Here is a 55,999-nt window from a genome sequence, read left to right on the forward strand (position 1 = left end):
GGACCGTCCACCTCTCGACGGCCGGCTGGTCACGGTCGACAGCCCGGCGTTCCCGTCCGGGCACAGCATCGGTGTGGCGGCGGTGATCGGTGTGCTGGCGGTGCTGTGCTACCTACGGTTCGGACATCGGATCGCGGCGCGGATCACGGTGGTGCTGGCCGCGGTATTCGTGGGCCTGGTGGGCCTGTCCCGTGTCTATCTGGGTGTGCACTGGGCGACCGATGTCCTGGCCGGCTGGTCGCTCGGTGCGCTGCTGGTACTGCTCGGTGTGCTGATACATCGTCGTAGCGCCCGATCCGTACGCCCCGGCGACACCGTCGCCGCGGATCGGGCCGCTTCCCGGCCGGCGGCCACCACCGGTACCGCGGCCTGAGACCCCGGACTACCCGCGTTCCAGCTCGAAACCGGCAGCCCGCCAGCCCGCGATCCCACCGTCGAGGCTGTAGGCGAGATGCCCCGTCTGCTGCGCGGTGGCGGCGAACTGCCGGGAGATATCGCCGGTGGGGCAGGTGAACACCACCGGATGTGCCCGCGAGAACGGCGTGCCGTGCGCGAACAGATCGGTGAGCCGGTCGTCGGGGATGTTGATCGCGCCCGGTATATGCGCGATGCGGTAGGCCATCGCGCCGCGGGTATCGACCACCACGGTGTGCTGCGCCCGGATCATCTCGGCGAGCTCGGCCGGTCCGAGTACTGCCACCTCGGCGATCTCCGCGGGCCCGGGGGCGCGGCGCCCGGTATCGCGGCCGAACAGTTCCGGGCGCCGCTGCCGGATGTAGGACAGGTACGGTTCGAGCCGATCGCACACGATGACCACGGCGACCACGGACCCACCGCGGGTGGGTCGCGCGAGGACTTCGCGGGCGGCGGTGTAGGCCGCGCCACTGGTGGGTCCGGCGAGGATGCCGTAGCCGGCGGCGAGTTCCAGGGTGCCCTCGATCGCGGGTCCGGATTCGACGGTGACGATTTCGTCGTAGAAATCGGGCTGGAACAGCCCCACCTCCCACATCTCCCGTTCCGACCGGATACCGGGGATGAAATCGCCGCGGTCGGACACCACGGCCACCGTCCGCAGCTCGGGATGCGATGTGCGCAGATAGCTTCCCGCGCCCCGGCTCGACCCGGTGGTGCCCAGGCCGCCGATGAGGTAGTCGATGCGGTCGATTCCGGCGGCGGCGAGATCTTCGTGGATTTCCCGGCCGGTACCGTCGTGATGCGCGGCGATGTTCTTTTCGCTCGTGTACTGCGACAGATGGCGGAATCGCTCCGGCTCCGCGGCCATGGCGTTCTCGATCGCGGAATAGACGTCGTCGGGGGTGGTGGGGTCCGGGCATTCGGACAGCCCGGGGAGTTCGACGATCTCGGTGCCGAGAAGCCGGAGCAGATCGCGTACCTCGCCGACCTTGATCCGGTTGGTCATGGCCCGCAGCCCGATACCGTGCACCGCTCCCAGGACACGCAGTGCCTTGGCGGTGTTTCCGCTGGAGGCCTCGATCAGGGTCCGGCCCTCGGCGCGTACGGTATCGAGCTCGTCACGCAGCATCGCCCAGGCGACCCGGTCCTTCACCGAACCGAACGGATTATGCGATTCGAGTTTCGCGTACAGGTCGACGCCGTCGAGCCGGTGGACAGCCGGGTCGAGGCGCAACAGGGGAGTTCCACCGATCAGTTCGGTGATGTGCTGATAGATCGTCACGAGTCCTCGGGATATAGTGATTCGCCGCCCGGTGGTATCGGGCGGAACTCGGCGTCCGGTGTCGCTCGGAAAGTGCCGTCCCGCCACTCGATCGCGACCTTGTGCGCCGGGGGGTGCATGGCCGCGGTGGCGGCCGATAGATCGGAGTGGTAGGCGGCCGTATTGGGGAATACGACGAGATCGCCCGGCCGGGGCAGCCACGGCAGCCATATCTTGTGTGCCGTGACGAGGTCGCGCTCCAGGCACAGTCGTCCCGCCAGATAGACGCCCACCGGGGCGGTGGCCGGAGCCGGTGAATATCGGGGTAACAGCAGCGGGTCGGCCATCACCTCCTGATCCGACGGGGTCACCGAATCCCGGCTCAGATCGAGGTGGACGAGCACACTACCGTCGGCGGACTCCTTCACGAACTCGACCCGGGCCAGCGTGATTCCGGCCAGATCGGCGAGAGCCTTCCCCGGTTCCAGCCAGATCTCGAGCAGGTTGTCCGCCGCGACCCGGCCGATTCCGCGCCCACCGTGCCCTTCGAGCGGCGCGGCCAGCAGGTCGGCGAGCATATCGCCGGCCGTGACGGTATTGGCGTATTTGTGGAAGACCGGCGTACCACGCACCGAGGTACCGTCCACCTGGTATCCGAACGTAGTGGCGCCCCAGCTCATCCGGGGCCCGCGTCCACTCAGGCCGTCGCGCAGGCGGTGCACGTACTCGTCGAACCGGCGCTCGTCGGCCGTGAAAACCTGACGCAGGCCGCCGCCGATGTTCAGCACCGACGGCAGCAGATCCCGTGCGTACGCCTGTTCGAGCAGATCGAAACAGGTCTCCGCGGCCCGCAGCCGTTCCGCGATATCGCCGGTATCGAGATGGAAGGCGAGCCCGCGGAAATCGAGCCGGTCACCACTGGCCGTGAGCACATCGAGGGCACGGTCCACGGATGTCACCGGTATGCCGAAGCGGCTCGGGCGGGAGTCGGGGAATCCACTGACCCGCAGCAGCACCGGGACGGGCGCCGCCGGGCGGGCGAGGCCGGCCAGGGTTTCGAGTTCCCACTGGTTGTCGATATTGACGGTGACCCCGCTGCCCGCCAAGGCTCGCAGGAACACCTCGCCTTTCGGTCCGGTGACCTCTATCCGATCCGGTGTGAACCCCGCCTGCCGGGCCGATTCCAGCTCCCCGGCCGAGGCCACATCCACGGAAGTGCCCAGTGCCGCGGCGGTGCGCACCAGGGCAGCCGAACGATTCACCTTGTGCGCGTAGCAGATCCGGTGCCCCACCGCTGCGGCGTCGAGTACCGCCGTCAAGCGGGCGAGGTTATCGGTGAACACCTGCGGGAAGAGCAGGTGCAGCGGTGTCCCGAACCGGTCGATCACCCGGTCGAGCGTTGCCCGGTCCGCCAGGAAATCCTGTACCAGCGGATCCCAGCGTGCCGGTAACGCAGGCGGCCGGGCACTCTCGGCCGCGGCCCGGGTAGCGGGATCCGGCGTGGTCGGTCGCATCGTCACCGTCCGGGATCCGCCGGTGCCGTGCCCTCCCGCCGGTCCACCGGGTTGTATCCGCCGTCGCGCAGCGCTTCGAAGGCCCGGGCCCGGTTTCGCGGGCTACGGAATTCGGCGATCACCTGTTTACTGTCGAGGTCGATATCCACGACCTGGATATCCATCGATTCCAAGACACCGCCGATGGTTCGCACACAGTGTTTACAGGTCATATCGGGTACGTAGAAGACGCGGTCCTCGGCGGCCACGGGCGTATCATCGGCGGCATCGGCGGCCGCCGGCGCCGCCACCGGTTCGCACCGGGCCACGAGGTCGTCGAACACTTCCACGAAACGCCGGGCGACGAGTGGAAGCAGGCTGTAGTTCTCCCCGCCGGCCCGGTGGGGGACCGCCGCCAGGCATACCGGATGTTCGTCCGCCGGTAGCAGCGCGTACTGGCGCGAGATGAGGTCGAGATCGTCGTGGTAGCGGGCGATGGCCTCGGCCACGGACAGTCCCTCTTCCGTGGTGGCCCGGCGCATCACGCGGTGGGCGTCGCCGATGGTTGCGTCCTTCATCGCCCGCAGGGTCGCGACCGTCTGCTCCGGATAGCGCACCGTGCCGTCGGCGGTGACCCGCAGCTGCACCGGGATCATGCCGCGCCGATAGGTCGAGGCCTGGAGTTCCCAGAACCAGCGGGTCGCGACCGCGGTGAAGATCCCGGAATCGAGGAGCCCGCGCGCGAATTCGGCCGCGGACGGGTACGGCGTCCGGCCCGCGAGCAGCGCATGCTGGGCGAGCGCCCGCCCGGCGGATTCGACGCCGACCCGGAAGATATCGATCGGCTCGTGATCGGTGGTGGTGGCCGCCAGCACATCCCGCGCCGCGGCCCCGAGCGCGGCGATACGCCCGGCCAGCGCATCCTCGGCGTCGATCTGTTCCCAGAGCACGAGCACTGCCTCCCGGGCCGCGATGGGGACCTGCGGCCCGAACCCGTCGTCGCGATAGAAGCCGGTGTTGGGGATACCGGCGCTATCGGTCCAGGTCATCCGATGGGTCGCGGAGGTGACCTCGCCGGCGGTGCACGGCCGCATGAACCGTTCCAGATACAGCCGTTGCGAGAAGGTGAGGTGGCTGCCGGGTTCGGGCTGTAGTTCGGTCGCCGTGTACTCGAAACGCCGCGCAGGACGCGTCGCGGTGGGACCGAAGAGCCCGGGCCGGGCGAGCCCGGACAGGATCTGCGCGGCGGTACGCCGGTGGTAGCGGGACGCCGTCTCGGTACTCCCGGTGGATGTGCCGGTCTCGATGGTCATGCGATCTCCTCGGCCAAGGCGCGGATACGGTCGGTGAAACGGTCGATATCGTCGGGACCGGTGTAGATCTGGGTGCTGACCCGTACGCCGTCACCGGCGGCGCCACCCGGGACGCAGTGCGCGCCGGTGCGGACCAGGAAGCCGTACTCGGCGAGCACGAAACCCAGATCGGCCGCGGAGATACCGTCGAGGGTGAACGAGACGATGCCGTGGCCGGTATCGTGCCCGCCGTACGCCGGGCCGGGCAGGAACTCCACTCCGCGGACCGCACGCAGGCCGGTCAGCAACCGATGCGTCAACGCGGTGTTGTGGGCCGCGACCGCGTCCATCCCGTACGACTCGAGAACCTCGAGGGCGGTGCCGAGGGCGAGGATGCCCGGAATGTTCGGGGTGCCGCCCTCGAGCAGCCCCGGCATCCGCCCGGATTCCAACCCGCCTGCGGTGAGCCGCACGTCTGTGGTTCCGCCGGGCAGGAACGGGCGCAGTTCCGGGTGGACCCGGCGGTGGCAGTACAGGACGCCGGTGCCAGGCGCGGCGAACATCTTGTGCGCCGCGAACACCGCGAAATCGGCTGCCAGGGCGGCCACATCGACCGGTAGATGACCGCCGCTCTGGCTGCAGTCGTAGCAGAGCAGCACCCGCTCGGGCAGTAGAGTACGGATATCCCCCAGGACAGTGGCGGTGCCGAATACATGGTGTAGATGGGTGACGGTGACCAGCCGGGTGCGCGGGCCGGCCTTTGCCGCAATATCGGCGAGGTCGGCGGTTCCCGTTGCGGTCAGCCGGTAGGGCACCAGCTCGATCCGCCGCCCGAAGCGGGCGAGGGTGTCGCGCAGGAGATACCAGGGGTGGACGTTGGCGGCGTGGTCGCGGGGACTGTAGAGGATCTCGTCTCCGTCGCGGAGGGCGGTGAGCCCCCAGCAGAGCGCGACGGCGTTCAGGGCCGCAGTCGCGCCGCCGGTGAAGACGATCTCGTCGGGGTGGGCGGCGCCGACGAACCGGGCGGTATGTGCCCGGACCGACGCGATCCGCTGGGTGAGCGCGGTTGCCCACGGATAGGTTCCGCGGGCCGCGTTGGCCGTCGCGGACGCGTGGTACTTCCGTACGGTCTCGATGACGGCGTGTGGTTTCTGTGTGGTGGCCGCACTGTCGAGGTACACCTCGCCGGCCTCTGCCAGTGCGGGAAACGATTCCCGTATCTGCGGTGGGAGCAGTGTCCCGGCCGAGGCGGCGCGGGCGTGGGCCGGGTGATCCCGGCCGGGCAGGGAGGACTGCATCCTGCTCGCTCCCTCCGCCGATTCGCCGGACTGCCACAACGATACCGATCACGGCAGTCCGCGCCCAGTGCCTTTGGCAGGCAATCGGTTTCGGGGACCGGCCGGCGTGCTGACGTCGCCTCCCCGGTTTTGTCGGGGGTGCGCGTTAGGGTGCGCGTATGCCGCTGACTCCCGAAGAACGACAGTCGTTCCTGGCCGAACCGCATATCGGTGCCCTGTCGGTCTCCGCCGACCCGGATCGGGGGCCGCTGACGGTCCCGATCTGGTACCAGTACACGCCGGGTGAGGACCTGTGGGTGATCACCGGTCCGGAATCGGTGAAGATGCGCCATATCCGCGCCGCGGGCCGGTTCAGCCTGATGGTGCAGCGGGTGCAGCCGTCGGTCCGCTATGTGAGCGTGGAGGGCCCGGTCACCGCCGTGGAGCCGATGCCGGATGCCCGGCACCGCGAAATGGTGGCGCGTTACCTTCCGCCGGATCAGGTGGAGGGCTATCTGGCCTTTGCCGAGGCCGAGCTGGGGGAGCATGTCATCGTCCGGATGCGGCCGCAGCGCTGGCTTTCCGGGGATCTCGGCTGAGGCGAGTCAGTACCCGCCCTGCAGGTATCCGACGAGCTGCTCCCGCTCGGTGGTGAGCTCGGACAGTGCGCTCTTGACGACATCGCCGATACTGACGATGCCGGTGAGACGGCCCCGGTCGACCACGGGGAGATGGCGCACCCGGTGATCGGTCATGATTCCCCGGAGCCCGTCGACCCGGTCATCGGGGCTGCAGGTCCGGACCTCGGTGGTCATGATGCGGGTGACGGGGAATTCCAGCAGCGCCGTGCCGTATCGGTGGAGGCCGCGTACGACATCACGCTCGGAGACGATCCCGGCGATCCGGTTGCCGTCCGGGGAGACGACGGCGGCGCCGATGTTCTGTTCGGCGAGCAGTGCCAGTAACGCGCGGATATCTGTATCGGGCCGGACGGTCGCTACGGCGCTGCCCTTGGTGTTGAGGATTTCGGCGATACGCATGGTCACCATCCACATGAGCGCGGGATTACTACAATCCCGCGGCCGGGACAGGAATACCAGCACGAATCGGCATCGACCGGACGCCGGCGTATCGGCTGGGGAAAGAAACGGCCGGCCCCGCGGGAGTTATTCGTCGTCCAGCCCCGCGGACAGGTAGGCCGCGGCGGCCAGCCATTGCCGGCACTGGGGCCCGTGGACATCGTGGATGCGCAGGATGGCGCGGGCCTGCCGGTAGGTGAGTACCGGTGGTTCGGCGCTGCAGTCGGCGCCCGCCTCAGGGGCGAAGTGGCGCAGGGGTTCCGGATTGTGCCCCAGGGGGTGCGTACCGGGAACGCTTCCGACAGCGTTCCGGTGGGGACTTCGGAATGGCTGGATCATTCGGTTGCCCCTCACGTGCGATGGTGCGGGGGCGACACTCCGGTCCGGCGAAGCGAGCGGAAGATGCTGCGTATCGCCCCTCTTGGTGGTGCGAGTCTATGCCGCCGTAGCTTACAAATGCAAGTACATCTGCAAACAACATACGAAAAATCATTCTGGCGCGATCCACCCCTTCGGTGGGGCATCTGCCCAGTGGCAGTGCACTTCTCGCCGGCGGCGGGCCGGTCGGGCTTTCGGTCGGGCTACGGTTTGCGTGCCACACCGCCGTACGCCGGAATCGGCCGGTCGCCGCCGGCCGGGGAGTTCCCGGGATACCACCGATTCACCGCGGTGAATCCGGGCTCGACCAGCTCGAGACCGTCGAAGAGCGCACGGATTTCCGACTGCGGCCGCGGTATATAGGGCTCACCGCCGATATCGGCGGACGCGGCGCACAGCCGCACGTAGGCGCCGTCGTCATCGGTACCGTCCCAGAGTGCGAGGTAGCTGCCGGCGGTGGCCGATTCGAGGACGGTGTGGACGATGCGGCCCATCTCCGCAGTGCTGTGAGTGTGGCCGAGGACGCCCATGAACATCACCGCCACCGGCCGGGTGAGGTCCAGGATGTGGCGGGCGTCGGCCACGACGATCTCCGGGTGGTGGTAGTCGGTGTCGATATAGGTGGTGACACCCGCGTCGGAGGTGCTGGTGAGCAGGGTGCGGGCGTGGGCCAGGACGACCGGGTCGTTGTCCACGTACACGATCCTGGATTCCGGTGCCACCTGCTGTGCGATCTCATGGGTGTTCTGCATGGTGGGCAGTCCGGTGCCGATATCGAGGAACTGGCGAATCCCCTTCTCGGCGGCCAGGTATCGCACAGCGCGGACGAGGAACTCGCGTGACTCCGCCGCCAGCGTCGTGATCCCGGGGTAGACGGCGCTGCCCGCGTCTGCGGCGATCCGGTCGACCTCGTAGTAGTCGCTGCCGCCCATCCAGTAGTTCCAGATCCGGGCGGGATGCGGGATATCGGTGCGGATGGCGCGCTGGTGCTCGTCGGACATGGCGGACTCCTGGGCGATACGGGCCGGAAGCGTGCCGGAGGATGCGCCGCGGCCGGCTCTCGGGGCTGGTGGAACCGGTGTCGGTTTGCGACAGTACAAGGCTCGTCGGCGGGCTCCGGGCAGGCGCGCGGCCCCAGCGGATCGTGCGGTGCCCACCTGCGGCGAGGCCGGTTCCGGCGGCGCCGGCAAGGGTTGCGCCGGGGGCGGTGCGGGGCGCCCGGAGGCTCGTGGGGGCGCGTCGGCGAACTTCGTGCTATCGTCCTGATGTCGGTGCAGATGCAAGAACACTTGCGAGTGCATCTGTAAGGACCGGCGGTATGCGACGAGTGGTGTCAGCAACCATGAGCAAGGAGTAGGTCCTATGTCGGAAGTAACCAATCGGGTGGTCGGAGCTTGGCGCAAGAGCACCTTCAGCAATCCGAGCGGGAACTGTGTCGAGTTCGCCGAAGCGGCCGGCAACCTGGTGGCCGTGCGTAATTCGCGTTTCCCCGACGGCGGTGTGCTCTTCTATACCCGCCCGGAGATCGAGGCGTTCCTGCAGGGCGCGAAAGCCGGAGAGTTCGACGATCTGGCTGTATGAGAGGTAGCATGGGCCGTCGGCGTGGTGCGCCGGGGAAAGCATTGTGGCGCACTGTGGGTTAACCCGAAAGCGGAGACGACTCCATGATCGCAGAGCCCGGGAATCGTGGCGGCAGGCAACCCGTCGAGGCGGAACGTGGCCCGACGGTCCTACGCATCGCTCTGGGCGGCCAGCTACGGAAACTACGTGAGAGCAAGAAAATCACCCGCGAGGCCGCGGGTGAGGCCATCCGCGGCTCGCATGCCAAGATCAGCCGGCTCGAACTGGGCCGGTCGAGTTTCAAAGAACGCGATATCCGGGACCTGCTGACGCTGTACGGCATCACCGATCCCGAAGAGCGCGAGAGTTTTCTCGATCTCGCGCGCAAAGCCAACGAACCGGGATGGTGGCACCGCTACGGCGATCTGCTGCCATCCTGGTTCGGGCAGTATCTGGGCCTGGAGCAGGCCGCGAGCAAGATCCGCACCTACGAATCGCATTTGGTACCGGGGCTTTTGCAGACCCCCGATTATGCGCGTGCGGTGGTGACGCTGGGTTACGAGGACGCCGATACCGATCGGCGGGTGGCTTTCCGGCAGCGCCGGCAGGAGATTCTGCACCGGAACGATCCGCCGGTTGTCTGGGCGGTGATCGACGAGGCTGCTCTGCATCGCCCTGTCGGCGGTCCCGAAGTGCACCGAGCGCAGATGGAACATCTGCTCGATCTGACCCGGTTGCCGAACGTCACCATTCAGGTCGTCCCGTTCTCCGCCGGTGAACATCCCGCGGCGGGAAGCTCTTTCACCATTCTGCGTTTCGCCGAGCCGGATCTGCCCGATATCGTGTATCTGGAGCAGTTGACGAGCGCGCTGTATCTGGATCGGCGCGAGGATTTGGCACTGTACCTCTCGGTGATGGACCGGTTGAGTGTGCAGGCCGCGACGCCGGAGAATTCCCGGGCGATTATCGCCGAATACACGAAAGGCCTGTAATACCAGGCGAATAGCCGGCGGAGGGGCGGGCGGATTTCCGGACCGCCCCGGCGCCGAGCCGCCGAGACGGTGGATTACGGTGCCCGTCAGGCCCGGATGAATGTGGACGCCACGCGCCAGAAGGTATCCGGTTGCAGCGACCGGAAATCCCAGTCGTCGGACAGCGCGTGCACCGTGGTGACGATCTGGTCGATATCGAAATCGTCACGTGTCGCTGCGCCGGTGGATTCGATTGCGTCGATTACGAACTCGACGGCGGTCTCCCGGGACGAACCGGCGCGGAGACTGCCGTCGCGGACGCCGAATGTACTCATATCAATACCGTTCGCCGGCTTGCTTATCGGGACAGGATCCATTCGGGTTGTGCTGCTACCGAAACGGTTCGGACCCGCCGGGCTGTCCCGCAGCTGTGGCAGTAAACCACTGGCGAATGTTGTCGTCGGCTCACTCACGCGGCCTCCCCTTGTTTTCCCCTGTATAGCGGTGTGGGATGAGTCTAGGTCGGTAGTGCTTTCAAATGCAAGTACATCTGCACGATCGATTCATTGTGTCGTAACGGTTTTCGGATGATCTTGTCAGTCCGCCAGGGCGGCGACCGCCGCCTCGATCGGGGTGTCACCGGAGACCAGTTCCAGAGTATGACCGGCAGTGTGCCCGGCATCGAGTAATGCGACGACGACATCGGCGACATCGGCACGGGAAATATCACCGCGGCCGATCCGGGGTGGCGCGAGGGTGACCGAACCCGTGCCGGGGCCGTCGGTGAGCCGGCCCGGGCGCAGAATGGTCCAATCCAGGTCGCGGCTGCGCAGATCGTCCTCGGCCTGTGTTTTCGCCTCGATATAGGCGGCCCACACTTCATCGGTGCCCGGTGCCGGTGCAAGACCGGTTCCCATGGCCGAGATCTGCACGAACCGCCGGGTGCCCACTCGTTCGGCGGCTTCGGCCAGCAGAACCGAGCCATCCCGATCCACGGTGTATTTGCGGGCCGCGCTACTGCCCGGCCCGGCGCCGGCGGCGAACACCGTGGCGTCGGCGCCCTGCAGGGTCGCGGCGAGATCGGTTACCACTGCCTGTTCGAGATCCAAGACCACCGGTTCGGCGCCCGTGGCGTAGACCTCGGAGGCGTGCGCCGGGTTGCGGATCAAAGCGATCGCGCTGTGTCCCCGGCCGGTGAGCCGCTCGGCGAGCAGTAGGGCGATCTTGCCGTGTCCGCCGGCGATGACGATGCGCATACCGGGCTCCTCTCTCATATCTCAGCGTTCGGGCCCGCCGGGATTGCAGGCGGCGCCGACGGTCGCGTCGTAGCCCACCGGCGGACGCCAGGGTTCCAGATTCCAGCTGGGTTTATCGGGCGCGATGAGCCGCGCCCACTCCCAATGGCAGCGGAACTGATCCCACATTCCGGGGGTATCCGCGGCCGGGTCGAGCGTATCGATTTCCTGCCAGGCGCGTTGCGCGGCGCCGGGAAAGGTGGTGTCGCGGCCGGATCGGGTCGGATAGACCATGAGCCGGGGACCATCGATATTCGAGGTCCATTCCAGCCGGTCGATCAACGGCATCCCGGCGTACGGGTCGACGGCCGGAGCCGGCGTGCGTGCGACGGTCGCCGCCGGTGACCCGGTCGGACGCACGGTCGTCGGGGACGCAGTCGTGGTTTCGGCTGCCGCGATATCCCCTGGCTCCGGTGGGTCCGGAGAACCGCAGCCGGTGAGCAGCGCCGCGCACAGGAGAGCGAACGAACCGGCCACACGGGAGGTGGGGTCGGTCGGCATGGACGCTCCTGCGGTCGGTTCCGGCGGTACGTTGCGCCGGTGCTTCCGAGCTTAGAGGCCGGGGCCGTGGAAAAGGGGGGAGGCCGCCGCGTGCGCCGCGGGTTTCCGGGCTGCACGGGGAGTGCGGTTCGCAGCAGATCAGCGCCACAGGGTGTGGCACGGTAGCCGGCGCAGGCCGGGCCTGATCTTGCTGTCCACGGTGACCGTGAGTCCCGCATGGACGGCCGCGGAGGTGAACTCCCAGGCCTCGGCATTGGTTGCCGCGTATTCCAGGACGAGGGCATTGTCGGGTGCCGGGCCGTCGAAGTAGACCGTCACCCGGCGGGTGAGGTGGTCGCGACTGTTGTTGTCGCGTTCGGCCGTGGCCGGTGCCGTAGCGTCCACGATTCACGCCTCCTTCCGGGCAGCGTCACCGCCGACGCCGTTGTGTGTAACCCTAAGTCCCGACCATGGGTGAGAACATGTTCCGGAATCGGGTCTGGGTGATTCACAGCATGTGCCGGGTCACCTCGGGCGGAGTCACGAAGCGCCCCCGCGACCCGGCTGAACCGTTACGGCAGCCGGTGGCGGCCGCGATCCCGGCCGGTGCCCGGTACGAGCGGTATCGCAGGGGCGCTTGTCACTGCGGTGCCGCTGAACTGCCCGGCGCGCGAATGTCGTTTACTCCACGGGAGTTTCGTTTGGTGCCCCGCACCGCTCCCATGCGAAACTCGAATAATGGGTGCTTCTGGGATGCGATCGGCGTTGGAGACGGCTGCCTCGACCGGATCGGGGGCCACGGCGCGCACCGCGGTGGAGGGCGGGCCCACTGTGCTGCGCATGGTGCTCGGGGGGCGGCTGCGGCGGTTGCGGGAAGCCAGCGGGTTGTCCCGGGAGCAGGCCGGTGATCACATCCGCGGGTCGGATTCCAAGATAAGCCGCCTCGAGCTTGGCCGGACCAGTATCCGCGAGCGTGATCTGGTCGATCTGCTACAGCTCTACGGGATCACCGACGCCGAGGAGCTGGCGGCGTTCCAGGAATTGGCCCGCCAGGCCAATACCTCCGGCTGGTGGCACCGCGACAACGACTGGCTCCCGAAATGGTTCGATATGTATCTGGGCCTGGAACAGGCGGCGCAGGTGATCCGGTGTTACGAACCGCGGGCAGTGCCCGAACTGCTGCAGACCCCGGATTATGCGCGGGCCTTGCTCACGCTCGCGCATCCGGGGGAGACGACCGAAGCCATCGAACGGCGGGTGGCATTGCGGATCCGCCGGCAGCATATTCTGAACCGGCCCCATCCGCCGCACCTGTGGCTGATCGTCGAGGAGGCGGCGCTGATCCGCCGGATCGGCGGATCCCGGACCTGGTCGGCCCAGATCGATCGATTACTGGCCGCCGCCAAACAGCCGCATGTCACCGTGCAGGTACTGGCCGATCATGTCGGCGGCCCGGCGATGACCGACGGTGCGTTCACCTATCTGCGGTTCGCGGAGGCCGATCTGCCCGATATCGTGTACCTGCAGCAGCTCACCGGCGCGTTGTATCTGGACAAACAGGCCGATCTGGACGCCTACCGGTCGGTCGCCAACCAGTTGTCGGTGCATGCCGCACCCCCGGAATACACTCCCGGGCTGCTGGCGGCCCTGCGGCGCCGGCAGCCGCGGATCCTGGACCAGCCGGTGCGCCGGGAGTCCGGTCGCGGCCACTGAACCCGGCGGAGCGGTTCGCCTCCGGCGCGGGAGGCGGCGCACCGCGTCGTTACCTGTTTGTGACCGAACCCAATCCGCGGTCACTGCCCTGATGAACTCTCCGGACTGATGCCGGATGCGGCCACCGCACCCCAGTCCGTGGTTACTGTCCGGTAGTTATGGTGGGCAGTAAGGTAGCCGGCTCCGGCAGCGCAGATCTGGAAGCCGAACTCGTAGCGCATTTCCGGTCTCCCGAACCGGAAATGGATGCGGCCGATATGGTCACCACCATCCGGCACTGCCTGGCCGCCGCAGCGCACGACCTCGGTGCCCGCCCTGCCGCGGCGGCGACGATCACCGCCGCGGCCGCCCGCTGGGCCCGTGAAGGGGTCTCTCTGGAATCGGTGCTCACGACCTGCCACGACTGCGCGCGCAGCGGTTTCGAATTCCTCGCCGCGCGGATGGCGGAGGCCGCCGCGGGCGGGCAGCCCATGGCCGATGCCGCTCGTTTGCTGGTGCGGGTCGTCGAGGTGGTGACCACCGCGGCCGCCACCGCCTACCTGGACGAACACCGGATCGTGGCGCGCGAGCACCAGACCTCGGCGCAGACGATGGTGGCGGCCCTGCTCGCCGGCCACGGGGTGAGTGCGCTCGCGCGTAGGTCGGGTCTCCGTGTCGCGCCCGCCTATCAGGTGGTGGCGCTGGCGATCCCGCCGAATGCCGAGGAACGGGCCGGCGGGCCCGGCGCGGTGTCGGCGGCCCGCCGCAAGCTCCGCCGGGTCCAGGCGGCCCTGGGGGCGCCGCTGGGTTCGCGTTCCCTGCCGCTGCTGCACTCCGGCGGAGGCACCGTGCTGATTCCCCTGGAAGCGGCGCACGACACCGGCCCGGTGACGGCGGGGGTGATGAGCGCCGAGGTGCTGCAGCTGGTGGCCGAGGCCGCGGAGGTGGCGCCGACCGCGACCGTAGCCGTCGGCGCCACCGAACAGATACCGGAACTGGCCGGTCGCACCCAGGAACTCTTGGACCGGCTGTGTGCCGGCGGCCGGCCACCGGGCCTGTACCGGATCACGGAAGGCACGGCCGTGGAGCCGGAATCGGTGGCGGATGCGCGCCGGTTGCGCCGGCTGCCGCGTGTCGCATCCGATGCGGCCGGCCGGCCGGGCAAACCGGGGGCGGCGTGACAGGGGGTCCGGATGACGAGTGGTACCGCGAGGTGTGAGATGAGATCCCGGTTGACGGCTCTGGCCGCACTGGCAGTGATGAGCATCGCTGCCACCGCTACCCCCGCAACCGGTGTCCCGCCGGTGGAGTCGCCCGGCGCGCCACCGGGCCCCGCCACCGCGACCGGACAACCGGGCCCGCAGTTGTTGCGCGTCGAGGTGCTGAGTGATCGCCGGATCCGATTGCACATCCGCTCGGTGGCGATGCGCCGGGAGATCGCGATCGACACCCTGGTCGGCACCGGCCCGGCGCCGCGGCCCACGCTGTACCTGCTGGACGGGGTGGACGGTGGTCCCACCTCGGGCTGGCTGACCGACGGCGGTGCCGCGGAATTCTTCGCCGACAAACCCGTCGATGTCGTGCTCACCACCGGCGGAACCGCGAGTTTGTACGCGGACTGGATCCGGGTGGACGCCGCCCTGGGCCTGAATCGGTGGGAAACCTTTCTCACCGAGGAGCTCCCGCCGATCGTCGAGAAGTACCTGGGGTCCAACGGTGTCCGTGCCATCGCGGGGGTGTCCATGGGTGCGCAGGCGGCGATGATGCTGACCCAGCGGCATCCGGGTTTCTATCGGGGTGTCGCCGGGTTGAGCGGCTGCTATTCCACCGCCGATCAGCTCGGTCGCGCGGTCACGGTGATGACGGTGGCCTCCCGGGGCGGTAATCCGGAGAATCTGTTCGGCCCGCCCGCCTCGCCGGAATGGCGGGCCCACGACAGTTTGCTCGGCGCGGAGAAATTGCGCGGTACCGAGATCTATCTGTCGGTGGCCAATGGAACGCCGAGCGGGGCGGCCTTGATGTCGATCGGGAACAGTCCGGAGATTCTGGCGGTACTGCTGGGTGGCGGCTCATTATTGGAACAGGGCGCCCGCCTGTGCACCGAACGTCTGGCTGCCCGTCTCGACGAACTCGATATTCCCGCGGTGGTCGATTTCCTGCCCGAAGGTATGCATTCCTGGCCAGATTTCGAAGTCCAATTGCATAGGAGCTGGCCCACTCTCTCCCGTGCCCTGGAGATCACCGGACAGTCGTGACGAGCGGCCGGGATTTCCGGCGTGGTGAAGTAACAAGAATTACGTCCGGAATGCAGCATTCGCCGCACCGGCTCGATTTTCAGTGTCCCCATACCGCGACGAATTCCGGAATCTGGCCGGGCGTGAGAGTAGCCGCGACGGGTACACCCGCCGCGGTGAAACTATCCGCCGCGCGGCCGATATGGTTCTCCGACGTCACCACCACCGCGTCGTGTGCCCCGAGCGCGTGGATGAGCTGTGCGCTGCGCTGCGCGTTCTGCACGGTGGTGGTGGCCGCCGGCTCCTGATGGACGCGATACGCCGGTAGTCCGTGGCGGATGAGCCAGCCGGCCATGGCGGCGGCCTCGGTGACCCCGTTGCGCGGGTTTCCGCCCGTGACGATCACCGGCGACTGCGGCGCGAGCAGGGCTTGAATGTACCCGGCCCGTAACCTATCCACCAGCTCCGGTCGCATGGTGCCGTCGGGTAGCAGGCCGTAACCGAGTATGACGATCGCGGTTCCGGGACCGTGTACACGGGTCAGCGGACCGGTCAGCAGATCGCCGATCCCGGCCGGTGGCCCGCCCGGGGGAGCCGGGGCGGCGCCGGCCTGTCCGCCCAGGCCCGCGGTGATCGCGGCGGCAGTGAGGACGGTGGTCAGCCCCGTCCGGAGTGGGTGGGTGCGGCGGCGTCGGCGGGTATCGGGCATCGGAAACTCCGAAAATGACGGGGCCGGAACAGGCCGTGAATCGGAATGTGGTGACTACATTTTCGGCTACTCGGACGTGATCGGTTCGTGATCTGATGTGTTATTGGATAATCCACGGAATGATGTCACGTTTGTTAGGGCTCGCAACGGTACTCACCGGCGAGTCCCTCAACGGTTTTCGCGAATTCGCTGCCGGCTCGTCTGTGACCCGCACCAAACCGGTTCGAATGCTTTGGTGAGCTGTCCAATTCCACTACCGGAAACATTGGAGAACCGATCCGCCGGCCGTACTGTCGGCGCAGCGTCTCTGCCGCGAAACAACTGCGCGGCAAGGGAATCGGACGACGATGTTCTCGGCAGAAAGGGTCCTGATGATTCGACCTACCTCCGGCCGGCTGCGCGCCGCGGCGCTGTGTGCCGCCACCGCACTGGTTTTCGGGTTCACCGGTGCGAGTGCGAACGCGGATCCGCCGGCGGCTCCCACGGAACAGGACCTGGCGGGCTATATCGCGGCCGGCCGGACTGCCGGACCGGTGGCCGATTCCGGCAGTGCGAGCGGTTCGGCCTGCAACTCGGGCAGCGGCGCGGGGTCGGGTAACGGCTCCGGGGACTGCTACGGCGGTTCGGGTAGCAGTTCGGGGCTGTCGGGCGGGTACGCCTCCGATACCGTCGGCCACGGCCCCGCGCAGACGGCGTTCCTGCCGGCGTTCGCGCACGGCCTGTTCAACGCCGATGTCGCGCCCCCGGGAGCCAACGACTGGAACTGCAAACCCACCGCCGAACATCCGCGGCCCGTGCTGCTGATCCACGGCACCTGGATGAACGCCTACAACGGTTTCGCGTTCATGGGGCAGCCGATCAAGGACGCGGGTTTCTGCACCTTCACCTTCAACTACGGCCGGGCGAACCTCGTCCAGGGCGGTGGGCTCGGTTCGGTGCTACCGGGCACGATGGGCACCGGTTACATCCAGGATTCGGCGAAGCAGCTGGCTGTTTTCGTGGACCGGGTGCTCGACGCCACCGGCGCCGCCGAGGTGGATATCATCGCGCATTCCCAGGGCGGTTCGATGTCGAACTGGTACACCAAGTTCGAGGGCGGCGCCGACAAGGTCGCCAAACTCATCACCTACGGAGCGACCCACCACGGCACCACATTGGACGGGATCGGGGCGCTGGGCCGGGCCATCAACAACTTCGGTATCGATATTCTCGGATTCATCGAGATCTTCGTGGGCCACTCCGGGATCCAGCAGACCGTGGGCTCGGATTTCGTGAATCAGCTGAACGCCGGCGGCGATACGGTGCCCGGTGTGGACTACACCGTCGTCGGCACCCGCTACGACGAGGTGACCACCCCGTTCGACCTGACCTTCCTGAAACCCGGGCCGGACGCGCCCGTCCGCAACATCACCCTGCAGGACGGCTGCGAACAGGATCTGTCGGACCACCTCACCATGATGTATTCGCCGCGCGCGCTGTCCATCGCGCTGCAGGCCCTGGACCCGGTGCAGTTCCCGGCGCTGCAGTGCACCTTCAACCCGTGGCTCATCGGCGGCGGCGGCAAGCTGTGATCCGCCGGTAAGACGGTGCGCACCGGCGGGACTGCCCGACTCCACAGTTCCGTTCGGTGCGCACACGACCGCCGTTTCCGGTTCGGGCGGTCCGGGCTTCTCCGGTGCTGCCACCGACCCGGTGCGGCGCTCGCGAGCTCACCGGTGGCGTCACCGCATATGCGCCATCGGTGGGTTCGCCGGGAGCGGGCAGTGCCTCCCGGCGGAACTGCCGGCCCCGCACCGCGCCCGGGCCGGCAGTTCCGTATCTCAGGAGCGGGTCAGGAATGCGGCGGCCTGGGCGCCGATGAACACACTCGGGGCGTGGGTGTGGCCGCGCACCAGGACCGGCATGATCGAGGCATCCGCCACCCGCAGCCCCTGGACTCCCCGCACACGAAGTTGCGGGTCCACCACGCTCGTATCGTCCGACCCCATCCGGCAGGTGCCGGCGGGGTGGTAGAGCGTATGGGCGTACTGCTCGAGCGATTCCGTCCGGGTTTCCTCCGACATTCCGCTGGTGGCGTCCGGCGGATAGCACAGGTCGCCGAGGACGCCCTTCATCGCGTCGGTATCGGCGATTTCGGCGCAGTGCCGTAATCCGGCCATCAGTGCGGCCCGGTCGGCGCCGTCGGGATCGGACAGGTACTTCGGGTCGATCACGGCCTTGGCGAGTGGGTCGCTCGAGGCCAGGGTGATGGTTCCGCGGCTGCGCGGCCGCAACAGCACGGTGGCCAGGATGACGCCGTGCGCGGTCGGATCGATCAGGCCTTCGTGATAGAACGGCGCGGGCGCGTACACGAGTTCCAGATCGGGATACTCCAAGCCCGGGTCGCTGCGGACGAAACCGTAGGCCTCGCCGACGTTCGAGGTGAGCATGCCGCGGTGCCGCACCAGGTAGTTGACCAGCTGCCCGGGTTTTTCGGCGCCGAACAGCGAATCGGCGGTCACCGAGTAGCCGAGCCCCGCGACGAGATGGTCCTGCAGATTGGCGCCTACCTCGGGAGCATGCCGGCGGACGTCGATTCCGTGCCGCTCGAGCTCGGCCCGATCACCGATTCCGGACAGCATGAGCAGCTGCGGGCTGTTGATCGCCCCGCCGCACAGGATCACCTCGCGGCCGGCCCGCACCTGCTCGAGGCGCCCGGCCCGGGAGAACTCGACCCCGACGGCGCGGTCCCCGTCGAACAGGACCCGGGTGGCGGTGGCCTCCGGGAGCACGGTGAGGTTGCGGCGTTTCATGGCCGGCCGCAGGTAGGCGTCCGCGGTGCTCCAGCGCCGGCCCCGGTACTGGGTGACCATGGTCTGGGTGAACCCTTGGGGCTCGGGCAGATTCGCGGTCTCGACGGGAAACCCGCGTTCGGCCACGGCCCGCAGGTAGGCGGCTGTGGACGGGCGCGGACTGCGCTGGTGGGAGATGTGCAGGGGCCCGCCGGTGCCGTGATCGTCACCGGCGGGCCCTTCGACATCCTCGATGGTGCGGAACTGTTCGACCGCCTTGTCGAACCCCCAGTCCGGGCCGGCGGCCGCGGCCCATTCGTCGTAGTCGGCACGGAACCCGCGCACCCACATCTGGGCGTTGAGCGAGGACGAACCACCGAAGGTTTTCCCGCGCGGCCAGTAGATCTGCCGGTTGCCTAGTTGCGGTTGCGGTTCGGTGAGATAGTCCCAGTCGTAGGGGCTGCGGAAGAGTTTCGAGAAGCCGGCCGGGATCCGGATGAACTTGTCCTTGTCGGCCGGTCCGGCCTCGAGCACGATCACCGACCGTCCCGGATCAGCGCTGAGCCGGTCGGCGAGCACCGCGCCCGCCGAACCCGACCCGACGATCACATAGTCCGCACTGACTTCTGTCACCTTCGCACCTTTCGACATCGTGTAGGGCAAACATACGAGAGTCGGCCCGGGTGTGGGGCCGGATCGTGCCGGTGTCCCGGACACCGGCGGTTGTGGGTATCCGGATACCTCCGATTCGTGCTGCCCGACCTCCCCGCGCGGGGTATAACCGGCCCATGAGTTACCCGGTGGACCTCGGGGTGCTGCAGGCCGGTGCGATCGTCGTGATCATCGCCGGTGTGGCCCTGGTGATTTCGGCGCTGACAGCGCTGCGCGGGAAGGGGCCCCGCATATCGATGCTCCGTGGTGGGAGCGGACTGCTGCTCCTGGCGGCTGCGGCGCTGGTGCTGTGGACGGCGACCCTCGTGCAGACGTATCTCGGGCTGACGGGCGAGGTTCGCGCCGCCCACGTGGTGGTGACCCCCGTTGCCGATGCAGAGCACCGCCTCGAGGTCGAATTGACCCTGTACGACGAGGAAGGCGATACGACCGGACGCAGCACGCATCACGTGGAGGGGGATCTATGGGTGCTGCAGGCGCAGATCGTCGAACTGGAGCCGTGGGTGAATACGCTCGGTTTCCATTCCGGCTACAAGGTGTCGCGCCTGTACGGGCAGCGCCTCGACGGCATCGCAACCGGCCAGGACCATATCCTGCTCAACGGCGGTGATCGCGATTTCTTCCGCGAGATGACCGAAGACCGCTGGTTCACCGCACCGTTCGTGCGCTCCGCCTACGGCAACGCGGTGATCGCGATGCCGGGGGAGTACGACGTCTACATCTCGCGGGATGCGATCAAGACCCGACCGGTCGAATAACCGGTGACCCGGCGCCCGCGCCGACCGCCGACCGGCACAGCACGTTCAGCTCCTCGACGACGGTATCGAGCGCGGCCGGATCGCGTTCGGTGCGTGCCACGATGAGCGCCCCTTCCAAGGCGCTGACCACCAGCACCGCGACCGACCGGGCACGTTGCGGCGGCGCGCCGTCGCGGACGAGTTTCCCGGCGATCAGATCACGCCAGGTGTCGAAGGTGGCCCCCGCGGCGGCCACCGCATCCGGTTCGTTGCCCAGCGCGGCCGCGGCGATCGGACAGCCGACGGCGTAGTCGCCGCGGTCGAGTCCGCGTGCGAGGGTTTCGGCGAGTTCACGCAGCGCGGCGGCGGTTTCCGGCGTATCCAGTACCCGGGTGAGTTCGGCGGTGACCCGCGCCCCGGCCACCTCGGTCGCCTCCGTGACCAATTGCGCCTTCCCGCCGGGGAAGTGGTGGTAAACCGATCCGCGGGGCGCGCCGCTGGCGTTCAGGACATCGGCGAACGATACCGCCGCGACCCCGCGCCGCCGGATGAGTGAGATCGCGCTGCGGATCATCGCCGCCCGGGGCCCGTCCGGATCCTTACGTCGTGGCATCACACCGCTCCCTGTTGCCTCCCATTCCTATGTATGTTGTCATACTTATATTCGTTCCACCACCCGACTATTGCCAGGAGGACCCCGTGACCGGGATCGATGCGCCGCCCCATCCCTTCGATACCGCGGTCGCCACCGAGCACCTCGGCGGGCACCGGATCGCCGGCCGGACCTGCCCCGACTACGCGAATATGGTCGGCCCGTTCGGTGGGGTCACCGCGGCGGCGCTGCTACGCGCGATCGAAGGACACCCCGACCGGATGGGTGACCCCCTGGCGCTGACGGTGAACTACGCGGGCCCGATCGCCGACGGCGACTTCGAGATCAGTGCCCGCCCGGTGCGTACCAACCGCACGAATCAGCACTGGCAGCTCGAGCTCTCCCAGGCCGGCGCGATCACCACCACCGCGACCGCGGTATTCGGTATCCGCCGCGATACCTGGTCGGATATGGAACTCACCATGCCGTCGGTACCGGGCCCCGACCAGGCCGAACCACAGGAGTTCCCGGAGTTCATCGCCTGGGGCCGCAACTACGATCTGCGTTTCGTCACCGGCGCCGTTCCCGAACCGGCACCCTCCGAGGCGCAGCCGGGAAACCCGGATTCGGTGAGTACGCTCTGGCTGCGCGACCGGCCGGCCCGCCCGCTCGATTTCGCCTCGCTCACGGCGATGTCGGATGCGTTCTATCCGCGAGTGTTCCTGCGTCGCGGCCAGTACCTCCCCGCCGGAACGATCTCACTCACCGTCTACTACCACGCAACCGCCGCCGAACTGGCCGCCCAGGGCACGGAACACCTGCTGGGCACCGCCCGCGCCCACCGCTTCGCGCACGGCCATTTCGATCAGAACGCCCACCTGTGGGGTCACGACGGTACGTTGCTGGCCACCAGCCACCAGCTGGTCTATTTCAAGGGCTGATACCCCGTTCCGGGGCTGAACCCCGGCTCGGGTTCAGCCGGCCGCGGGATCGGTGACGGGCGTAATCGGCAACCGCAGTGCGCCCGGCGCCGATTCCGGCACCACCGGTGCCATCGGTGCCACCGGTGCGATCCGGCGATACCCGTCGCCCTGGGCCGGCCGGGTGTCCTGCTCGCCCTTGTTCGGCCAGTACGCGGCGGCCCGCTCGGCCTGTGCGGTAATGGTCAGCGACGGATTCACCCCCAGGTTCGCCGAGACCGCCGCACCGTCGACCACACTCAGCGTCGGATACCCGAAAACCCGGTGGTAGGCGTCGATCACCCCGGCCTCCCGGTCCGCGCCGATGGCGGCGCCGCCGAGGAAATGCGCGGTGAGCGGGATATTGAACACTTCGCCCCACGTTCCGCCCGCGGTTCCGCCGATCTGCTCGGCCACCCGCCGGGTTGCCTCGTTACCCGCGGGAATCCACGTCGGGTTGGGTTGTCCGTGCCCTTGCCGGCTGGTCAGTTTCCGTCCGAACAGGCCGCGTTTGGTGTAGGTGGTGATGGAGTTGTCCAGGTGCTGCATCACCAGCGAGATGATGGTGCGTTCACTCCAGTTGCGGACACTGAGGAAACTGATCAGCAGCAGCGGATGCCGCAGCGCGATCCCCAGGAACCGCAGCCACCGTGGGAGCCGGCCGCCGCCGTCGACCATGAGTGTCTGCAACAGGCCCATCGCGTTCGAACCCTTCCCGTAGCGCACGGGTTCGATATGGGTGTCGGGGGTCGGGTGGATCGACGAGGTGATCGCCACGCCCCGGGTGAAATCCTGGCCGGGCGCGAGTTTCTTGGTGGCGGCGCCGACGATGGATTCGGAGTTGGTGCGAGTGAGCAGGCCGAGCCGGTCGGAGAGGCCAGGCAGGATCCGGCGGTCACGCATATCGTGCAGCAGCCGCTGGGTGCCCAGTGTGCCGGCGGCGAGCACGACCTGCCGTGCGGTGTAGGTGGTGCGCTGTTTGCGAATCCATGCGCCGGTACGTTCCGCCGCGACGACCCAGCTGCCGTCGGCCTGCGGGCGCAGTTCGGTGACCGTGGTCATCGGCACCACCTGCGCCCCCGCCTGTTCGGCCAGATACAGATAGTTCTTGACCAGAGTGTTCTTCGCGCCGTACTTGCAGCCGACCATGCAGTCGCCGCATTCGACACAGCCCGTGCGGGCCGGGCCGACACCACCGAAGTAGGGATCGTCGACGGTTTCCCCCGGTTCGCCGAAGAACACCCCGACCGGTGTCTGAACGAAGGTGTCACCGACGCCCATATCCTCGGCGACCTGGCGGAACACCTCGTCCGCCGGGGTCATATGCGGATTCTGCACCACGCCCAGCATGCGTTTCGCCTGCTCGTAGTACGGCGTGAGCTCGGCGCGCCAGTCGGTGATATCACGCCATTGCGCGTCCTGGAAGAACGGCTCCGGCGGAACGTAGAGCGTGTTGGCGTAGTTCAGTGAGCCGCCACCGACCCCGGCCCCGCCGAGGATGAGCACATTGCGTAGGGGATGGATGCGCTGGATTCCGTAGCAGCCCAGTTTCGGTGCCCACAGGAATTTCCGCAGGTCCCAGCTTGTCTTCGGCAGCTCGTCATCGGAGTAGCGACGGCCCGCCTCGAGCACGCCGACGCGGTAGCCCTTTTCCACCAGTCGCAGCGCGGTGACACTGCCACCGAAGCCGGACCCGACGACGAGTACATCGAAATCCGTGGTCGCCTCGGCCATGGACTACTCCTTGCTTCGGAAGGGTCAGCAGTGACTGGCGGTAACATTAACACAATGGACTGGGAGCGCTGATCACTTTTGTTGACACCGCTCTCCGAAATGGTCAGGCTGGTGCGGGTGACCACCCCTCGTGCCCGGGCTCGCGCCCAGACCATGTCGGATATCCTGCGCATCGCGCGCGAACATCTTGCCACCGGCGGCGCCTCGGCCCTGTCGTTGCGGGCCGTCGCCCGCGATCTCGGAGTGGTCTCCTCGGCGGTCTACCGCTACGTCCGCAGTCGCGACGAACTGCTGACCCTGCTCGTGGTCGACGGCTACGACGCCCTCGGCGACGCCGTCGACGCCGCGCTCGCCGACGCCGGCGACGACCCCGTCGAACGCCTGCGGATCACTGCACGCGCCGTCCGCGCCTGGGCGCTGGCCGAACCGGCGTGGTACGGGCTGCTGTTCGGCACCCCGGTCCCCGGCTACACCGCACCGGCCGACCGCACGGTCATCCCGGGAACACGGGTGATCCTCACGCTGGTCCGGATCATCGCGGACGCCCACGCCCGGCAGCTGTTGACCCGCCCGGCCGTGGACCCGCCCGTCCCGAGCGCCCTGTCCCGCGATTTCACCCGCATCCGTGACGAGTTCGGCATGGATCTCCCCGACTGGGCCCTCGCCCGCGCGCTCACCGTCTGGTGCACCTTGTTCGGGGCCGTGAGTTTCGACGTCTTCGATATGTACGGCGGCGATACCTTCACCGACCGGGGACAGGTATTCGACCTGCATATCGCGGCGCTGGAGGCACTGCTCGGCGCCTGAACCGCTCACGCCTTCTCGGCGGCACCGCCATCGTCGACCGGCACCGGCTCCTCGGATACCTCCGCGCCACCACCGGACCGGGCGACCTCCACGTCGACCTGTTCGCTGATATAGCGAATAACCACCGCCACCACGGCCACCACGGGAACCGCCAGGAACGCGCCGGTGATCCCGTACAGCGTGCCGCCCCCGGTAACTGCCAGCAACACCACGACCGCATGCAGTTTCATGGTCCGGCTCTGCAACACCGGCTGCAACACATTGCCCTCGAGCTGCTGCACCGCGATGATGATCACCAACACGATCAACGCCGTGGTGAATCCGTTGCCCACCAGCGCCACCAGCACCGCGAGCGCACCCGCGACGAACGCGCCCACCATCGGGATGAATCCGCCGAGGAACGTCAGGGCCGTCAGCACACCCCACAGCGGCACCCCGAGAATCACCAGGCCGAGGCCGATGAAGAAGGCGTCGATAAAACTGACCAGCGCCTGCGTGCGAATGAACCCCCCGAGTACCTGCCACACCCGGACCAGCACTTCCTCGAAATGCCGTCCGCTGCGACCGCCGATGAACTTGTGCAGCCACGGCAGGAATTTGGGCCCGTCCTTGATGAAGAAGAACGACAGGACCAGCACGAGGAAGATGGTGACCAGCACCGAGGTCGCGGTGCTGACCCCGGTGAACACCCCCGAGGCTATCTGTTCGGCACTGGACTGCACCCGCTCGACAACAGCGTCGACCGCCGAATCCAGCTGTTCGTCGCGGATGTTCAGCGGCGGCCCCTGCAGCCAGTCCCGGACGGTGTTGATCCCGCCGGTGGCCTTGTCGGAGAGTTCGGGCATCTGATCGACCACCGACGGCACGATCAGCGCGATCCCGCCCGCGAGCACCCCGATGAACCCGACCAGCGTGAGCGATGCCGCGGCCGCCGGCGGCAGACCGGCCCGCATCAGCAGCCCGGTCGGCGGCCACAGCACGGTGGCGATCACGATCGCCAGCAGCACCGGTAACAGCACCACCCACAGTTTCGCCGCGAGGAACCCGAGCACCCAGGCCCCGGCCGCGATCGCCACGATGCACAACGCCCATTTCGCGAGCCACAGCACCCCGGAACCGATCACGTCCCCCCGGTCGAGCCGGGTGCCGGCGGACGCTCCGGTGCTGTCGTCGCGGATTTCCTTCTCCCCGTTCACCCGGCCAGTCTCGCACGACCGGCCGGCCCGGGCAGTGCACCACCTCGGCGGCGCGGTCGACGCCGGGTCAGCGCGGCACGGTCAGCTGATCGGTACAACTGGACATCCCGTCCACGATCGAGCAGGCCGCCGGAGCCCGGGTCGGCCGGTAGTCGCCGGGTACACCACCGTGGCGAGTGATCGCGGTGTAGGCGGCGACCGCATCGGTGGGGCGGCGGGTGAGTGCCGGATCGCCGAGAACGTCGACGGTGTAGAGCCCGAACCGCGGCGTGTAGGAACCCCACTCGTAGTTGTCGGTGAGGCTCCAGTAGTTGTACCCCATGAGGTTCATCCCGTCGGCGGCCGCGCGTTGCAGCCAGTACACGGTGTCACGGAGCAGGTCTGCCCGGGTGTAACCGTCGGCGCGGGGTCTGCCGTTCTCGGTCGGCATACCGTTCTCCACAATGTAGAGCGGTTTACCGGGGAACCGCCGCGCGTAATGGTCGAGCGCGTAGTAGATGCCCTCGGCCTGCAGCGACAGCGTCCACAATTTCCCGGGGTCCGGGAACTGGGTGAGCAGGCTGTGCGGGGAGAACCCGTAGTAGTAGTCGATCCCGATGTAGTCCAGCCGCGCACCGATCCGGTCCACGAACGCACCGTTGATCACATCGTCGGTGGCCGGGATGTAGGCGACATTGCTGCTGACCATCGCCCCCGGCTGCACACGGTGGATATGGTCGTAGGCGGCGTCGTGCGCGAGGGCCATCCGTTCCTGCATCAGCGGGATATCGCCGACGCCGATCCCGCCGTACCGCACCTCGTTCATGAGGTAGGCCGCGGGTTCGTTGAAGGTGACCCACAGTGGGTCGGCCGCCGCATACCGGTCGACGACGGTCCGGGCGTTGGCCAGCCAATCGTCGACCATGCCCGCGCGCCGCCAGCCGCCGCGTTCGGCCTGCCATCCCGGATACACCCAGTGATCGAGGGTGAGCATCGGCCGCATTCCCGCCGCGCGAATGGCGCCGACGACCTCGTCGTAGAACCGGAACCCGGCCTCGTCCCATTCGCCGGGGCGCGGTTGTACCCGGGCCCATTCGATTCCGATCCGGTACACCCGCACACCCAGTTCCGCCGCCAGCGCGATATCGGCCCGGAACCGCGAATAGAAGTCGACGGAATCGCGGTAGGGGTCCTCGGTTTGCCCGGCTGCGATATAGCGGGTCCAGTTGCTGTCCGGTGCATGCCCCTCGGATTGGAACCCCGACGACGCCACACCCCACAGGAATTCGGGTCCCAATGGTGCGACCTCCAGCGGGGGAGCGGGGCGCGCCGCCACCGGCCCCGTACCCAGTGCGAGCGTCCCGGCGGCCAGCGCCCCGGTGGTCAGAAATCGACGACGGTTCCACGGATCCATCGAAATCGGCCTCCTCTTCTGCACCCCGCCCGGTACTGGCCCCGACGCCACAGCCTAACGGCCGGAGCCGAACCGATCCGCTGTTCCGCCGACAAGAGCAGACCGTCTTATGAACCTAGATACTCAGATATGCGCATCTAACAATGTATGGGTCTGCTCAGCGATTCTCTCTCTCAAAACCCGCACGCTCCAAGACGACACCGAGGCAGGGGAGTGATCAGTCGTCACGAAACCCGACCTCATGCACCGGAAACAGGGTGCGCAGCGCCGGTTCCCATCGCGCGGTGTCCTGTGGAAAGCAGCGACCCACCAGTTCCCGCATAATCGCCGGGGCGGTAGATGCCCCGGGTGAAGCCCCGAGCAGGCCGGCGATCGTACCGTCCGCCGCGGTGACCAGTTCCGTACCGAAGGTCAGAACCCCGACCTTGCGTGGGTCCGGTAGCACGAGCTGGGCGCGCTGCCCGGCCTGTATCGGATACCAGTCCGCCGGGTCCGCCTCGGGGTAGAAGCGGCGCAGCTGCGCGAACTTCCGGCGGCGAGTGGCGAGTAGCTGTCCGACCAGATACCGGACCAGCCCGAGGTTCTGCAGGCCCGCGGCGAGCAGAACAGGAATATTCGTCCAGCGCAGTGTCGCGAAAAGCTCCGTCGGGCGACCGTATTTGAGCAGCCGGGTACTGAATGTGGCGTAGGGCCCGAACAGCAGCGCTTCGCGACCTTCCACAATGCGTTTGTCCAGATGGGGCACCGACATCGGGGGAGCGCCGAGGGCTGCCCGGCCGTACACTTTGGCGTTGTGGCGGTCGGCTACGGCGGGTCGGTCGGTGCGCAGGAACTGGGCGCCGAACGGGAAAACGGCGTAGCCGCGAACCTCCGGGAGACGGGCCTTCTGCAGCAGCCGCAGCGTCTGCCCACCGGCGCCGACGAAAACGAACCGCGCTCGAATCACCCGGCGCGTCCTGGTATTGCGGTCACGCACCCGCAGTCGCCAGATTCCGTCGGCATCCCGCCGCAAGCCGGTCACCTCGTGGCCGAGCAGCACATGCGCCCCGTTTCCGGTCGCGACCTCGGTGAGCGCCGTGGTCAAAGCACCGAAATCGATGTCGGTGCCGGCTCGGTGACGCGTGGCGGCCAGAGGCTCGCCCGGTGCGCGTCCGGCCATGATCAGCGGCGCCCATTCGGCGATGGTAAGAGGGTCCTCGCTGTACTCCATCCCCGCGAACAGCGGCAGCGACCGCAGGGTTTCGTAGCGCCGCTGAAGATAGGCGATATCGCGTTCGCCGAAGGCGACTGTCATATGCGGCGCCGGATTGAGGAAGGAGGCCGGGTGGGGGAGGGAGCCGTCGTCCAGCAGCGCATCCCAGAATTGTCGCGAGAGGTGAAACAGCCGGCCGATATTCGCGGCCCTCTCCGGTTCGGCGGGGTCGGGCATATAGTTCGGTTCGCACAGTCCCGAATGTCCGGTGCCGGCGTTGTTCCAGGGGCCGGAACTCTCCCCGGCGAGCTCGTCGAGGCGTTCGATCAGCACCGTCGACCAATTGGGTTCCAGTTTCGCCAGCATTGCGCCGAGCGTCGCGGACATGATGCCGCCGCCGATCAAAGCCACATCGAGTACATCTTCTCCTGCTTCCATCGTTCCCGGAACCTCGGCTGTTCTGCGGAATGTCATGCTGCTGCCTCCTGAAGGGCGTGTGCACGTATCGTGGCGCCACCGGCAGCAATCCGTCTACGGCCAATATTGCTCGAATATCATCCATATATGGATGATTCGTTCAGGTCGCAGACAGAGGAGCTGGTTCCGCTGCTGGCCGCGTTCGCCACCGCCGCCGACGAGGGCCATATCACCCGGGCCGCACAGCGGTTGGGTGTTCCGCAGTCCTCCCTGAGCCGGCGCCTGAAAGCGGTCGAGCGGTCGGTCGGTGTGCCGCTTTTCCAGCCGCTGGGCCGCGGTATCGCACTCACCGCCGCGGGTCGCGAACTGTTCGATCGCACCCGGGATCTGGTCGGTGCCCTGGACGACGCGGTTACAGTGGTGCGCGGCCACGCCGACCCCGACAGGGGCCTGGTCCGGTTCGGGTTCCCACTCACCCTCGGTCCGGTGAGCATCCCGTCGCTGCTGGCGGATTTCCACGGCAGCGCACCACGGATCCGGCTCTATCTCGTCCAGGCCCATGGTGAGGCCTTGGCGGAGATGATCCGCGACGGCCGGCTGGACCTCGCGGTGATGATCCCTGCTCCCACAGATCTGCCCGCGATCACCCTGGGGCACCAGCGCATCCACCTCTACGTCGGCCGCGATCACCGGCTGGCCGGGCAGGGTACCGCCGAACTCTCCGCTCTCGCCGGGGAATCGTTCATCGCGAACCCACCGACTTACCACCTACGGCATCTACTCGATACGCAATGTGCCGCGGCAGGGTTCACCCCCAAGGTGGTATTCGAGATCACCGAATTCGACACCCTACGCGCCCTCGTCGCCCGGAATCTCGGCATCGCGTTACTTCCCGAACCCGAAACACCGCACCCGGACCTGCACCGCATCGCGCTGAGCATCCCGGTCGAGCGAAGTATCGGCCTGGTGTCCGGGCACCACCGCCCCACCCCGGCCGTGGCCCGCCTCCGCGATTTCGTCGCCCGCCACCCGTCTCCGGCGTGACCGGGTCGCGCTTGACGGGTGGCCGGTCAGCCTGCGGCCGTATCGGTGGTTGTCGTCAATGCCATCCGTGGCCGGGTGCGTTGACCGGGGCGATGCTCGCCGGGGGCGCCCCTGATCGGCCGGACTCTGCGTGATCCGCTTTCAGGGGAGGGGACTGCAGCACCTTATAAAGGGTAGTGGGCAGGGAGTGGAGGCCCCGCGGGGGAGACCTGCAGGCAGCAGTCGGGCGAAGCGCCGACGCCTGATGCTCACGTTGTGGCGGCGTCCATCCGGAGTGCGACGCGCCCCATGTTGCGTCGTTCCTCGATCGACGCGATCGCCTCGTCGAGACGGTCGACCGCGAATACCGTGTGCTGCGGCCGGACCACGCCTTCGGCCAGCCACTTCCACAGTTGAGACCGATACGACTCGATCAGCTCCGGCTGCGTGCGGGCCAACAGCCCCACCGAGAATCCGGTGATCGTCTTCAGGTCCGCAAGCAAGCTGCCGACCTCGACCGAGCCGCCACCCGCGCTGTAGGCCACCAGCCTGCCGCGGGGAGCCAACGCCGTGACTGCGCGTGGCACCAGCGAGCCGCCGACACCGTCCACGATCACGTCGAACCGCTCGCCCCATGGATCGTCGTACGCCAGCACGGCATTCGCACCGCATGCCCGCACGAACCCGGCTTTGTCCGCTGTCCCGACCGCACCGACAACACGTCCGGCGCCCAGTGCGCGTGCGATCTGTACTGCCAGATGACCGGATCCGCTGGCGGCCGCGGTGATGAGCACCGACTGCCCTGCGACGCGGCCACCCGAATGCACAGCGCCCATCGCTACCAGGCCACCGCGGACCATCGCGAGACCGTCGGCGGCATCGACGTCGGTGGGTAGTTCGGTGACCAGGGCCGGTGCGGCGAGCACATACTCGGCGTAGACCCCTTCGAACACCACGCCGCCGACCCGCTTGCCCAGCCACGTGCCGGGGACTTCCGGACCGATATCGACCACCGTGCCCACCATCTCACCGCCTGGTTCGGACGCGTCGCCCGCTCGTAGCATTCGCACCAGGCCGAGGTGGACACCGGCCAACTGTGTGCGCACCAACAGCTGGCCGGGGCCGGGCTCCGGCTGCGGTACCTCGACTGGCTGCGGGTCGCCGGAGAAGCGAAATTTTCGCACTGAGCATGCCTTTCGGGTGTTGATACCGGGGATTCCCCCGGCGAGAACTGGTCACTCGTCAGCTGGCGGAGCTGCCGCCCGGTCTGGGCGTCAGCTCCGCCGCTTCTTGCTCGGGGCCCTTACCGAGGGGCGTTCAGCAACTGTTTCGGGGCAGCATCTCACCCTCCTTTCCGGAATCTTACTATCGACGTAAGTTTATGGTGGAGGCATTTAATAGGTCAATAGTAAATTTAGGATGGAGGTATATTCTGGGTTTGTGAGTACTGAGCCGCTCGGCCTGCGAGAGGTCAAGAAGCGCGAGACCCGCCAGTCGATCTCCGATCATGCGACCAGATTGTTCATCGAGCGTGGATTCGAGGCGACGACCATCGCCGAGATCGCCGCGGTGGCACGGGTCGCGAAGAAGACCGTCACGAACTACTTTCCGCGCAAAGAGGACATTGCGTTGGACATCCACAAGCACTTCGTCTCCTCGCTCGCCGACATTGTGATCGCCCGCATGCCCGGCGAGTCCGCACTGTCGGCCCTGCGCAGCGAATTCACCTCCGCAGCACAGCGTTTCGACGCACTGGTGGGATTCTCCGGTCTCGATTTCTGCCGTATGATCGCCGACAGCCCGATACTGGTAGCCCGGCTGCGGGAACTCCACGAACTGCGTGAGCAGGCGCTCGCCGACGTGCTGCCCGGCGACGACATCACCCGCCGCGCCGCCGCCGCCCAATTGGGTGCCGCGCACCGTCTGCTGTTCCAGCGTGTCCAGGAGCTCACCCTCCGGGGGCAGCCACGCAAGAGCATCGTTGCCATCGTGCTCAACGAGGCAAACCAGGTTTTCGATCTGCTCGAGCCCGCCCTCGGCGACTACGCCGTCGCTTGACATGCGCGGGATCGCGGTGTCGTTGCAATCGGTGAGTGTGTCCGCTCGACGGCGACGTAGCCCGGCTCTGGGCGTTCTCCGGGACCACATCGCTATCGACGGGCACCCGGTAGTCCGCCCTATCCGGGTGCCTGGAAGCCGCCGATCTTCTGCTCGAGGAGTTCGGCCAGCCGCAGTGGTGTGCGGTCTTCGAACATCGGCCCGATGAGCTGTACTCCCACCGGTAGCCCCTCGGGGGACCGGCCCGTGGGTATGGCGGTGGCGGGCAGGCCGGGCATGGTGGCCACGCCGGCCCAGACGAGCTGGTCGTAGTACGGGTATGCGACGCCGTCGATATCGATGTGACGGTTTTCCAGACCTTCGTGGTGGTCGTGCGGGAAGGCGGGTGTCGGGGTGATGGGGCACACCACGGCATCGAATTCGGTGAACAGCTGCCGCCAGGCGTGGCGGTGGAGTTCGCGGCGGTTGTTTGCGTCGACCCAGTCGCGGTGGCGCAGCACCATGCCCCGGAGGCGTGCCGCATCGAGGCTCCGGTCGTCCGCGCTCAGGGCGGCGGCGTGGGTCTGTAGCCGGTCGTACACGGCGGTGGGAAGGCTTGCGGCCGCGTTCGACATCATCAGCAGCATGTAGAGCGTCGCCGCTTCGGCCGGGTCGGGTAGCAGCGAACTGTGTCGTTCTACTCGAGCGCCTTCGTCGATGAGCGCCTCGGCGACCCGGTGCACGCCCGCCCGCACCGCCGATCCCGTCGGAATGAGCGGATGATCCTCGATGATCAGGACCCGGAAATCCGACAGCCGCTCGTGCCGTGCGGGCGGCAGTGCGATGTTGTTGGCGATGCCGTGCGTGAGCGGGTCCGGTCCGGCCATCACGTCGAGCAGCAGCGTGAGGTCGCGGGCGGTGCGCGCCATCGGGCCGGCGACGGCGAGGTCGAGATCGATCGGCAGGGCGGGCGCGGGCGGTGCGACCATGCCGCGGGTCGGCACCAGCCCGAGTGTCGGCTTGTGCGCGTAGATACCGCAGAAATGCGCGGGGGTGCGTAGTGAACCGGCGAGGTCGGAGCCGATGGACAGCGCACCGAATCCGGCGGCCAGCGCCGCGGCCGAACCGCCGGACGACCCACCCGATGTGCGGCTGTGGTCCCACGGGTTGCTGGTGGTGCCGTAGATCTCGTTGAAGCTCTGGATATCACGCAGCATCGCCGGCACATTGGTCTTTCCGAGTACCACCGCGCCGGCTGCCTTCAACCGCGATACCTGTAGCGCGTCCTCGGCCGGCATATAGTCCCGCTGTGCGGGCATGCCCCAGGTCGTGGGCAGTCCGGCGATGTGGTAGCTCTCCTTGACAGTCACCGGAATACCGAGCAACGGCCGCTCCTCGCCGCGGGCGCGTGCCCGGTCTGCATTGTGCGCCGCGGCGTGTGCACGTTCGAAGTCCCGTACACAGATCGCGTTGATCACCTTGTCGTCGCGCTCGATACGCGCGATCGCCTCGTCGGTCAGTTCCACCGATGTCACCGCCCCGGCACGTAAGGCTGCCGCGATTTCTTCGGCCGGCTGCATATTCCACTCCATGAATCCGACGCTATCGGCCTGCCGCGGGGGCCATAAAACAGCGCTTCGCACAACAGGACAGATGTCTCAATTCTCGCTGCACTCTTCTCTGACCATGGCTCCGCGCGGTGGGACCGATGGTGGCAGGCGGGGTAGGGGAGTAGAACCCGCGCGGGAGAGCAATGGACAGCATCCAGCTGAGGCGCAACTTCAGACTCTGTATATCAGGGTTTCCGGAACGACAGTGACCGGTGGAGCCCTCGAAAGAACAAGAACCGAAGCTGATATAGAGCGCTACGCGGATATGCGCATCTATACATGATTATTTCTTCCTTATCTCTCGCCAACAAGGTCAACTCACTCCAACACAACGAGAGGAGGGGGTTCCTACCTCACTCGGATTCAGTTCCGGTAGCGGTCATCTCGGCGACTCGTTCGACGATGTTCGGGTACCGCATCGTATGTGCGCCACCGTTGAGGTCGATCGCCGCGCCGGTCATCCAACCGGCGTCGCCGGAGGCGAGGAAGGTGATCGTGCGTGCGACGTCTTCCGGTGTGCCGGCGCGCCCCAGCGGTGTGTTCTCGATGTATTCGTCGACCAGTCCCGGCACGAGCGTCGCACCGTAGGTGAGAGGTGTGTGGACGAACCCGGGGTTGACCGCGTTCACGCGGATGCCGCGGGGTGCGAGTTCCATGGCGGCGACCTCGGTGAGCATGAGGACTCCGGCCTTGGCCGAGCAGTATGCGCCCATCCCCACGCCCGGTTGCCGGCCGTTGAGCGAGGCGACGAGCACGATGGATCCCCCGTCTCGCACTGTGTGAGCGGCATTCTTGACGGTGAGGAAGGCTCCGGTGAGGCAAACGTCGACGGTGGCTTTCCAGTCGGCGAGGGAGAGGTCGGCGATCGTTCCGGGGTGGGAGATTCCGGCGCAGTCGACAACGGTGCCGATCGGTCCGTGTTCGGCGGCGACGGTGTCGAAGAGGGTTCGCATCGCTTGTTCGTCGGTGACATCGACCTGGTGCCCGGTCGCGTTGCCGCCGAGTTCGGTGGCCCGGGTACCGGCCGCGACGCCGTCGAGGTCGGCGATGATCACGGTATCGCCGCGGGCGGCGAGGAGTTGGGCGGTGGCCCAGCCGATTCCGGAGGCGCCGCCGATGATGATCGCGTTCTGCCGGGGTGTGCTCATGGCGGTTCCTCCGTGTCGATGCCGGGTCGGGCGTGCCCCGCGCCGGTAGTCGGACATATATCTATACAGCTGTCTAGCAGCTCGTCCGGCGTTTGGCTAGCATGCAGCCATGTCCACGGGTGAACTTCGCACGGTGCATGTCGGTGATTTCGATTTCGAGGTGCGGGTCCACCCGGGTGAGCCGGTACACGGCACGGACGCGCTGCTCCTGCACGGGTTTCCGCAGAGCGCGGCGTCCTGGGATTTCGTTTCCGAACACCTGAGCTCCCACGGAATCCGCTCCTATGCGCCGGAACAGCGCGGCTATTCGCCCGGAGCCCGTCCTGCGGATATCGCGTCCTACCGTCTTTCCGAACTCCGCGCCGATATCGTCGGCCTCTGCGATGCGCTGGGCCTGCGGCGAGTTCACCTGGTCGGCCACGATTGGGGCGCGATCGTGGCCTGGGATGTGGCGGCCCGGCATCCAGAGCGGGTGGTTTCGCTGACCGCGGTGTCGGTGCCGCATCCGGCGGCATTCGCCCGGGCCCGCGAGACCGATCCGGTGCAGGCCGAAAAATCCGGGTACATGACCTTTTTCCAGCAACCGGACGCGCCCGAAGATCTGCTGCTGGCGAATGATTGCGCGGGTTTGCGTGCCGGTTTCGGGGATCAGGTTCCGGCGGTGCAGGCGGCACAGCATATTGCCCGGCTCCGGGAACCGGGGGCGATGACGGCGGCGCTGAACTGGTATCGCGCGGCGGGTAATTCCTGGAGTGCGGTTCCCGCGGTGGGCGTTCCGACGACTTTCGTGTGGAGCGACGCCGATCTGGCTGTGGCGCGGTCCGGTGTGGACGCGGCAGCAGGGTATGTGGATGCGGAATACCGCTTGGAGGTGCTGGAGGGTGTGGGCCACTGGATCCCCGAGGAGGCACCCGATGCGCTCTCCGGAATAATCCTCGACCGCATCGGCGGCTCGTGGTAATCCTGTGGTCGTTGCGCCGGGACGGTGAATTGTCTGCCGTGCTCGGCTATATGTCCGGCCGGTAGACGTCGACCGAGACACGCGGCAATTATCAAAAGCGCAATTGTGAGCTGCGTCGTTTGTCCGTACCGGAATCCACTGCTGGTTCACCAGGCCGGCGTACGGGGCGGGGCCCGGTGGAGACACCGGGCCCCGCGAAGGCATACAGGGCTGCTGCCCTGCGGTTGCCCGGTATGCACTACATCTGCCGTACCTGCTGGCGCATCTGGTGCATCTGCAGTTCCCACTGCATTGCGCGGTCCTGGGCCCGGGTGGACTGTTCCTCGGCCTGCTGGGCGAGGTAGGCGGCCTGGTCGGCCTGGTCCTGCGCCGACTGGCAGCGCTGGTTGGCCTGGTTGGCGTCGGCCTGGGCCTGCTGGGCCTGGCTCTGTGACCGGTCGGCTTCGCTCTGTGCCTGCTGTGCTTGGTTCTGTGCCTGCTGAGCCTGCTGGCGGGCCTGCTGGGCCTGCTGCGCGGCCTGGTTGGCCTGGCTCTGCGCGATCTGGGATTGGTGCTGTACCTGCCGGGCCTGCTGTTGCACCTGGCGGGCGAGGTTCTGCGCCTGCTGGGCGTACTGCCGCGCACTCTGGGATTCCTGCCGGATTTCGTCCAGGCCCATGCGCAGCATTTCCAGGCTCTGGACTTGCTGACCACTGCCGTTGCTGGTGCTGGTGCGGGTGGCAGCGGTACTGGTGTCTTGCGCCATCTGAGCATCCTTCCAAAGGGGGGTTTTTGAAACGGACTGACTCGTGGAGCGCTCAATATCCTCGCACAGCAGCGCCCGGTGGCAACCCTGCGATTCCATCCCGAACACACTGCATACCCGCTGGTGGCGCGCCTGCTCGCGGTTATCGGACGTGACGGTGCCACCAGGGCGGCCGATATGCGCACCCCCGTCGCGGGGCGATGCCCGATCGAGACCACACCGACATGATCTGCGCGTACTTCAGCGCCGGATGAGGCCGAGGTCGGTGGCCGCGGCGACGGCGGCGGTGCGGGAGTCGACACCGAGTTTGGTGTAGATGCGGGCGAGGTGGGATTTGACGGTGCCTTCGGTGAGGTGGAGACGCCGGCCGATGGCCTGATTGGACAGGCCGCCGGCCACGAGGGTCAGTACTTCGGTTTCGCGGCGAGTGAGGGCGAGGCCGGGTGTGCGCAGCCGGTTCATGAGCCGGTCGGCGACGGCGGGCGCCAATGTGGTCCGGCCGGCTGCCGCGGTGCGGACGGCGGCGGCGAGGTCTTCGGGTGGGGCGTCTTTGAGGAGGTATCCGGTGGCGCCGGCTTCGATGGCGGGCAGGGTGTCGGCGTCGGAATCGTAGGTGGTGACGATCAGAACGCGGGGTGCGCCGGGCCGGGCGGTGATCCGGGCGGTGGCTTCGGCGCCGCCCATGCCTTTGCCGAACTGCAGGTCCATGAGGACGACGTCGATATCGCCTGCGGCGGCCCGGTCTACGGCGTCCTGCGCGGTGGCGGCCTCGGCGACGACGAGCAGGCCCGGTTCGGTTTCGAGTACGGCGCGCAGCCCGGCTCGGACCACGGGGTGGTCGTCGGCGAGGAGGAGTCGGATGGTCACGGGCGGACCTCGGGTTCGGTCGGTGGGGTGCGGGGTATGCGGGCGGCGAGTGCGGTGCCGTGGCCGGGTGCGGATTCGATGGTGAGGGAGCCGCCGAGGGCGTGCACGCGGGCGCGCATCGCGGCGAGACCGAATCCGCCGTGTTCGGGTTCGGGTGCGGGGAGGTGGGTGGGGTCGAAACCGCGGCCGTTGTCGGTGATGTCGAGGGTGATGTGGTCGTCGAGGTATCCGAGGGTGATGTCGGCGGTGGTGGCGTCGGCGTAGCGGACGGTGTTGGCGAGCGCGGATTGGGCGATGCGCAGGAGTGCGATCTCGTCGGCGATGGCCAGTGGGCCCGGGTCGCCGGTGCGGTGGAATGTCACGTCGAGGCGGTGGCGGGCGCTGGTGGTGTCGCAGAGTCGTTCGAGGGCGTCGGCCAGTGTGGTGTTGTCCAGTGCGGGCGGGGTGAGGGCGGCGACGAAGCGGCGTGCTTCGGCGAGGTTGTCCTGGGCGGCTTGGCGGGCTTGGCCGACGTGGCGGGCGGCGGTGCCGGGCCGGTCGGGTAGGGCGCGTTCGGCGGCGCGCAGCAGGAGCTGGATGCTGGACAGTCCTTGGGCGAGGGTGTCGTGGATTTCGCGGGCGAGGCGTTCGCGTTCGGCGAGCATTCCGGCGGTGCGCTGGGCTCGGGCGAGGTCGGCGCGGGTGGTGGTGAGTTCGTCGATGAGGCGTCTGCGTTGTTCGCTTTCCCGGTACAGGGCTTGGTAGCCGCGGACGACGGCGACGGCGACGGCGGCGCCGAGTGCGGGGCCGATCGCCATGGCGGGGGTGAAGGAGTGCTGGTGGGCGGCGAACCCGATGATGGCCGCTGCGGCGGTGACGGTGACGGCGAGGTGTCCGGTGCGGCGGGGTAGCAGGTGGAGTTGGAGGAAGTACAGCGGGAACGCGACCCATACGGCGTCCGGGGACAGGACCAGCAGTGCGAGCCATATGGCGCCTACGGCGGTGAGCCACCAGGTCGTGGCGGGCCGGGAGCGGCGGATTCGGGGCAGCAGCGGTCCGGCGGTGTACACGAGTGCGCAGATCGTGGCGGCCGCGGTGATCGCCGCGGCGTGGGCTTGGTGCTGGCTGATTGCGCGGACCGCGGTGAGGGCGAGCAACCCGAGGATGAGCAGGTGCAGGCACCAGGCAAGGGCCCGGGTGGTGGGGGTCGGCTCGTGTGCGGTGGTGTTCACGGTGCTTTCCAGGCTACGGAGTCCGGCCTTCGGGCGACCTCTGTCGAAAGTTGGAATTCGGGTGGTGTCTTTCGGTGCGTGAAGTGCCGTCCGGCGCGGGATGTGCGGGGCGGGCTGGGCGGCGAGGGTGGAGTCGTACCGTTTTCCACCGTCGGAGAGGACAGGCCGAGGTCGTGTTTGTTGCCTGGAGAGATCTGAAGTTCGCCAAGGGGCGTTTCGCTCTGATGGGGACTGTGATCGTGCTGATCACGCTACTGGTCGGGTTGTTGTCCGGCCTCACGGCCGGGCTGGGCCGGCAGAATATTTCTGCGATTACATCGCTACCCGCGGATCTGATCGTTTTTTCCGCCCCGGGGGAAGGCCAGGATGTGTCGTTTACGGGTTCCTCGGTCACTGCCGGGCAGTGGCAGGAGTGGGCGGGGGCGCCCGGTGTGGAGGCTGCGGAACCGCTGGGGATCACCACCACCCGTGCCGCCGCGGCCGGTGCAGGCAGTGCCGGTGTGTCGGTGTTCGGTGTGCGTCCCGGATCCGGTCTCGCCCCAGAGGGCGGCAGTATCGATGACGGATCGGTGGTGTTGTCCACGCCGGCGGCGTCGGATCTGGGTGTGGGCGCCGGTGATTTCGTCACGGTGGCCGGGCAGCGGCTGCGGGTCGCTGCCGTGCAGGGCGATGCCTATTTCAGTCATACCCCGGTGGTGTGGGCGAGCCTGGATTTGTGGCGGGAGATCGCGCCACCCGCGGAGTCGGGTGTGGAGCCGGCGGCGTCGGTTGTCGCTGTGAAGACCGCGTCCGGGACAGATGTGGCGGCCGTCGACGAGAGCGCCGGAACGAAGACTGTCGGTGTCGGCGATTCGTTGTCGGCGATCGGTTCCTACACCTCGGAGAACGGCTCTTTGCAGTTGATGCGCGGGTTCCTGTTCGTGATCTCGGCTCTCGTCGTGGGGGCGTTCTTCACGGTGTGGACGGTGCAGCGTAGCGGCGATATCGCGGTGCTGAAAGCACTCGGTGCCACTACGGCCGGGCTTTTGGTGGATGCGCTCGCTCAAGCTGTGGTGCTGCTGGTGGGTGGCACATTGCTGGGCACAGCTCTTGCTGCCGGGCTGGGTGTGTTCATCGCCGGGTCCGCTGTTCCGTTCCATCTCACTGCGGCCACTGTCCTTGTTCCGGCGGCGGTGATGGTTCTGGTGGGTGCTGTGGGCGCCGCTGTATCTGTCCGTCGCATTACTTCTGTCGACCCGTTGACTGCTTTGGGGAGCGCCCGATGAGCCTGAATCTGATCGATATCACTCTTACTTATCCGGACGGTGACAATCGTCTGACGGCTTTGGACAAGGTCGGCCTGGAGGTTCCCCGGGGAAGTCTGACTGCGGTGGTCGGTCCTTCCGGTTCCGGTAAGTCGAGTCTGCTCGCTGTCGCGGCTACCTTGATCACTCCCGACGCCGGGACGGTGGTCATCGACGGTACGTCGACCACGGGTCTGCGCCGTAGTGAGCTGACCGATCTGCGCCGCAGCACGATCGGGATCGTCTTCCAGCAGCCGAATCTCATCGCCTCGCTGACCGCTGTCGAACAGTTGCAGGTGATGGCCCATATCGATGGCCGTACACCGGGTGCGGTACGTGGGCGGGCGATGGAGCTGCTGGATGCGGTCGGCCTGGCGGAGGTGGCGGGGCGTCGTCCGCACCAGCTTTCGGGTGGCCAGCGGCAGCGTGTCGGTATTGCGCGGGCGTTGATGAACGAGCCCACGGTGCTGCTGGTCGACGAGCCCACCAGCGCCCTCGATCACGACCGCGGCGCCGCGGTCCTGGATTTGATCGCCGGCCTGACCCATCAGCGGTCCAGCGCCACGGTGCTGGTCACCCATGATCGGGCCCATCTCGCTGTCGCCGACCAGGTTGCCGAGGTGCACGACGGCCGGTTGCGGTCGCCGGCGACAGCTCACGGTTTCCGCTGAGCCGGTGCGGAGGAAAGGGAAAGCGATGACGCCAGTAGCTTGTCGAGCATGGATATCGAGGGACCGAGCCGGACAGCGCTCGTGACTGCCTACGCCCGTGCCTACCATCACGTTTTCGACCGGCCGAGGATTCTTGCCGATCCACTGGCGGCACGTCTGCTGGGTGTCTCGGTGGATGAGCTGGCCGAATTGGGGCGGCCGGCGGTGGATCGTCCTGGTAGCGGTGGTGGCATGGATATCCTGCGGCTGGGTGTCGGTGATCGGCCGCGTCGCCTGTTCTTTGCTGCCCGTGCCCGTTTCGCCGAGGATCGGGTGGCCGAGGCCGCTGCTGCCGGTGTGGGACAGGTCGTGATCCTCGGGGCGGGCCTGGATACCTTCGCCTACCGCAACCCGCATCCTGGTCTGCGTGTATTCGAGGTCGACCACCCTGCTACCCAAGCGTGGAAACAGCAACGCCTCACCGCATCCGGTTTCGACCTGCCTGAACAGGTGACTTTCGTGCCGGTCGACTTCGAAACCGACACACTCGCAGAACGATTGGCGGCCGCCGGATTCGGCCGGGCCGATCCGGCCGTCTTCGTGTGGCTCGGTGTCGTCTTCTATCTGACTCCGGATGCCGTCCGCGCCACCCTCGAATACATTGCTTCCCACTCCGCGCCGGTAGAGGTGGTCTTCGACTACCTGCAGTCGGCACGTACCGACGCGGATCGCGCACAGTTGCAGGCGCGCGCACATCGAGCGGCCGCTGTCGGCGAACCCTGGTTCAGCTACTTCACTCCTGACGACGTCGCGGCGCAGTTGCGTGCGCTCGGCTTCACCGATATCGAAGACCGCTCTGCCGCGGACCTGATCGCCGGGTATCTGGACGGATCCGCGGAATTCGCGGGTGAGCCGCCGGAGGCGCTGCGCCCGGTTCGCGTACTGCGGGCGAGCCGCTGAGGATCCCCTCGCCCGGGCCCAGTGCTTCGGTGCACTGGTCAGAGGCCGAGTTTGGTGACGGCGTTGTCGGCGAGGGGGTCGGCGGTTCGGATGTAGCGGTGGACGGTGCGGGGGTTGCTCCAGCGGCCTTGGCGCATGATTTCGCGGTCGGCGGCGCCGCCGAGGGCGGCTTGGGTGGCGAAGCCCGCGCGCAGGGAGTGGCCGGAGAAGAGGGTGGGGTCGAGTCCGGCGCGGGCGGCGTAGCGTTTGACGATTTCGGCGACCGCGCGGCCGGAGAGTGCGGTGGCGCCGATTCCGCCGTGGCGGTTGACGGCGGGGAACAGGGGTTGTGCGGGGGTGAGGCGGGGGTCGGGGTGGTAGCTGTGGCAGCGGTGGATGTGGGGTTCGCCGATGGGGTTTTCGTCGATCCAGGTGTGGACGCCGCGGGGGTTTTCGGTGTGGGCGGCGAGTAGGTGTAGCCAGTCGGCGCAGGCGCAGATGGGGCAGGTGTGTGCTTGGCTGCCGCGGGGCAGGGCGACGTGTTGTTCGGTGATGCCGGTGGGGTCGGTTTTGGTGGTGGGCAGGTGGATGAGCAGGAGTGGTTCGCCGGTGGTGTGGTCGGTGCCGAAGTGGATATCGGCGATGCGGAGGGCGGCGAGTTCGCTGCGGCGCAGAGCGCCGGCGAAGCCGAGGAGTAGGAGCAGGGTGTCGCGGCGGCGGGCGGGTTCGCCGGGCCGGCCGGGTTCGGGGAGGCCGGTGAGGAGTTCACCGAGGGTGTGCAGCAGGATCGGGCGTTTGCGGGTGGGCCGGGTGCGGCGGGTGCGGCGGATTCCGCGGAGGGTGAGGCGGACGACGTCGCTGCGGGTGGGCGCGGGTAGTCCGTTGGCGGCGTGGACGGCGGCGATGGCGGCAGATTTTCGTTCGAGGGTTGCGGGGCTGTAGGCGTGGCGGCCGTTGGCGGTGCGGGCGTCGGCGGCGGCGGCGAGGTAGACGGCGACGTCGAGTGGGTCGGCGGGGAGGGCGGTGCGGTTTTCGCGGGCGCACCAGGCGGCCCAGGCGATCCAGTCGGTGCGGTAGGCGCGCAATGTGTTGGGGGATTGGGAGGCGGTGAGGTAGCGGCCGAGCGCGGTGGCTTGTTCGGTGTCGAAGCGTTCGCGGACGTTACGTAGTGCGGCGGTGTCGACGAGGACGCTGGTGACGCCGCGGCGGAGTTCGGTGCGCACGGTGTCGGGTAGGTCGACGGCTGTTTCGGTCACGGTTCTCCTCGTCGGTAATTGCGTCACGCAATACGTTGCGTTCGACCGAACGTAACGAAACGTATTGATCGGGAACGAATCTCCCGCAACCCTACCTGCCTAACCGCCGATAATGTTCACTTATCGGCGGTTAGGCCTGAGAGGGTCTCCACAGGGCCCCGCACGCCTACTTCGAGTTTCGTTTCGTGTCATACCGTTTGATTCGACGAAACCAACGCTACGATTCCCGGGTGCCGACAACCTGCAACTATCCCGGCTGCACCCAGCCCATCCCACGCCCCTCCGGCCCCGGCCGCCCCTCGGAATACTGCGATCGCCCCGAGCACACGCGATGGCGCGCCTGGCGCGAAAGGCAACGGCTACAACAGGAAGCCGACCCCCAGCCCGATTCCGTCACCGTGACGCAAACCGGCCCGGTCACCGCCGCCCGGCTCCGCGCCGACGAACTACTCACTCAATTCCGCAACCTGGCCGAACAACTCGGCACAACCCTCAACGCCGCAGTCACCGAAATGTCGACACTGGCCGACCCCTCGGCAGCCGAAGCGCAGGTTCAGGCAGTACAAGCCGACGCCGCGCGCCGTATCGCCGAAGCCGAAATGGCCGCGGCCGCCGCCGAACAGGCACGCCGCGACGCACAGCAGGCCCGGATCCGCGCGGAGGAAGCAGCCGAGGACGCAGCAGCCACCGCAGATACCGCCGAAGCCCGCATCGCGGAAGCCCGATCACAGACCGCGGCCGCCGAAATCGCCCGCGACGACGCACTGCACGAGGTGGAGGCCGTCACCACCCGCGCCGCCGACGACGTTTTCGCGGCCCGCTGCGCGGCCGAGGAAGATATCCGGACCGCCCGGAACGAGGCCGCCGCCGAGATCGAGCGGGTCCGCGCCGAATGCGCCGGGGAAATCGAGCGCGCCCGCCGCGCCGCCGACGCCGATATCGAACGCGCGGACCGGGAGAACACCCAGAAGGTGAAGGCGGCCACCGCCGACCGGGACCTGGCCGTACAGCGGGCCGCCGATACCGAGCGCGCCTTGGAACGGGCCGAACGGTCGGCCACCGAACGGGAGGAAGCAGCCCGGGAAGCACGCACCGAATTGCAGCGGCTACGCGCCGAGTACGACACCGTCCGGCAGGACCTCGCCGACACTCGTCGCACCGCGGCCGCGGATCTGGCCGCGGCCCGCGCCGAGACCGCCACCGCCGTCGAGCAGGTGCGTACGGAAACCGCGCAACGTATCGAGGCACTCGATCAGGCCCGCGCGCAGACCTTGGCCCGCGCGGAGCGTGCGGAACAGCAATTGGACACCCTGCTGTCGGAGCGGGCGGCGTCACACACCCAACCGGATCCGGTGTAATCGCGGCACCATCCAGGATCGTTCCCCCTCCGGGGCCACCCGGCCGAACTCGTTCCAGGACGCTACCGTGGCCTCATGGCCGAGGACCCGCTGCCACGTCTACGCCGGCTGTGCACCGCGCTGCCGGAAACCACCGAACGGCTCAGCCACGGCGAACCCACCTGGTTCGTGCGTGGTAGGAAAACGTTCGTCACCTACGCCGATCACCATCACGACGACCGGCTGGGTTTCTGGTGCGCGGCCCCGCCGGGCGCGCAGGAGGCGCTGGTGGCGGCGGAACCACAGCGGTTTTTCCGGCCACCGTATGTGGGGCATCGCGGCTGGCTCGGTGTGTACTTGGATGTCCCGGTGGATTGGGCGGAGGTCGCCGAAATCGTCACCGACGCCTACCGGGTGGTGGCGCCGAAATCGCTGGTGGCTCTCCTCGACCAGCTGTAGCCCGTGCTAAGGGGTTGCGTTGCCGGTAGCGGGCGCCGGCGAGTCCTGCTCGGGACTGCGGCCGCCGAGGTGGCGGGCGAAATGCTGTTCGATCGCGCGGTACAGCATGACCTGGTTTTCCGGGTTGTCGAAACCGTGTCCCTCGTCCTCGGCGACCAGGTACTCCACCGGGACGCCGCGTTCACGCAGCCGGGCCACGATATTGTCCGATTCGGCCCGCACGACGCGGACATCGTTGGCGCCCTGGGCGACCAGCAGCGGGGTGCGGATCTCGTCGACCATGGTGATCGGTGAGCGGGCCAGCATATCGGCTTCCTGTTCCGGGATCTCCGGGTCACCGACGTAGCGGTACCAGTTGTTGACACTGTAGGCGCGGGTGAACGGTGGCAGGGTGCGCAGGAAGTTGGCGAGGTCGGAGATCCCGACGTAGTCGACGGCCGCGGCGAAACGGTCCGGGGTGACGGTGACACCGACGAGGGCGGCGTAACCCCCGTAGGAGCCGCCGTAGATTCCGATACGGCCGGGATCGGCGTACCCCTCGGAGACGGCCCAGTCGACCGCGTCGATCAGGTCGTCGTGCATCGCGCGGGCGAATTCGCCGATCGCGGCGGTGACATGCCGTTTCCCGTAGCCAAGCGACCCCCGGAAGTTCACCTGCAGTACCGCGTAGCCGCGGTTGGCGAGGAACTGCACATCGTTGCTGTACCCCCACGAGTCGTGGTACCAGGGCCCGCCGTGCACCACCAGTACCAGCGGGAGGTCGCGGGGTGCCACGCCGACCGGGAGGGTGAGGTAGCCGTGCAGGGGTAGCCCGTCGCGGGCCGGGAAGTCGACGGGTTGCATGGGGGCCATGGTTTCCGGGGCGCGGTCCGGGTAGGACCGGAACAGGCGGCGGGCTTGGCCGGTGGTGTGGTCGTAGAACCAGGTGACACCGGGGTCGCGGTCGTGGACGAAGGTGGCGATCCAGCGCTGCCCCGAGTCGTCGCCGGACAGGGTTCCGAGCACCCCATCGGACAGTTTCTGCAGCTGGGCGTGGATTTCGGCGAAATGGGGGTCGAGGATCTCGAGATGGGGGCGGCCGGCTACGAAGCGGGCGGCGAGGATTTCGCCGGTGCGCCGATGGGTGTGGACCGGGGGTGGCAGCACGCCGGGCAGCATCATCCCGCTGAGGTCCAGGTCGTGGCCGTCGACCGCGGCGACCACGGTGTCCGCCCCCGTCTCGTGGTCGATGCGGACCAGCCGCAGGTTGTCGCCGTCCTGGAAGGACCCGACGAGCAGGCCTTTCCCGTCGGCGGTGACCTGCTGGGGGTGCACACTCATCGGGTGTTCGGCGCCACCGAGCCGGCGCAGTTGCCGTGCCCGGCCGGTGGTGTCGATCGCGGAGATCTCGACGGCACCGTCCGCGGTGAGCGCGGTGCGGAACACAGGCGCACCGGCGCGGTCGAGCAGCACGGTGGCTGTCGGTTCGTCCTGTTCGAGATGCAGGGTCGTTTCACCGGTGGCGACGTCGATGCGGAAGATATCGAAGAACAGGGGCCGCCGGTTCATGGTGACCAGCACGCTGCCGGGTATCGACGGCAGGTCCTCGGCGCCCACCACCCGTGACCCCGGGTCCATCGGGGTGAGGTCGACGGCGGGAGCTCCGGGGTCGTCGAGGTCGGCGCGATACAGGTGCCAGTCTTCGTTGCCGTCGGTGTCCTGCAGGTAGAGCAGCCAGCGGGGGTCGTCGGTCCAGTAGTAGGTGGTGATCCCGCGGCGGGTGTCGTGGGTGACGGGGATCGCGTCGTCGTGGGTTGCGTCGATATCGCGGACCCAGACGTTGCGGCGGCCGCGGTGTGGGGCGAGGTAGGCGATGCGGGTGCCGTCGGGGGAGATCGAGGGGTTCGCGAAGTGCGGGTCGGCGAAGAAGGTGTCGATATCGATCAGGGCCGGTCGCTGGTCGGTCGGGTCTCCGGTCGTCATGGTCATATGGCGCGCTCCCTCTGTTCCTGCTCACGATGTCGTCACCGACTCAACACTGTGACGTAGCGGCATACTCAACCCCGGCGCGCCGTGTCCCCGGCCACGTTCCCGCCCGGTGCCGGTTCCAGATTGTGGATTACATGCGCAGAGGGAGCCCCGCTTCGATCCGCGCGATTCGGTCGGCGTGCACGATATGCGCTCGTTCGAGCAGTGCGACCAGTTCGGTTTCGCCTTCGCGGATGCGCCGCCGGTATTTGGCGGGCAGTCCGGCGAGCGTTTTCTCTTCACCGAGCATCTTGTTGTAGGTGCGTTCGCGCAGGGTCTGGTCGGCTTCGTAACCGAGGTCGAGGTAGCGGGTGGCGTGGCGGCGGGCATTCCCGACGGCGGTTTGCGCACGCCCGGCGGGGCTGAGCAGGGACGCGACGACGGTGACCACCAGTATCAGCACGATGAGGGCCAGCGACAGGCCGGTGGAGATCTCGGTGACCGGTACCGGTTCGCCATGATTGATGAACGGGACGTTGTTTTCGTGGAGGGCGTGCAGGACGAGTTTGACGCCGATGAGCGCCAGGATCGCGGCGAGACCGAACCCGAGGTAGATCAGGCGGTCCAGCAGCCCTTCGAGCAGGAAGAACAGCTGGCGCAGGCCGAGCAGGGAGAACGCGGTGGCGGTGAAGACGATGAACACGTTCTGGGTGAGCCCGAAGATGGCGGGTATGGAGTCGAGGGCGAACAGGACGTCGGTGCCGCCGATGGCGACCATGGCGAGCACCATCGGAGTCATATGGCGGCGGCCGTCGACGGTGGTGAACAGTTTGTCGCCGTCGTAGGTGTCGCTGGTGCGCAGGAAGCGCCGGGCCAGCCGCAGGACGATATTGTCGCCGGCGTGGCTGTCCTCCCCTTCGGGGCGGAGCATATTGCCGGCGGTGAGGAGCAGGGCGGCACCGAACAGGTAGAACACCCACGCGAACCGGTTGATGAGGGTGGCGCCGACGAAGATGAATCCGGTGCGCACCACGAGGGAGAACACGATTCCGACGAGCAGCACCTTCTGCTGGGCGGCGCTGGGGACGCGGAAGGTGGTCATGATGATGAGGAAGACGAACAGGTTGTCCACCGAGAGCGCTTTCTCGGTGATGTAACCGGCGAAGTACTCCAGGCCCATATCGGATCCGCCGAACCCCCACACCGCGAACCCGAACGCCACCGCGACACCGATATAGGCGGCCGACCACACCGCGGCTTCGGTGAGCGACGGGGTGTGGGCGCTGCGGACGTGAAAGAAGAAGTCGAACAGCAACAGTCCGGCGATCAGTGCGAGGGTGCAGCCCCATACCAGCGCGGGAACGGTCACGACGGCCTCCTGACTGGTGCCCTCGAACGTGTCTCGCTGCGACTGTAGTGCCCGGGCGGCGCCGGGTTGCGGTTCAGCGCGTGGTGTCGCCGGCCCCGGCCCGGATGGTGACCCGGTTCGCGCCGGGATCGTAGGCGAGTGGCGGGGCGCCGTCGGTGTGGTCCTCGCGGTGCATCAGACTGTGTTTGCGCTGCTCGAATTCGATATGTTTCGTTCCTTGGAACAGGGCGGAGACTTCTTCGAACCCGGTGGCGGCGGCGGGTGCGCGGCGGCCGCGGTTCCACGGCAGGGCTCGGCCGCCGGTGATACGACTGATGAGGACTTCGGCGAAGGCGAGGCCGATGAGCAGGCATACCAGGCCGGGCAAGGTCATCGCCCATACGATTCCCACCGGCTGATTCTACGGCGGTGGGAGCGGCCGGGTGGGTGGTCGGCGACAGGCGGGTGGGGCAACTGTTCGGCAATCCGGGCTGTCGGCCCATATCATTCAGCTATGCCGACCTACGAGGAAGCGGGGGCCGCTCCGGTGTTCGGTCGCGGTGTACGCCAGACGGTGCTGGCGATGGGGGTGTGTTCGGTCGTGATCGGGGTCGCGACGGTGGTATGGCCCGATAAATCGCTGGGCGCGGTGGGGAATCTGTTCATGTTCTCGCTGCTGTGCGGCACGGTGTCGCTGGCGACGGTGGCATTCGGTAGCAAGCTGGGCCGTTTCCCGCGGACCCTGCTGTTCTTGGCGGCGGTGGTGTCGCTGGTGACGGCGACGCTGTGTTTCCGGGCGGGGAACTGGACGCTGCTGCTGGCGATGTGGCTGGGGTTGGCGTGGTCGGTGCGGGGGATCGCGCATGCCGTGGCGGGGGTGTGGGACGACGACGAAGTGACCGGTCAGGGGAAACAGGAGCTGTTCGGTTTGGTGACGTTGGCCGCGGGCCTGGTGATCGCGGTGGCACCGTTCGACAGTATCGAGATGCTGGCCGCGGTCGCGGGGTGCTGTATGACGGCGTTCGGTGCGCTGGAAGTGTGGACGGCGCTGCGTTCCCCGCTGGCGGTGCGGTCACCGGAGTCGGACACACTGACACCGGAGCAGCATCTGACGTCGGTGATCGCGAGCGCGGGAGGTTCGGGGAGACGCGCCTCGGACTGAACCGCCGGATCGGTCCGGGTTTCGCTACTCTTTCCTGCTATGGCGATCATTGCGAGCCATCGGATCATGCGCCTGCGTGCTCTTATCGAGCACCCCAACACCGGGGCCGACGAGCGGGCGACCGCTCAGCGGATGCTGGATCGGCTGCTGGCCCGCAGTGGTGGCGCTCCGGTCGGTGACCGCACCTACGGCGACCGTCATCACCGGGTCGGTAAACATGCGGATCTGCCGGCGGTGGCGGAGATGATCCGGGCCGATATCGCGCTCGGGCGGATCATGTTCGCGCCGCAGACGCGGGTCGGTGAGCCCGCGATCCGGGACCCGCTCGGCGATGCGCCGGTGCAGATCGAGATCACCGTGGATCTGCCGCATCATGCGTGTATCGATATCACCATCGACAGGGTGCCGCGGGAATGGGGCTGGGTCGTCGAGGACGGTATCGAACGGGTCAGTCCGCAGTTGCAGGAGCTGGCGACCGAACTGGCCGACATCATGAACGGCTACAACTTCGACGGCAGCGATATCGCGAAACGGTTCTTCGGCCGGGTCCGTATCCCGGAACTCACTTTGGTTTGGTAGATGCCGCGGTGTCTGCCCGGTCGGCAGCGGCGCCGCGCCGGGCGAGCTCCATGCCGCCGTGGACCCGGGTCTCGCCGGTAGCCCGGATCACCCGCCGGCGACCTCCACTCGCGGGGTGTGGCTCACCGGGAAGTTCACCGAGGCCGCGATGAAGCATTTGGCCGCGGCGTCGCCGTGCAGGTCACGGGCCCGGCCGACCATATCGGCGGCGGCGACCGTCACCACCGGCCGCAGTTCCACGCCGGTGAAATGCCCGCCGCCGTCGGCGGTTTCCGCCATCGTCGCGAGCGCTTCGTCGTGGTATTCCAGCACTGTCACCCCGCTGACGGCGCACAGGTGCAGGTACCACAGCAGGTGGCATTGGCTCAGCGCGGCGACGAGCAGCAGTTCCGGGTTCCAGCGGGTGTCGTCGCCGCGGAACGCCGGGTCGGCGGAGCCGTGCAGATCGGGTCGGCCGGGAGACCGTGTCACATAGGACCGTTCGTAGGAGCGGTAGTCGACGGTTCCGGTCGTGCCCGCCCCGGTCCAGTCGGTGCGGCATTCGTAGTGGTGGGTCCGTGCCATATCCGCGATCCTGCCGGGCCGGCGCGGGTTCGTCGACTCGATCGGCTCGGGGCAGCTACCTCCCCGGGGTCGAGCCCTATCGGGGTTGATCCACGGGAACCCACCGGCCGCGATCGCCGCGCGCCGGGGGTCGCAGTACACGCAACCCATTCGTCGCGTCCCTCTGTGGTCAGGGCGGCGTATATACCGCGTCGGTGCCGTTGACCAGTGCTTGCAGCACATGCGATTCCCGGCCGCCGACTCCGGCGGCGATATGTCCGTCGCCGCGGGTCTACACGCAGGAAGTGGCAAGGCCGGGGCTGTCGGCGAGGTCACCGATCTGACGGCCCAGGCCGCGGTGGCACCGTGTTGGCGGGTGAGTGAAGCGCGGCGTGCACGATTTCAGGCCCTACCGGCCCGGTGGCGCGGCGCGGCCTGCTGGGCGGTCGCAGATTCGCTCATTTGTTCCTGTGTTCGGAAGCCCGGGCGATCTCTTGATAGGCGGCGGTCAGTTCGGCCAGCACGCCGTTCTCGGGTGCCGGTCGCCGGTGCAGGTGGATATCGCGGAGTTCGTTCATGAATCGTTGCCCGAGTTCTGGTCCGCCGTCGGCGAGCAGGCGGGCGCGGATGGCGAGTTCGGGTGTGGTGGGTAGCCAGCGGGCGCCCCAGGCGCCGAGTTCGGTGATCAGGGGGATGAGCTGGATCGCGGCTTCGGTGAGGTGGTATTCGACTTTCTGCCGGTGGCTGGGGTCGTCGTCGCGGGTGAGTAGTCCGGCGTCGACGAGTTTGGTGAGGCGGGTGGCGAGGGTGTTGGAGGCGATTCCTTCCATGGAGGCGCCGAGCAGTTCCCGGAAGTGGGTGTTGGTGCTGAACATGAGGTCGCGCAGCACGATGAGGCTCCATCGATCGCCGAGCAGTTCCATGGTCATGTTTATCGGGCAGCCGGATTTGCCGGGCGCCACGGACAAAACCTCCGGAGAAACTGGTTGCGTCATGAGATCAGTCTAGACTAGGTTTGCAACTGGTTGCATAGTGAAAGCAGAAGGAGTCTTCGATGAGCCCACTCGTCCGCGTGCAGAATTTCACCGTCTCCGCCGACGGCTACGGAGCCGGTACCGGCCAGAGCCTGGAGCGTCCGTTCGGGCACGCCGATCCCGCCGCCATGATGGCGTGGGCCGGCGCCACCGCCAGCTGGCCCAACCGCACCGACCCCGGCGGCACCCGCGGCCTCGACGATTACTTCACCCGCGATTTCGCCCGCAATATCGGCGCGGAGATCATGGGCCGCAACAAGTTCGGTCCGCAGCGTGGCCCCTGGGAGAACGACGACTGGCAGGGCTGGTGGGGTGCGGAACCCCCGTTCCACACCCCCGTGTTCGTCCTGACCCACCACCCGCGCCCGTCGTTCACCCTCTCCGATACGACCTTCCATTTCCTGGACACCACCCCGGAGGATGCGTTGAAGCAGGCCTTCGCCGCCGCGGACGGCCAAGATGTACGTATCGGCGGGGGAGTGCGGACCGTCCGCGAATTCCTGGCCGCGGACCTGATCGACACGCTGCATATCGTCGTCACGCCCAATGAACTCGGTGCAGGCGAACGCCTGTGGGAGCGACCCGAGGAACTGCTCGACCGGTTCCACCTGGAGAAGGTCCCGAGCGCCAGCGGTGTCGTGCACCATCTGTTCTGGCGCCGCTGAACAGCACTGTGCCCCGGGTATCCGAAGATATCCGGGGCACAGTGTCCGGCCGGCCGGTGAACCGGGTGGACGGGATCAGGCCAGATCGAACCGGTCCGCGTTCATCACCTTGTTCCAGGCGGCGACGAAATCGTGCACGAACTTCTCCTTGGCGTCGTCGGCCGCATACACCTCGGCGACGGCGCGCAGTTCGGAGTTGGAGCCGAACACCAGGTCGTAGCGGGTGCCGGTCCATGTGACCGCGCCGGTCGCGCTATCGCGTGCCTCGAAGGTCTCCTGGGTTTCGTCGGTCGATTTCCATTCCACACCCATATCGAGCAGGTTGACGAAGAAATCGTTGCTCAGGACGCCGACGTTGTCGGTGAGCACGCCGTACTTCGACTGCTTGTAGTTGGTGCCCAGGACGCGCAGGCCGCCGACCAGCACGGTCATTTCCGGTGCGGTGACACCGAGCAGGTTCGCGCGGTCGATCAGCAGATGCTCCAGCGGCAGCCGGTGACCCTTGCCGATGTAGTTGCGGAAACCGTCGGTCCGCGGTTCGAGTACCGCGAACGAATCCACATCGGTCTGCTCCTGCAGGGCGTCGTTGCGGCCCGGGGTGACCGGGACGGTGACCTGCACACCGGCTTCCTTGGCGGCCTGCTCGACACCGGCGGCGCCGGCGATCACGATCAGGTCGGCAAGCGATACCTTCTTACCGCCGGTCTGGGCGGAATTGAAGGATTCCTGGATCTTCTCCAGCGCACCCAGCACCGTGCCCAGCTGCTCGGGCTCGTTGACATCCCAGCTCTTCTGCGGTTCCAGCCGGATCCGGGCACCGTTGGCGCCGCCGCGCTTATCGCTGGAGCGGAAGGTCGACGCCGACGCCCACGCGGTGGACACCAGCTGCGGCACGGTCAGGCCGGTGGCCAGGACCTGCTCCTTGAGTGCGGCGATATCGGTGTCGTCGACGACCTCGAAGTCCACGGCGGGGACGGGGTCCTGCCAGATCTGGATCTCGGCGGGGACCTCGGGGCCGAGGTAGCGTTCGATCGGGCCCATATCGCGGTGGGTCAGCTTGTACCAGGCGCGGGCGAACGCGTCGGCGAACTGCTCCGGGTTGTCCTTGAAGCGGCGCGAGATCGGCTCGAACTCGGGGTCGAAGCGCAGCGACAGGTCCGTCGTCAGCATCATCGGCTTCTTCTTCTTACCCGGGTCGTGGGCGTCGGGGATGATTTCCTCGGCGTCCTTGGCGACCCACTGGTTGGCGCCCGCGGGGCTCTTGGTGAGTTCCCATTCGTAGCCGAACAGGATCTCGAAGAAGTCGTTGGTCCACTGCGCGGGTTTGGTGGTCCAGGTGACCTCCAGGCCACTGGTGATGGCGTCACCGGCTTTACCGGAGGCGTGGGCGCTCTTCCAGCCCAGGCCCATCTGTTCGATGGATCCGGCCTCGGGTTCGGCGCCGACCAGGTCGGCGTCACCGGCGCCGTGGGTTTTACCGAAGGTGTGGCCGCCGGCGATGAGCGCGACGGTTTCCTCGGCGTCCATCGCCATCCGGCCGAAGGTTTCCTTGATGTCCACGGCCGCGGCCAGCGGATCCGGGTTGCCGTTCGGGCCTTCCGGGTTGACGTAGATGAGGCCCATCTGAACCGCGCCCAGCGGGTTCTCCAGGTCCCGTTCACCGCTGTAGCGTTCGTCGCCGAGCCAGGTGGATTCGGGGCCCCAGTAGACGTCCTCGTCGGGTTCCCACACATCGGCGCGGCCACCGGCGAAACCGAACGGTGTGAAGCCCATGGTTTCCAGGGCGACGTTGCCGGCGAAGATCATCAGGTCGGCCCAGGACAGTTTTTTGCCGTACTTCTTCTTCACCGGCCACAGCAGCCGGCGGGCCTTGTCCAGGTTGCCGTTGTCGGGCCAGCTGTTCAGCGGTGCGAACCGCTGCTGGCCGCCACCACCGCCGCCGCGGCCGTCGATGGTGCGGTAGGTGCCGGCCGAGTGCCAGGCCATCCGGATCATCAGCGGGCCGTAGTGGCCGAAGTCGGCGGGCCACCAGTCCTGCGAGGTGGTCAGGACCTGGGCGATATCCTTGCGGACCTCGCCGAGGTCGAGGGTTTTGAACGCCGCGGCGTAGTCGAAATCGGGTTCCATCGGATCCGAGGCGGGCGCGTTCTTGCGCAGGATCTTCAGGTTGAGCTGGTTGGGCCACCAGTCACGGTTGCCGGCACCCGTGGTGGGGTGTTTGGCCGCGAACGGGCACTGGCCTGTGGTGGTCTCGGACACTGCTTTCCTTCCGGTTGACAAAGGGTCATTGCGGGCTGGACGACGTGGAACAGGTGGGGCACAGGCCCCAGTAGATGACCTCGGCTTCGTCGATGGTGAAACCGTGGCTGTCGGCGGCGGTCAGGCACGGCGCCGCGCCGGTGGCGCAATCGACGTCGGTGATGGCGCCGCAGGACCGGCAGACGAGGTGGTGGTGGTTGTCGGCGACCCGGGTTTCGTAGCGGGCCACCGAACCGGTGGGCTGGATACGGCGCAGCAGACCCGCGACCGTCAGTGCCCGCAGCACGTCGTAGACGGCTTGCTGGGAGACGGCGCCCAGGGTGCTGCGAACCTGCCCGACGATCGTGTCGGTATCGGAATGAGGGTTGTCGTGTACGGCGTTCAGCACCGCGAGCCGCGGGGCGGTCACACGCAGCGCGGCGTCACGCAGCATGTTCTCGAACTCCGCGGTCGTGGGCACGGCAGGAAGCTTACCGCTTTTCTGGAACCAATCAAGTATCAGTATCTATCCAGAAAAGCTCCCGGGATCGCCGACCGGCGGGTACCATGCGCGCGATACCGACAGCACGCGCAGGCGAGCTCGCCCTACTCAGGAGGTGGACGATAATGCGTCGCCCGATCTGCCGCAGGACAATCGCCACACTGGGCGCATTCGCCGTTCTCGCCGTACCCGCAGTCGCCACCACCGCCCCGGCTGTCGCGCAGCCCTCCTACTACGCCCCCGAGATCACGCCGTGTGACCACCTGTTCCGCAGCCCCCTGGATGCGCCCCGGCCCGGCGCCGCGACCTTCTGGAGCCCGTACGGCGCCACCGGCATCGTCTGCTACGACAACGGAACGGGGATGGCCGACTACTACCAGCGCGACCCGCGGGGCGCCTGGCACGATATGAACGAGCTGATCCCCGGCCACTTCTTCTTCAGCGTATTCACCACCGGCATCCCCGACGCCGCACAATGGCGCTGATCCGGTAATCCGCGCCCGCCCGTCCCGCACCCTGGCTCGCGCACCCCCGCACAGAGCGCAGAAAATAAATACCCATTGCGCCCCTCCTCGAAACTTGCTTATCATTGCCTTCTCAAGCTGGTCGTCAGAACGCAAGTGCGCTCCGGCGACTGCCGGACCGGAAATCGTCACGGACCGGTCGGGCGATACCGATGAATCCTCCAATTGTCGGGGTTGCGGGGAATCCATAGCGCGAATTCGACGACAGTGCGGTCGCCGAATTCTGCTGGAACAAACTGGTACATAGGCACGCCACTTCCGAGAAGGCGATCCAGTGCAACCAATGAATTCCACTACGGTCCGCTTCCTGCTCGCCGCACCCCCCTCGGGGTCGAGACACGGCTGTGACCTGCAAACCTACCGCCCGCCGGGCGTGGGTTGCCAAAGCGCGCCACCAACGCGCACCGGGTCCGCCGGGCGTCCGCCCCGGAACGGTGGGGTTCGCCGGAAACGCCTCGTCGCGGGATTCACGGCCGCCCGTACCGATGACTCTCCGGTCATCGGACGCGACGACTCGCGACCTTAGCCGCCGAAAATCGACGACGGCTCTCTACACGAATCCGATAACCGTCAGGTCTCAATACTCGAAGGTGATTCATCACGGGTTGACCACAAATTATCCGGCCATTACCGAATGCCGCATAAATCGCGAACCAATTCCGCACCGGCGGCATTCGGTGCCATTTCTGAAAATCCACTCCGGCTTTCTGGAGTGATTGACGTTTCTTGCGGTGCGGGGGCGGTCTCGACGTGTCGACCGGCTCTCGAAACGACGAAATTCATGGAGGTCAGGTGACCCAGTCCGAGCGCAACCTCGACAGCAGCCGGGAAGAGGCGGATTCCGCGCCGGGCGGCGCAGCAGAGTTCCCCGCCCCGGGTCCCGGTAACGGCGCCTACTCGCCCAACGGCAACGGCAACGGCAGCCACAACGGTGTCTCGCCGAGCCCGCGGACCGGCGACGTGTTGCGCCTGTCCGCGGCGCAGCGCGGGATCTGGTTCGCCCAGCACCTGGCGGGATCGTCCCCGATTTCGGTGGCGCAGTATGTCGAGATCGCCGGCCCGGTCGACATCGACGTACTGGTCGCGGCCTGCGACACCGCCGGGCGCGAGTTCGGTTCCGCCTATGTGCGACTCGTCGAGGAGGACGGCGAACCGTATCAGATCGTCGACGAAGGACTGCCCTCACCGGTATCGGTGCTGGATCTGCGCGGACACGACGATCCGGTGGCCGCCGCGCACGACCTGATGATCCGCGACTATTCCGCCCCACTGGACCTGCGCAGCGACCGGCTCATGAAATGTGTGGTCTTCCAGGTCGATTCGGAC

At 67.5% G+C, this 55,999-nt stretch carries 57 protein-coding genes (2 of these 57 only partly in view); 25 read left to right on the forward strand and 32 right to left on the reverse strand.

Annotation, left to right across the window (positions count from 1 at the left end; all coding sequences use genetic code 11):
- Positions 1-373 carry the 3' portion of a phosphatase PAP2 family protein gene (locus QH196_RS20455; protein ID WP_280417415.1) on the forward strand. The gene continues 305 nt to the left of window position 1, outside the view, so the window shows 373 of its 678 coding nt (coding positions 306-678); its start codon lies beyond the left edge, outside the window; the stop codon is at positions 371-373.
- Between the two features lie 9 nt (positions 374-382).
- Here QH196_RS20455 and QH196_RS20460 read toward each other — a convergent pair whose 3' ends face one another.
- From QH196_RS20460 to QH196_RS20475, 4 genes are read right to left on the reverse strand one after another with little or no spacing between them, the layout of a single operon-like run.
- Complete coding sequence (locus QH196_RS20460) at positions 383-1,696, reverse strand: pyridoxal-phosphate dependent enzyme (RefSeq protein ID WP_280417416.1); 1,314 nt, start codon at positions 1,694-1,696, stop codon at positions 383-385.
- On the reverse strand, positions 1,693-3,189 hold the full coding sequence (locus tag QH196_RS20465) for a decarboxylase (protein WP_280417472.1): 1,497 nt from the start codon (positions 3,187-3,189) through the stop codon (positions 1,693-1,695). Before QH196_RS20465 ends, QH196_RS20460 begins: the two co-directional genes overlap by 4 nt.
- Positions 3,190-3,191: 2 nt before the next feature.
- A complete protein-coding gene (locus QH196_RS20470; protein WP_280417417.1) occupies positions 3,192-4,481 on the reverse strand; it encodes a heavy-metal-associated domain-containing protein in 1,290 nt (429 codons plus the stop codon).
- Complete coding sequence (locus QH196_RS20475) at positions 4,478-5,758, reverse strand: aminotransferase class V-fold PLP-dependent enzyme (protein ID WP_280417418.1); 1,281 nt, start codon at positions 5,756-5,758, stop codon at positions 4,478-4,480. The genes QH196_RS20470 and QH196_RS20475 overlap by 4 nt, the downstream gene beginning before the upstream one ends.
- Before the next feature lie 158 nt (positions 5,759-5,916).
- Between QH196_RS20475 and QH196_RS20480 the strand changes: the two genes are divergently transcribed.
- Positions 5,917-6,336 carry a pyridoxamine 5'-phosphate oxidase family protein gene (locus QH196_RS20480; RefSeq protein WP_280417419.1) on the forward strand — a complete coding sequence of 140 codons (420 nt, stop codon included), beginning with the start codon at positions 5,917-5,919 and terminating at the stop codon, positions 6,334-6,336.
- Between the two features lie 6 nt (positions 6,337-6,342).
- Here the strand turns inward: QH196_RS20480 and QH196_RS20485 are convergent, their stop codons facing one another.
- From QH196_RS20485 to QH196_RS20495, 3 genes are all read right to left on the reverse strand, one after another.
- Complete coding sequence (locus tag QH196_RS20485) at positions 6,343-6,777, reverse strand: CBS domain-containing protein (protein ID WP_280417420.1); 435 nt, start codon at positions 6,775-6,777, stop codon at positions 6,343-6,345.
- Positions 6,778-6,903: 126 nt separating this feature from the next.
- Entirely contained in the window at positions 6,904-7,155 is a 252-nt protein-coding gene (locus QH196_RS20490) for a hypothetical protein (protein ID WP_280417421.1), read from the reverse strand.
- A gap of 242 nt (positions 7,156-7,397) precedes the next feature.
- Positions 7,398-8,195 carry an SAM-dependent methyltransferase gene (locus QH196_RS20495; protein ID WP_280417422.1) on the reverse strand — a complete coding sequence of 266 codons (798 nt, stop codon included), beginning with the start codon at positions 8,193-8,195 and terminating at the stop codon, positions 7,398-7,400.
- 361 nt (positions 8,196-8,556) lie between these two features.
- Between QH196_RS20495 and QH196_RS20500 the strand changes: the two genes are divergently transcribed.
- Together QH196_RS20500 and QH196_RS20505 are read left to right on the forward strand one after the other, a co-directional pair.
- On the forward strand, positions 8,557-8,775 hold the full coding sequence (locus tag QH196_RS20500) for a DUF397 domain-containing protein (protein WP_280417423.1): 219 nt from the start codon (positions 8,557-8,559) through the stop codon (positions 8,773-8,775).
- A gap of 83 nt (positions 8,776-8,858) precedes the next feature.
- Positions 8,859-9,746: a helix-turn-helix domain-containing protein gene (locus QH196_RS20505; RefSeq protein WP_280417424.1), complete on the forward strand. Its 888-nt coding sequence runs from the start codon at positions 8,859-8,861 to the stop codon at positions 9,744-9,746.
- Positions 9,747-9,832: 86 nt separating this feature from the next.
- On the opposite strand, the gene QH196_RS20510 is transcribed toward QH196_RS20505, so the two are convergent.
- The 4 genes from QH196_RS20510 to QH196_RS20525 form a co-directional block, all read right to left on the reverse strand.
- Positions 9,833-10,060, reverse strand: coding sequence for a hypothetical protein (locus tag QH196_RS20510; protein ID WP_033243110.1), 228 nt, complete (start codon positions 10,058-10,060; stop codon positions 9,833-9,835).
- A 261-nt stretch (positions 10,061-10,321) separates the two neighbouring features.
- Entirely contained in the window at positions 10,322-10,981 is a 660-nt protein-coding gene (locus QH196_RS20515; protein WP_280417425.1) for an SDR family oxidoreductase, read from the reverse strand.
- A gap of 21 nt (positions 10,982-11,002) precedes the next feature.
- Positions 11,003-11,521, reverse strand: coding sequence for a DUF2599 domain-containing protein (locus QH196_RS20520; protein ID WP_280417426.1), 519 nt, complete (start codon positions 11,519-11,521; stop codon positions 11,003-11,005).
- 138 nt (positions 11,522-11,659) lie between these two features.
- Positions 11,660-11,905 carry a hypothetical protein gene (locus tag QH196_RS20525; protein WP_280417427.1) on the reverse strand — a complete coding sequence of 82 codons (246 nt, stop codon included), beginning with the start codon at positions 11,903-11,905 and terminating at the stop codon, positions 11,660-11,662.
- A 435-nt stretch (positions 11,906-12,340) separates the two neighbouring features.
- On the opposite strand from QH196_RS20525, the gene QH196_RS20530 reads away from it, so the two are divergent.
- From QH196_RS20530 to QH196_RS20540, 3 genes are all read left to right on the forward strand, one after another.
- Positions 12,341-13,213: a helix-turn-helix domain-containing protein gene (locus QH196_RS20530; RefSeq protein ID WP_280417473.1), complete on the forward strand. Its 873-nt coding sequence runs from the start codon at positions 12,341-12,343 to the stop codon at positions 13,211-13,213.
- Between the two features lie 158 nt (positions 13,214-13,371).
- Entirely contained in the window at positions 13,372-14,373 is a 1,002-nt protein-coding gene (locus QH196_RS20535) for a transcriptional regulator (RefSeq protein ID WP_280417428.1), read from the forward strand.
- A 39-nt stretch (positions 14,374-14,412) separates the two neighbouring features.
- The gene (locus QH196_RS20540; RefSeq protein WP_280417429.1) at positions 14,413-15,447 is read left to right on the forward strand and encodes an alpha/beta hydrolase; all 1,035 of its coding nucleotides are present in this window, start codon (positions 14,413-14,415) and stop codon (positions 15,445-15,447) included.
- A 79-nt stretch (positions 15,448-15,526) separates the two neighbouring features.
- Here QH196_RS20540 and QH196_RS20545 read toward each other — a convergent pair whose 3' ends face one another.
- Complete coding sequence (locus QH196_RS20545; RefSeq protein WP_280417430.1) at positions 15,527-16,135, reverse strand: YdcF family protein; 609 nt, start codon at positions 16,133-16,135, stop codon at positions 15,527-15,529.
- 371 nt (positions 16,136-16,506) lie between these two features.
- Here QH196_RS20545 and QH196_RS20550 point away from each other — a divergent pair, with 371 nt between their 5' ends.
- A complete protein-coding gene (locus QH196_RS20550) occupies positions 16,507-17,706 on the forward strand; it encodes an esterase/lipase family protein (protein WP_280417431.1) in 1,200 nt (399 codons plus the stop codon).
- A 249-nt stretch (positions 17,707-17,955) separates the two neighbouring features.
- Here QH196_RS20550 and QH196_RS20555 read toward each other — a convergent pair whose 3' ends face one another.
- Positions 17,956-19,539, reverse strand: coding sequence for a GMC family oxidoreductase (locus QH196_RS20555; RefSeq protein ID WP_432279520.1), 1,584 nt, complete (start codon positions 19,537-19,539; stop codon positions 17,956-17,958).
- Between the two features lie 155 nt (positions 19,540-19,694).
- Here QH196_RS20555 and QH196_RS20560 point away from each other — a divergent pair, with 155 nt between their 5' ends.
- A complete protein-coding gene (locus QH196_RS20560; RefSeq protein WP_280417433.1) occupies positions 19,695-20,336 on the forward strand; it encodes a hypothetical protein in 642 nt (213 codons plus the stop codon).
- Here the strand turns inward: QH196_RS20560 and QH196_RS20565 are convergent.
- Positions 20,314-20,928, reverse strand: a complete 615-nt coding sequence (locus tag QH196_RS20565; protein ID WP_280417434.1) for a TetR/AcrR family transcriptional regulator — start codon at positions 20,926-20,928, stop codon at positions 20,314-20,316. The two genes, QH196_RS20560 and QH196_RS20565, sit on opposite strands and share 23 nt — an antisense overlap.
- A gap of 86 nt (positions 20,929-21,014) precedes the next feature.
- Here QH196_RS20565 and QH196_RS20570 point away from each other — a divergent pair, with 86 nt between their 5' ends.
- Positions 21,015-21,848 carry an acyl-CoA thioesterase gene (locus tag QH196_RS20570; RefSeq protein WP_280417435.1) on the forward strand — a complete coding sequence of 278 codons (834 nt, stop codon included), beginning with the start codon at positions 21,015-21,017 and terminating at the stop codon, positions 21,846-21,848.
- A 33-nt stretch (positions 21,849-21,881) separates the two neighbouring features.
- Here the strand turns inward: QH196_RS20570 and QH196_RS20575 are convergent, their stop codons facing one another.
- Complete coding sequence (locus QH196_RS20575; protein WP_280417436.1) at positions 21,882-23,600, reverse strand: GMC family oxidoreductase; 1,719 nt, start codon at positions 23,598-23,600, stop codon at positions 21,882-21,884.
- A gap of 99 nt (positions 23,601-23,699) precedes the next feature.
- Here QH196_RS20575 and QH196_RS20580 point away from each other — a divergent pair, with 99 nt between their 5' ends.
- Complete coding sequence (locus QH196_RS20580) at positions 23,700-24,407, forward strand: TetR/AcrR family transcriptional regulator (protein ID WP_280417437.1); 708 nt, start codon at positions 23,700-23,702, stop codon at positions 24,405-24,407.
- Positions 24,408-24,412: 5 nt separating this feature from the next.
- Here the strand turns inward: QH196_RS20580 and QH196_RS20585 are convergent, their stop codons facing one another.
- From QH196_RS20585 to mqo, 3 genes are all read right to left on the reverse strand, one after another.
- Entirely contained in the window at positions 24,413-25,603 is a 1,191-nt protein-coding gene (locus QH196_RS20585; RefSeq protein ID WP_280417438.1) for an AI-2E family transporter, read from the reverse strand.
- Between the two features lie 67 nt (positions 25,604-25,670).
- The gene (locus QH196_RS20590) at positions 25,671-26,996 is read right to left on the reverse strand and encodes a family 1 glycosylhydrolase (protein WP_280417439.1); all 1,326 of its coding nucleotides are present in this window, start codon (positions 26,994-26,996) and stop codon (positions 25,671-25,673) included.
- A gap of 217 nt (positions 26,997-27,213) precedes the next feature.
- Entirely contained in the window at positions 27,214-28,662 is a 1,449-nt protein-coding gene (gene mqo, locus QH196_RS20595) for a malate dehydrogenase (quinone) (protein ID WP_432279521.1), read from the reverse strand.
- Between the two features lie 90 nt (positions 28,663-28,752).
- Between mqo and QH196_RS20600 the strand changes: the two genes are divergently transcribed.
- Complete coding sequence (locus tag QH196_RS20600) at positions 28,753-29,649, forward strand: LysR family transcriptional regulator (RefSeq protein WP_280417440.1); 897 nt, start codon at positions 28,753-28,755, stop codon at positions 29,647-29,649.
- Positions 29,650-29,897: 248 nt separating this feature from the next.
- On the opposite strand, the gene QH196_RS20605 is transcribed toward QH196_RS20600, so the two are convergent.
- Positions 29,898-30,812 carry a quinone oxidoreductase family protein gene (locus QH196_RS20605; protein ID WP_280417441.1) on the reverse strand — a complete coding sequence of 305 codons (915 nt, stop codon included), beginning with the start codon at positions 30,810-30,812 and terminating at the stop codon, positions 29,898-29,900.
- A gap of 256 nt (positions 30,813-31,068) precedes the next feature.
- Between QH196_RS20605 and QH196_RS20610 the strand changes: the two genes are divergently transcribed.
- Positions 31,069-31,686: a TetR/AcrR family transcriptional regulator gene (locus QH196_RS20610; RefSeq protein ID WP_280417442.1), complete on the forward strand. Its 618-nt coding sequence runs from the start codon at positions 31,069-31,071 to the stop codon at positions 31,684-31,686.
- 119 nt (positions 31,687-31,805) lie between these two features.
- Here the strand turns inward: QH196_RS20610 and QH196_RS20615 are convergent, their stop codons facing one another.
- Positions 31,806-33,257: an amidase gene (locus QH196_RS20615; protein WP_280417443.1), complete on the reverse strand. Its 1,452-nt coding sequence runs from the start codon at positions 33,255-33,257 to the stop codon at positions 31,806-31,808.
- Between the two features lie 371 nt (positions 33,258-33,628).
- Positions 33,629-34,423, reverse strand: a complete 795-nt coding sequence (locus tag QH196_RS20620; RefSeq protein WP_280417444.1) for an SDR family NAD(P)-dependent oxidoreductase — start codon at positions 34,421-34,423, stop codon at positions 33,629-33,631.
- Positions 34,424-34,532: 109 nt separating this feature from the next.
- On the opposite strand from QH196_RS20620, the gene QH196_RS20625 reads away from it, so the two are divergent.
- On the forward strand, positions 34,533-35,384 hold the full coding sequence (locus tag QH196_RS20625; protein ID WP_280417445.1) for an alpha/beta fold hydrolase: 852 nt from the start codon (positions 34,533-34,535) through the stop codon (positions 35,382-35,384).
- Between the two features lie 238 nt (positions 35,385-35,622).
- On the opposite strand, the gene QH196_RS20630 is transcribed toward QH196_RS20625, so the two are convergent.
- Positions 35,623-36,129 (reverse strand): hypothetical protein, encoded by a 507-nt coding sequence (locus QH196_RS20630; protein ID WP_157116113.1) that lies wholly within the window; start codon positions 36,127-36,129, stop codon positions 35,623-35,625.
- A gap of 78 nt (positions 36,130-36,207) precedes the next feature.
- On the opposite strand from QH196_RS20630, the gene QH196_RS20635 reads away from it, so the two are divergent.
- On the forward strand, positions 36,208-36,357 hold the full coding sequence (locus QH196_RS20635) for a hypothetical protein (protein WP_280417446.1): 150 nt from the start codon (positions 36,208-36,210) through the stop codon (positions 36,355-36,357).
- 12 nt (positions 36,358-36,369) lie between these two features.
- Here the strand turns inward: QH196_RS20635 and QH196_RS20640 are convergent, their stop codons facing one another.
- Both QH196_RS20640 and QH196_RS20645 read right to left on the reverse strand, forming a co-directional pair.
- Positions 36,370-36,996, reverse strand: coding sequence for a response regulator transcription factor (locus QH196_RS20640; RefSeq protein ID WP_280417447.1), 627 nt, complete (start codon positions 36,994-36,996; stop codon positions 36,370-36,372).
- Positions 36,993-38,207: a sensor histidine kinase gene (locus QH196_RS20645; protein ID WP_280417448.1), complete on the reverse strand. Its 1,215-nt coding sequence runs from the start codon at positions 38,205-38,207 to the stop codon at positions 36,993-36,995. Before QH196_RS20645 ends, QH196_RS20640 begins: the two co-directional genes overlap by 4 nt.
- A gap of 224 nt (positions 38,208-38,431) precedes the next feature.
- Between QH196_RS20645 and QH196_RS20650 the strand changes: the two genes are divergently transcribed.
- From QH196_RS20650 to QH196_RS20660, 3 genes are read left to right on the forward strand one after another with little or no spacing between them, the layout of a single operon-like run.
- The gene (locus QH196_RS20650; protein WP_280417449.1) at positions 38,432-39,472 is read left to right on the forward strand and encodes an ABC transporter permease; all 1,041 of its coding nucleotides are present in this window, start codon (positions 38,432-38,434) and stop codon (positions 39,470-39,472) included.
- Positions 39,469-40,161, forward strand: coding sequence for an ABC transporter ATP-binding protein (locus tag QH196_RS20655; protein WP_280417450.1), 693 nt, complete (start codon positions 39,469-39,471; stop codon positions 40,159-40,161). Before QH196_RS20650 ends, QH196_RS20655 begins: the two co-directional genes overlap by 4 nt.
- A 48-nt stretch (positions 40,162-40,209) precedes the next feature.
- Positions 40,210-41,100 carry a class I SAM-dependent methyltransferase gene (locus tag QH196_RS20660; protein ID WP_280417451.1) on the forward strand — a complete coding sequence of 297 codons (891 nt, stop codon included), beginning with the start codon at positions 40,210-40,212 and terminating at the stop codon, positions 41,098-41,100.
- 38 nt (positions 41,101-41,138) lie between these two features.
- Here QH196_RS20660 and QH196_RS20665 read toward each other — a convergent pair whose 3' ends face one another.
- Entirely contained in the window at positions 41,139-42,335 is a 1,197-nt protein-coding gene (locus QH196_RS20665) for a tyrosine-type recombinase/integrase (RefSeq protein WP_280417452.1), read from the reverse strand.
- Positions 42,336-42,565: 230 nt separating this feature from the next.
- On the opposite strand from QH196_RS20665, the gene QH196_RS20670 reads away from it, so the two are divergent.
- Positions 42,566-43,693, forward strand: a complete 1,128-nt coding sequence (locus tag QH196_RS20670; RefSeq protein WP_280417453.1) for a hypothetical protein — start codon at positions 42,566-42,568, stop codon at positions 43,691-43,693.
- 75 nt (positions 43,694-43,768) lie between these two features.
- Entirely contained in the window at positions 43,769-44,131 is a 363-nt protein-coding gene (locus tag QH196_RS20675; protein ID WP_280417454.1) for an MmcQ/YjbR family DNA-binding protein, read from the forward strand.
- A gap of 6 nt (positions 44,132-44,137) precedes the next feature.
- Here the strand turns inward: QH196_RS20675 and QH196_RS20680 are convergent, their stop codons facing one another.
- From QH196_RS20680 to QH196_RS20690, 3 genes are all read right to left on the reverse strand, one after another.
- Positions 44,138-46,099: a S9 family peptidase gene (locus QH196_RS20680; RefSeq protein ID WP_280417455.1), complete on the reverse strand. Its 1,962-nt coding sequence runs from the start codon at positions 46,097-46,099 to the stop codon at positions 44,138-44,140.
- A 130-nt stretch (positions 46,100-46,229) separates the two neighbouring features.
- Positions 46,230-47,447: a TerC family protein gene (locus tag QH196_RS20685; RefSeq protein ID WP_280417456.1), complete on the reverse strand. Its 1,218-nt coding sequence runs from the start codon at positions 47,445-47,447 to the stop codon at positions 46,230-46,232.
- A gap of 73 nt (positions 47,448-47,520) precedes the next feature.
- Positions 47,521-47,838: a DUF6191 domain-containing protein gene (locus QH196_RS20690; RefSeq protein ID WP_280417457.1), complete on the reverse strand. Its 318-nt coding sequence runs from the start codon at positions 47,836-47,838 to the stop codon at positions 47,521-47,523.
- A 102-nt stretch (positions 47,839-47,940) separates the two neighbouring features.
- On the opposite strand from QH196_RS20690, the gene QH196_RS20695 reads away from it, so the two are divergent.
- Complete coding sequence (locus QH196_RS20695) at positions 47,941-48,588, forward strand: HdeD family acid-resistance protein (protein WP_280417458.1); 648 nt, start codon at positions 47,941-47,943, stop codon at positions 48,586-48,588.
- Positions 48,589-48,627: 39 nt separating this feature from the next.
- A complete protein-coding gene (locus QH196_RS20700; RefSeq protein WP_280417459.1) occupies positions 48,628-49,167 on the forward strand; it encodes a hypothetical protein in 540 nt (179 codons plus the stop codon).
- An 87-nt stretch (positions 49,168-49,254) separates the two neighbouring features.
- Here the strand turns inward: QH196_RS20700 and QH196_RS20705 are convergent, their stop codons facing one another.
- Complete coding sequence (locus QH196_RS20705) at positions 49,255-49,731, reverse strand: OsmC family protein (protein ID WP_280417460.1); 477 nt, start codon at positions 49,729-49,731, stop codon at positions 49,255-49,257.
- Positions 49,732-50,168: 437 nt separating this feature from the next.
- Positions 50,169-50,705, reverse strand: coding sequence for a winged helix-turn-helix transcriptional regulator (locus QH196_RS20710; protein ID WP_280417461.1), 537 nt, complete (start codon positions 50,703-50,705; stop codon positions 50,169-50,171).
- A gap of 59 nt (positions 50,706-50,764) precedes the next feature.
- On the opposite strand from QH196_RS20710, the gene QH196_RS20715 reads away from it, so the two are divergent.
- Positions 50,765-51,409: a dihydrofolate reductase family protein gene (locus QH196_RS20715; protein ID WP_280417462.1), complete on the forward strand. Its 645-nt coding sequence runs from the start codon at positions 50,765-50,767 to the stop codon at positions 51,407-51,409.
- A gap of 75 nt (positions 51,410-51,484) precedes the next feature.
- Here the strand turns inward: QH196_RS20715 and katG are convergent, their stop codons facing one another.
- Complete coding sequence (gene katG / locus QH196_RS20720; RefSeq protein ID WP_280417463.1) at positions 51,485-53,668, reverse strand: catalase/peroxidase HPI; 2,184 nt, start codon at positions 53,666-53,668, stop codon at positions 51,485-51,487.
- 25 nt (positions 53,669-53,693) lie between these two features.
- Positions 53,694-54,128 carry a Fur family transcriptional regulator gene (locus QH196_RS20725; protein WP_280417464.1) on the reverse strand — a complete coding sequence of 145 codons (435 nt, stop codon included), beginning with the start codon at positions 54,126-54,128 and terminating at the stop codon, positions 53,694-53,696.
- 146 nt (positions 54,129-54,274) lie between these two features.
- On the opposite strand from QH196_RS20725, the gene QH196_RS20730 reads away from it, so the two are divergent.
- A complete protein-coding gene (locus tag QH196_RS20730; protein WP_280417465.1) occupies positions 54,275-54,634 on the forward strand; it encodes a hypothetical protein in 360 nt (119 codons plus the stop codon).
- 831 nt (positions 54,635-55,465) lie between these two features.
- Positions 55,466-55,999, forward strand: partial view of an amino acid adenylation domain-containing protein gene (locus tag QH196_RS20735; protein WP_348538094.1) — the beginning only. The gene runs 4,098 nt beyond the window's last position; 534 of the gene's 4,632 nt are visible here — the first part of the coding sequence; it begins with the start codon at positions 55,466-55,468; the stop codon falls past the right edge of the window.

This window comes from Nocardia carnea (genome assembly GCF_029868325.1).
GTDB classification, from domain to species: Bacteria; Actinomycetota; Actinomycetes; order Mycobacteriales; family Mycobacteriaceae; genus Nocardia; species Nocardia carnea_C.

What these genes read in the sequence shown, in the direction of transcription:
- QH196_RS20575 (WP_280417436.1), bottom strand. Translation starts at nt 23,600, where the DNA reads ATGGCCGAGGCGACCACGGATTTCGATGTACTCGTCGTCGGGTCCGGC.
- QH196_RS20730 (WP_280417465.1), top strand. Translation starts at nt 54,275, where the DNA reads ATGCGTCGCCCGATCTGCCGCAGGACAATCGCCACACTGGGCGCATTC.
- QH196_RS20490 (WP_280417421.1), bottom strand. Translation starts at nt 7,155, where the DNA reads ATGATCCAGCCATTCCGAAGTCCCCACCGGAACGCTGTCGGAAGCGTT.
- QH196_RS20530 (WP_280417473.1), top strand. Translation starts at nt 12,341, where the DNA reads ATGGTGCTCGGGGGGCGGCTGCGGCGGTTGCGGGAAGCCAGCGGGTTG.
- QH196_RS20700 (WP_280417459.1), top strand. Translation starts at nt 48,628, where the DNA reads ATGGCGATCATTGCGAGCCATCGGATCATGCGCCTGCGTGCTCTTATC.
- mqo (WP_432279521.1), bottom strand. Translation starts at nt 28,662, where the DNA reads ATGACATTCCGCAGAACAGCCGAGGTTCCGGGAACGATGGAAGCAGGA.
- QH196_RS20600 (WP_280417440.1), top strand. Translation starts at nt 28,753, where the DNA reads ATGGATGATTCGTTCAGGTCGCAGACAGAGGAGCTGGTTCCGCTGCTG.
- QH196_RS20470 (WP_280417417.1), bottom strand. Translation starts at nt 4,481, where the DNA reads ATGACCATCGAGACCGGCACATCCACCGGGAGTACCGAGACGGCGTCC.
- QH196_RS20560 (WP_280417433.1), top strand. Translation starts at nt 19,695, where the DNA reads ATGAGTTACCCGGTGGACCTCGGGGTGCTGCAGGCCGGTGCGATCGTC.
- QH196_RS20480 (WP_280417419.1), top strand. Translation starts at nt 5,917, where the DNA reads ATGCCGCTGACTCCCGAAGAACGACAGTCGTTCCTGGCCGAACCGCAT.
- QH196_RS20625 (WP_280417445.1), top strand. Translation starts at nt 34,533, where the DNA reads ATGTCCACGGGTGAACTTCGCACGGTGCATGTCGGTGATTTCGATTTC.
- QH196_RS20655 (WP_280417450.1), top strand. Translation starts at nt 39,469, where the DNA reads ATGAGCCTGAATCTGATCGATATCACTCTTACTTATCCGGACGGTGAC.
- QH196_RS20465 (WP_280417472.1), bottom strand. Translation starts at nt 3,189, where the DNA reads ATGCGACCGACCACGCCGGATCCCGCTACCCGGGCCGCGGCCGAGAGT.
- QH196_RS20650 (WP_280417449.1), top strand. Translation starts at nt 38,432, where the DNA reads ATGGGGACTGTGATCGTGCTGATCACGCTACTGGTCGGGTTGTTGTCC.
- QH196_RS20705 (WP_280417460.1), bottom strand. Translation starts at nt 49,731, where the DNA reads ATGGCACGGACCCACCACTACGAATGCCGCACCGACTGGACCGGGGCG.
- QH196_RS20520 (WP_280417426.1), bottom strand. Translation starts at nt 11,521, where the DNA reads ATGCCGACCGACCCCACCTCCCGTGTGGCCGGTTCGTTCGCTCTCCTG.
- QH196_RS20550 (WP_280417431.1), top strand. Translation starts at nt 16,507, where the DNA reads ATGATTCGACCTACCTCCGGCCGGCTGCGCGCCGCGGCGCTGTGTGCC.
- QH196_RS20715 (WP_280417462.1), top strand. Translation starts at nt 50,765, where the DNA reads ATGAGCCCACTCGTCCGCGTGCAGAATTTCACCGTCTCCGCCGACGGC.
- QH196_RS20680 (WP_280417455.1), bottom strand. Translation starts at nt 46,099, where the DNA reads ATGACCATGACGACCGGAGACCCGACCGACCAGCGACCGGCCCTGATC.
- QH196_RS20500 (WP_280417423.1), top strand. Translation starts at nt 8,557, where the DNA reads ATGTCGGAAGTAACCAATCGGGTGGTCGGAGCTTGGCGCAAGAGCACC.
- QH196_RS20535 (WP_280417428.1), top strand. Translation starts at nt 13,372, where the DNA reads ATGGTGGGCAGTAAGGTAGCCGGCTCCGGCAGCGCAGATCTGGAAGCC.
- QH196_RS20565 (WP_280417434.1), bottom strand. Translation starts at nt 20,928, where the DNA reads ATGCCACGACGTAAGGATCCGGACGGGCCCCGGGCGGCGATGATCCGC.
- QH196_RS20505 (WP_280417424.1), top strand. Translation starts at nt 8,859, where the DNA reads ATGATCGCAGAGCCCGGGAATCGTGGCGGCAGGCAACCCGTCGAGGCG.
- QH196_RS20485 (WP_280417420.1), bottom strand. Translation starts at nt 6,777, where the DNA reads ATGCGTATCGCCGAAATCCTCAACACCAAGGGCAGCGCCGTAGCGACC.
- QH196_RS20710 (WP_280417461.1), bottom strand. Translation starts at nt 50,705, where the DNA reads ATGACGCAACCAGTTTCTCCGGAGGTTTTGTCCGTGGCGCCCGGCAAA.
- QH196_RS20695 (WP_280417458.1), top strand. Translation starts at nt 47,941, where the DNA reads ATGCCGACCTACGAGGAAGCGGGGGCCGCTCCGGTGTTCGGTCGCGGT.
- QH196_RS20510 (WP_033243110.1), bottom strand. Translation starts at nt 10,060, where the DNA reads ATGAGTACATTCGGCGTCCGCGACGGCAGTCTCCGCGCCGGTTCGTCC.
- QH196_RS20660 (WP_280417451.1), top strand. Translation starts at nt 40,210, where the DNA reads ATGGATATCGAGGGACCGAGCCGGACAGCGCTCGTGACTGCCTACGCC.
- QH196_RS20515 (WP_280417425.1), bottom strand. Translation starts at nt 10,981, where the DNA reads ATGCGCATCGTCATCGCCGGCGGACACGGCAAGATCGCCCTACTGCTC.
- QH196_RS20590 (WP_280417439.1), bottom strand. Translation starts at nt 26,996, where the DNA reads ATGGATCCGTGGAACCGTCGTCGATTTCTGACCACCGGGGCGCTGGCC.
- QH196_RS20545 (WP_280417430.1), bottom strand. Translation starts at nt 16,135, where the DNA reads ATGCCCGATACCCGCCGACGCCGCCGCACCCACCCACTCCGGACGGGG.
- QH196_RS20630 (WP_157116113.1), bottom strand. Translation starts at nt 36,129, where the DNA reads ATGGCGCAAGACACCAGTACCGCTGCCACCCGCACCAGCACCAGCAAC.
- QH196_RS20495 (WP_280417422.1), bottom strand. Translation starts at nt 8,195, where the DNA reads ATGTCCGACGAGCACCAGCGCGCCATCCGCACCGATATCCCGCATCCC.
- QH196_RS20620 (WP_280417444.1), bottom strand. Translation starts at nt 34,423, where the DNA reads ATGAGCACACCCCGGCAGAACGCGATCATCATCGGCGGCGCCTCCGGA.
- QH196_RS20615 (WP_280417443.1), bottom strand. Translation starts at nt 33,257, where the DNA reads ATGGAGTGGAATATGCAGCCGGCCGAAGAAATCGCGGCAGCCTTACGT.
- QH196_RS20540 (WP_280417429.1), top strand. Translation starts at nt 14,413, where the DNA reads ATGAGATCCCGGTTGACGGCTCTGGCCGCACTGGCAGTGATGAGCATC.
- QH196_RS20580 (WP_280417437.1), top strand. Translation starts at nt 23,700, where the DNA reads ATGGTCAGGCTGGTGCGGGTGACCACCCCTCGTGCCCGGGCTCGCGCC.
- QH196_RS20675 (WP_280417454.1), top strand. Translation starts at nt 43,769, where the DNA reads ATGGCCGAGGACCCGCTGCCACGTCTACGCCGGCTGTGCACCGCGCTG.
- QH196_RS20475 (WP_280417418.1), bottom strand. Translation starts at nt 5,758, where the DNA reads ATGCAGTCCTCCCTGCCCGGCCGGGATCACCCGGCCCACGCCCGCGCC.